Source organism: Shewanella marisflavi (assembly GCF_002215585.1).
Classification (GTDB): Bacteria; Pseudomonadota; Gammaproteobacteria; order Enterobacterales; family Shewanellaceae; genus Shewanella; species Shewanella marisflavi.
On the sequence record NZ_CP022272.1, the window covers coordinates 3,860,988 to 3,918,658 of the forward strand.

Here is a 57,671-nt window from a genome sequence, read left to right on the forward strand (position 1 = left end):
CCTGCCACTGGCACGACGGCGCAGTGACGCAATGCGCCATTGGTGTAGATGGTGATATCTGTGGTACCGCCACCCATATCCACTAAACAGACCCCCAGATCTTTCTCATCATCTGTTAGTACCGCATCTGCCGAAGCGATAGCCGAGAACACTAAGTCATCCACTTTTAATCCGCAGCGCTCGACACTCTTGGTAATGTTTTTCGCCATATCGTTAGCACAGGTGACGATATGCACCTTGGCTTCCATCCGCATGCCAGACATACCAATAGGGCTCTTGATGCCGTCTTGCACATCGATGGCATACTCCTGCGGCAGCACATGTAAAATGCGGCGCTCAGTTGGGATCTTCACCGAGCGTGCAGTATGGATAACGTTGTCGACGTCTTCTTGAGTCACCTCTTCGTCGTTAATCGATACCATGCCGTTTTCGTTCTGACATTCGATATGCTTACCCGAGATCCCCAAGTAGACAGACGCCACCTGACAGTCGGCCATCAGTTCGGCCTGATCCAAGGCCCGTTGCACACTACGCACGATAGAGTCGAGGTCATTCACCCCGCCCTTGTCCATGCCTCGAGAGGGATGACTACCTAGGCCGACCACACTGATCTCGCCATCGGGTAACACCTCACCAATGATCACAGCAACCTTGGACGTTCCAATGTCTAATCCAACGATCAGATTTCTATCTTGATTCTTGGTCATTAATTAACGGCTCTCATTTTGTGCATCATCCCAACCTACGGCCAATCCGGTATCGTAGCGCAAATCAACTCTGGCAACGGGCTTATCCTGTTTCATCAATGTGGGATACACATGGATGAAGCGCTGCACCCTTGCCATCTTATCTTCCCGTCCCAGATTCAGCTCTATGCCATTTGCCAACACAGCTATCCAGGCATGTCTGGGACTCAACTCTAAACGGGTTAAATCAAACCCGTTAATCTTCAATAATTCACTCACCTGGCGATAGCTAGTCAACACTGACAACGCCTGATCTTCCGGGCCGACCAAGTTAGGCAATTGCCCTATGCCGTCCCGGTTGGGTGCCTTAAACACCTGCCCCTGCTCGTTAAGCCAATCTGTCTCGTTCCAGTGGGCCACAGGTTTCTGCTCGACCAGAAATACCTTTAACTTAGCTGGCCACTCTCGCCTCACCGAGGCGTGGTACACCCAGGGCAAATTTTCCAAGGCCTGCTGTACCTGATTCACATCGGCGGAGAAGAAGCTTCTCTGCATCAGATCCTGCAGCGCCGAGCGTATCTCTGCGTCGCTGGTGAACTGTCTATCACCTTTAATCGCGACCGCCTCGATAGGCAGAGCATCTGCGTCGTTGAGTACCAGATGCAGCTTCCAACCGCCTAGGGACAAACCGCACAGCACCAGGAAGAGAAAAATCAAGCCGAAACACAGATACCAATCGACCTGTTTCAACCTGTTTTTCCAACGGCTACCTAGCTCACTCCAGGACACTGCTTATCGCCCTAACACATCATTTAATGTATAAAAATCAATCAATTTACTACCAGAGGGCAGTTGTAAGTAACCGGGCATTATAACTACCTCACCTCTAGCGTCAAAAGCTTCGTCTAGGCTAGGTGACTAAGCACCTTGCACCTCATTCTTTTTCCGACTCAAACTGCAAGCCAGCATCAGCCAGTTGGCGACTTAGGGCACCAATATTGCCCGCCCCCTGAGTCAACAACAGGTCGCCATCTTGCAATATGCCAGGCAAAATCGCCTGTAGCTGCTCAGGCTCGGCCACAAAAATAGGATCGAGCTGGCCACGCTGACGAATCGAGCGGCATAGGGCGCGACTGTCTGCCCCGGGTACCGGCGCCTCACCGGCGGCATATACATCAAGCAATAACAAGCAATCCACCTGGGCCAACACCTCGACGAAATCATCATAGAGATCTCGAGTGCGGCTATATCTATGGGGCTGGTAGATCATCACCAGGCGCTTGTCTGGCCAACCTGAGCGTGCCGCCTTAATGGTTGCCGCCACTTCGCTAGGATGATGACCATAGTCATCGACCAGCATCACATCACCCGCAGAAGTGGCAAATTCACCCAGCTGCTGGAAACGTCGACCAATCCCCTGGAACTCTTCCAGCGCACGGATGATCGCTTCATCCTCAATTTCATCTTCTGTGGCTACCGCAATTGCCGCCAGCGCGTTGAGCACATTGTGACGACCCGGCAGGTTCACACTTAGGTCAAGATCCACCATCCCTTCACGGCGCACGGTAAAGCGAGAGCTATAACCTTTCTGCTCAAAGTTCAGCGCCTGTACATCGGCATCGTCGCTAAAACCATAGGTCACCACCTTACGGCCAATACGCGGCAATATCTCTCTCACCACGGGATCGTCGATACAAGCCACAGCAACACCGTAAAAAGGCAAGTTGTGCAGGAAGTCGACAAAGGTGGATTTCAACTTCTCGAAATCTCCCTCATAGGTGTCCATATGGTCGGCTTCGATATTGGTGACCACACTCACCATGGGCTGCAGATGCAAGAAACTGGCATCGCTCTCGTCAGCTTCGGCGATCAAATAACGACTCTTGCCAAGGCGCGCGTTGGTGCCGGCACTGTTAAGCAGACCACCGATCACGAAGGTCGGGTCTCGCTCGGCCTGACCATACACGCTAGCAATCAAACTCGTGGTGGTCGTCTTGCCATGGGTACCGGCCACAGCCACCCCATGACGGTAACGCATCAGCTCAGCCAACATCTCTGCTCGGCGAACGATAGGGATGCGCCGCTCCTGCGCGGCTAAAATTTCTGGGTTATTGGCATCGATAGCGGTAGAAACCACCACCACATCGACCCCTTCAACCTGATCGGCCTGGTGACCGATAAAAATGGCCGCGCCGAGTCGTTTCAGACGAGCCGTCACGGCATTCTCAGCGATATCTGAACCGCTAAGACGATAACCTTCGTTTACCAACACCTCGGCAATACCACCCATACCCGCACCGCCTATTCCCACAAAATGGATGCGCTTAACGCGACGCATCTCAGGGATAATGGTTCTTAACTGGGCGTACTTCTCTTCGGCTTTAATCATTTTTTTCCTTACTTGCCAGCGCGATACACACATTAGCGACCCGCTCAGTGGCATCTAATACAGCAACACTCTTGGCCAGTTGCCCCATCTCGACAAGGGCCTTACGATCTGATGCCAAGATCTGTAGCTTGCTGATCAATTTTTCACTAGTTAATACGGTTTGCGGCAGCAAGAAGGCGCCACCCGCTTCAACCAATACCTGGGCATTCTTAGTCTGATGATCATCCACCGCATGGGGATAAGGCACCAACAGACTCGGTAGCCCCACTGCCGCGACCTCAGACACCGTCAAGGCACCTGCGCGGCACAAAATCACATCGGCCCAACGATAGGCCGCTTCCATATCATCGATAAACTCGGCGACCTTGACGCTACCCGACTGACCGAGCTGCAAATACTCGGCTTCTACCTGCGCCTGATTGCCCTTGCCCACCTGGTGCCAAACTGTCATGGAATGCTGCTTAGCGACAGCCGCCGTCACGCTTGGCATCAGGTCGTTAAATATTTTTGCCCCCAGACTGCCACCGACAACCAATACCCTTAAGGCATCGTCTTGAGCACTGGGCACTTCGCTACGCCCAAGGGCGATCAGTTCGCTGCGGATGGGATTACCCACCACTTCAGCACCCGCTTCAAAGGTGTTATCAAAGGCACATAACACTCGCGTCGCAATACGCGACAATAGCTTGTTAGTCATACCCGGAATAGCGTTTTGCTCATGGAGCACCAGCGGAATACCGCTAAGCTTGGCTGCCACGCCCCCAGGGCCACTGGCAAAACCGCCCATGCCGAGCACCACATCAGGCTTAAACTCTTTAATCACCTCACGCGCCTGCATGATGGAGCGCAAAATCTTAAAGGGTGCCGCCAACTTACGAATAAGCCCGTTACCGCGTACCCCTTTAATATCGATAAAGTCGATATCGAAGCCATGCTGAGGCACCAGTCGCGCCTCCATACGATCGGCGGTACCAAGCCAACGCACCTGCCAACCTTGCTTGGCCAACGCTTTGGCCACGGCTAACGCCGGGAAGACATGTCCCCCCGTGCCGCCAGCCATGATCAAAATACGTTTCTCTGAGACCATCTATTTCACCTTGCCTTGTACCGCCTGTATCAGGCTTAATCGTCTTTCATGGTCGATTCTAATTAATATCATTGCTGCCGCCGTCATCACCCACAGGCTACTGCCGCCATAACTGATAAAGGGCAGCGTCAACCCCTTGGTAGGCAACATGCCAATACTGGCTCCGACGTTCACCACTGTCTGGAAACAGATCCAGATGCCAATTGAGTAAGCCAGATAGCCTTCAAACGCCTTGTCTTGCAGCAGGCAAAGATTACCCAGCTTTATCGCTCTCAAGGCAACAAACAGCAGTACCGACAACACGGCAATAATGCCCAAAAAACCCAACTCTTCGCCGATCACGGCAAAGATAAAATCGGTATGAGCCTCTGGCAGGTATTCCAGCTTCTGAATGCTGTTACCTAAGCCTTGTCCCAGCCAGTCACCACGGCCGTAGGCCATCAGCGACTGGGTAAGCTGATAACCGCTACCGAAGGGATCCTGCCAAGGGTCCAGAAACGAGGTCACCCGTCGCATACGGTAAGGTTCCAGCAATACCAGACCCACAAAGGCCATGGCACCGGTCAAGATCAGCGCGAAGAAATCGAGCAATCTTGCACCCGCTAAAAACAGTAAGCCCACAGTACCGACAAACAGCACCACCACTGTCCCCAGGTCCGGCTGCAGCAGGATCAAGAAGGCATACACGGCAAACACGGCAATCGGCTTATAGAAACCTTTGGCGTTTTCCCGCACCTCCTGATGTCGCCGCACCAGATAGCCCGCCATGTAGATGGCAAAGGCAAACTTGGCCATCTCGGCCACCTGAATGCGGATAGGCCCGACAGACAACCAACGGGTCGCACCATTTACCGTCGTGCCCACAATTGGCACTGCAACCAACATGATGCCAACAACCAAGAGCAAAATAGGGCTCAGCTGTTGCCACCTTTGCATTTCAACCTGCAGCACCACCGCTGCTATAAGGGCACATCCCAATAGGTAGGCCACATGGCGCCACACAAAGTGGAAAGGGTTACCCGTTAAACTTGTAGCCTCTGGCATAGAGGCCGACATCACCATGATGAAGCCGAAGCTTATCAGGGAGATAATCGCGAACAGTAATGCTCTGTCATAGAGCTGCATGCCCGGCGCTTCACGTTGACTAAACAGGTTTGGCAGCGTCCAACTCAGGGAGCTACCAAACAGGCTTAGTTGACGCTCATCGCTACGCATGCACCACCTCATCGTTGAGTGCAGCTACCTGAGCACGAAAATCATCACCCCTGGCCATAAAATTGCTATACATATCCAAGCTGGCACAGGCTGGCGATAGCAGCACTATATCTCCCGGCTTAGCAAGCTGCGCCGCTTGAACGACCGCCTCTTGCATAGTCTCGACCCGAATCGCACCATCAAACTGCTCGGCAATTCTGTCACCATCCTGACCTAGCGTGATCACTTGACTGACCCCCATCAGAGCATGGCGAAGCACAGAGAAATCGGCGCCCTTACCGTCACCACCGGCGATCAAAATGATCTGCCCCTCATGGTCACTCAGCCCTTGCAAAGCCGCTAGGGTAGCGCCCACATTGGTCGCCTTAGAATCGTTTACGTAGCTTACGCCCTGATGTTTTGCGACCAGCTCACAACGGTGCGCCAGGCCCTTGAAGCGCTTTGCTACGTCGACCATGACCGCCTTTGCGATCCCGGCACTATCTGCCAAGGCCATGGCGACCAACAGATTGGCCTGATTATGACTGCCGACCAAAGCCACCTGATCGCAGGCCAAATATTCGGTTGCACCATGAACTAAAACGCCATGGCTAACGCCCCATTCATCCCCTTCGGGCAGCGAGAGGCCAAAGCTGTTTTGATTCATCGGCTCGTTAGGACGGGTCAGCAGATCGTCACGATTAAAAATCGCCAGCTTGGTCTGATCGTACAAGCGCAGCTTGGCCTGACGATAGCTCTCAAGATCTGAATACCTGTCCATATGATCTTCACTGATGTTCAGACAGGTGGCGCTGATACAATTAAGGCTTGAGGTGGTTTCTAACTGAAAACTCGACAACTCAAGTACATACAGATCATGATTGCCCTCAAGCAGATCAAGCACTGGCACACCGATATTGCCGCCAACGGCATAATTGAGTCCGGCAGCAGCCGCCATCTCACCCACCAGGGTGGTGACAGTCGACTTGCCGTTTGAACCGGTAATGCCGATCACACAGGCTTCTCTCCCCTGCAGAGCTCTGGCAAACAGCTCGACATCGCCAACAATATCGATCCCCATATCCACGGCGGCGCGCACTTCGGCCGTATCCAAGGGGATCCCTGGACTCACAACAATCTGGCTGGCCTGCACCAGATAGCGACAATCGAAGCCTCCGGTCAGCAACAACACCTCAGGGAACTCTTGCGTCAAGAGCTCGCGTCCCGGAGGATTCTCGCGGCTATCCATCACCAGCGGCGTAATGCCTTGCTTAGTTAAATAACGCACAACCGACAGCCCAGTGGCGCCGAGTCCCAATACTATGTGTGTATACTGACTGGCCATGGTGTCTTACCTTAACTTTAAGGTTGCTAAGCCTAGCAACACCAAGAAGAGAGAGATGATCCAGAAACGCACGATCACCCTAGGCTCAGGCCACCCTTTTAACTCATAGTGATGATGAATAGGAGCCATTCTGAAAATACGCTGACCGCGCAGCTTGTATGAGCCGACCTGCAAAATCACAGAAACCGTTTCCATCACGAATACGCCGCCCATGATCACCAAGAGGATCTCCTGACGCACCAATACGGCGATAGTACCCAGTGCTGCGCCCAGAGAGAGCGAGCCCACATCGCCCATAAAGACTTGTGCCGGATAAGTGTTGAACCACAAGAAGCCTAACCCCGCACCGACGATAGCAGTGCAGACGATCACCAGCTCTCCCGAGCCCGGCAAATATGGAATATGCAAGTAGTTGGCAAACTGCACGTGACCCGACAGATAAGCAATCAAGGCGAAGGCTGCCGCCACCATGACGGTCGGCATGATCGCCAAGCCGTCCAGACCATCGGTCAGGTTCACCGCGTTGCTCGAACCGACGATGGTGAAATAGGCCAGCAGAATAAAGAAGCCACCCAGTTGCGGCATCACATCCTTAAAGAAGGGCACCACCAGCTGTGTCTCACCGGGACTCCCAGCTGAGGCATAGAGATAGAAGGCGATCGCCAGCGCTGCCAAAGATTGCAGAATATATTTCCAGCGGGCGATAAGCCCCTTAGTGTCCTTGCGTACCACTTTACGATAGTCATCGATAAAGCCTATCAGACCAAAGGCACCTAGCACGAAAAGCATGACCCACACATAACGGCTACCCAGGTCGCCCCAAAGCAAGACGCTGATAAAGACCCCTGCCAAGATCAACAAGCCACCCATGGTCGGCGTGCCGCGTTTAGCAAAGTGAGACTCAGGCCCTTCGTTGCGCACCACCTGACCTATCTGCAGCAATTGCAAACGCTCGATCATCTTGGGCCCCCACCACAGGCTAAACACCATGGCGGTCAACAAGCCTAAGATGGCCCTGAAGGTCACATAGGAAAACACATTAAACCCAGAGTAGAACTGGGTTAAATAATCAGCCAGATAAACCAGCATTAAAACAACTCCTTGCGCTCAAAGGCGGCAATTAAGGCCTCGATAACCCGCTCCATTTTGGCGCTACGAGACCCCTTAACTAACACAGTGACGTTTCCGGCCAACTGGTTAAAATAACCAACTAAATCAATAACCAATGCATCTAAATCGGTAAAGTGCTTGCCAGCGAATGCTTCGCTGCTCGCCCGACTCAACTCTCCTAGCGAATACAAGGCATCGATCCCCTGCAACTTGGCTTTTTCACCCAGCTGCCGATGTAAAAGGGACGCATTGTCACCCAATTCGCCTAAATCGCCCAGTACTAAACAGCGATTTCCTTCAATTTCTTGAAGCCAGTCGATGGCGGCACCGACAGAGGCCGGATTGGCATTATAGGTATCGTCGATCAACAGAAAGCGCCCAAGACGAGTCGGCTGCATCCGGCCTTTTACAGGCTTTAACTGCTTAAGCCCTTGAACTATCTCTTCAAGTGACAAGCCTAATGCCAAGCAAATACTGGTCGCCGCCAGGGCATTGCTGACCTGATGACGTCCCGATAGCGGCAGGCTCACCTGACGTTGCTCATCACGATAACTGAGGGTAAAGCGATAGCAGCCCAGAGCATCTGCCGTTAGGTCGCTAGCCACAACATCGGCTGGATGACCCTGACAGGAGAAACTGAGCTGGGTATAAGCGCTGGCCGCACTACGCATCACATCGGCAAATGCGTCGTCGGCATTGATCACTGCTACACCATCCTTAGCGAGATGAAGGAAGATCTCTGATTTCGCCTTGGCCACCCCTTGTAGTGAGCCAAAGCCCTCTAGATGCGCCGAGGCGACATTATTAACCATTGCCACATCGGGTTGCACTAAAGATGAAGTGTAATTAATTTCGCCGAGATGATTTGCACCTAATTCGAACACGCCATACTCATGCTGAGGTTCGAGACGCAACAAGGTTAAGGGCACGCCCACTTCGTTGTTGAAGTTGCCCGCGGTATAAAGCACCTGGTGCTTAACCGATAAGATGGTCGCCACCATCTCCTTGACGCTGGTCTTACCGTTTGAGCCGGTCAGGGCGACACTCTTAGGCGCCACGCACTGTTTCACATGGGCACCTATTTGTCCCATAGCTTTCTGACTGTTCGCCACAATAAGCTGAGGCACTGCTATTGGCAGTTCACGCTCAACCAACAGGGCAATGGCGCCATCCATCACCGCCTTATCGGCAAAATCATGGGCATCGAAACGCTCACCCTTAAGGGCGACAAATAGTGTCTGAGCGTCCACCACTCGGCTATCGCTAGACACCTTAGTCACAGTAAGATCTTCACCAATATGCTTGGCACCCAGTACCTTGGCTAAATCTGAAAGACGTAAAGGGATCATAGGCCCTCCTTTGCAATCGATGCTGCCAGAGCACGCTCATCATAGTCGAGACGAGTACCGGCGATCTCCTGATAGGTTTCATGGCCTTTTCCTGCCAGCAAAATCAGATCGCCTGACGAAGCTAGCGTCACGACTTCGCGGATCGCCTGTTGTCTATCCACCTGAGTCAGTGCCACCTTTGGCTTCTCAAGTCCGGCGAGCACATCGTCAATAATGGCCTTAGGATCTTCACTGCGGGCATTATCACTGGTGACCATGACGCAATCGGCATTGGCCTCGGCGGCACGTGCCATCAAAGGACGCTTGCCCTTATCACGATCCCCACCACAGCCAAAGACGCACCATAACTTGCCACGGCAATGACCACGCAGCGCCCGTAGCGCCTGTTCTATGGCATCGGGTGTATGGGCATAATCGACAACTAAGGTAACGCCATCTTGAGTGGTAAAACGCTCCATACGTCCCGCCACAGGCTGTAAGTGACCCACCTTGGTCAGCAGCTGAGACATGGAATATCCACTCAGATACAGGGCGCCTAATGCCGCAACCAGGTTAGACAGGTTAAAAATGCCCAATAAGGGCGAGTCGATCTTGGCTTGGCCTTCGGGCCAGACTAAGGTGGCGCTGACCCCTTGGCCATGCTGCTTCACCTCTTTGGTATAGATGGAGGCGCCTTCCTGCCCTTGAATGCTAAAGCCCACCAGCCCCTTGCAGCGTTTATCCTGCATCCACTGGCGGCCTATTGGATCGTCTAAGTTAATCAGACCATGACTTAACGAACTGAACCTGAACAGACGTTGCTTGGCCGCGCCGTAAGCATCCATGGTGCCGTGATAATCGAGGTGATCACGACTGAGATTAGTAAAGACCGCCACATCGAATGGCACGGCATCGACACGCCCCTGAACTAAACCATGACTGGAAACTTCCATGGCGCACACAGCGGCGCCCTGACGGTCAAAATCTTGTAGCTGACGCATCACGGTAATCGCATCGGCCGTAGTGTTACCACTATCGACCAGATGGCCCCAAAGGCCGTTACCTAGAGTGCCCATCACGGCGCTTGACCGCCCTAGGCTGTCGCTGAGCTGAGCAATCAGCTGAGTCACGGAGGTCTTACCGTTGGTGCCTGTCACGCCAATAAGCTTGATCCGCTCCCGCCCTAGGCTATAGAGCTGAGAGGCGAGCGCCGACAACTGTCGCTGCAACTGAAAGAAATAGATACGCAGGCCGTTGCCTTGCGACACCTGGCCATGTTGCTCAGGGTCATCGGTATGGATCAGCGCGGCGACAGCGCCTTGGGACAGGGCCTTATCGACAAACTCACGCCCGTCGACTCTGTGACCCGGCAACGCCACAAATACGCTGCCTTGACCAATCTCTCGGCTATCGAGCGTCAAGTGAGTCAGTGACTCACCGCCAGCATAATGAAACCAGGGGGCGAGGAGATCGCTTAACAGCATTATTCGCCCCTCCTGACATTACCGGCCAACTGAATTTTTTCTCGAGCACTGATTGGCTCAACGTTTAACATCTGTAGTGCCCCTGACATCACTTTGGCAAACACGGGAGCGGCCACATCGCCGCCATAATAACGATCGCCCTTAGGCTCATTGACTACCACCACCATGGCAAGCCTTGGGTTGTGAACTGGTGCCACGCCAGCAAACAGGGCGACATAATCTTCGCCATAACCACCTGCCACCGCCTTACGCGCGGTTCCGGTCTTACCTGCTACAGGGTAGCCATCGATATGTGCCTTCTTGGCGGTGCCACCTGGTTCTGTCACGCCGATCAGCATCTGCATCACGTTGCGCGCCACCTCTGGAGAGATCACCTGCTGACCTTCAGGGGCCTTTTGAAGCTTGAGGATCGAAGAGGGATATAACACACCGCCGCTACCCAACATGGCGTACATACGCGCGATCTGCAGTGGCGTCACGGTGAGGGCATAACCAAACGACAGGGTCGCCCGCTCAAAGTCAGACCAACGACGGCGGTCATGGATAAGGCCTGCACTTTCACCAGGCAGGTTGATGCCTGAATAGTTACCCAGCCCCATGGCCTGGTAGTAACCCAGCAGCTCCTGTACCGGCATAGATAGGGCAATCTGAGTCATGCCGACGTTACTGGAGTGCACCAAGACATCACCGAGGGACATGTCGCCATAGTTGCGACCGTCACGCACTATCTTACCGCCGATACGCACGCGGCCCGGATGAGTTTTAAAGATCTGATCGTCCTTGATGGTGCCGGCCTCTAATGCCGCTGCAACCACGAAAGGCTTAATGGTCGAGCCCGGTTCATAGGCGTCGGTCAAGGCACGGTTACGCATGCGATAACTCTGCAGATTATCGCGGGAATTAGGGTTATAACTTGGGGTATTAGCCATAGCCAATACTTCACCTGTGTGCACGTCGAGCACCACGATAGAGGCCGAAGTGGCCTGGTTGATCTCGGTCGCACGCTTGATCTCACGATAGGCCAGCTGCTGAATGCGCTGATCGATACTTAGCACCAAATCGTTAGAGCTCTCACCCGTCTGCACCATATCGAGACGCTCTACCACGTGACCATCACGTGATTTACGTACCTTGTGCTTGGTCGGCGTGCCAGTAAGCCAGTCGTTATAGGTGCTCTCTATCCCTTCGATACCGACATCATCAATATTGGTCAGGCCCACCAGCTGCGCGCTGATCTCACTGGTGGGGTAGTAACGACGCGACTCGGCTTTAAGGTAAACGCCCGGTAACTTGAGCTGCTTAATATACTCGGCCACCGCTGGGGTGACTTGTCTTTTGAGGTAGGTGAAACGTTTCTTGGGATTAGACTGAACCCGCGCCAGGATCTCCTCCTTGGGCTCGTGCAACACATCGGCTAATGCCTGCCAGCGGCGCATATCCGCAAAACCGTTGCGATCGTGCACAACCTTGGGATCGGCATAAACCGCCTTAACTGGCACACTTACCGCCAGCATCTCGCCATTACGATCTGTGATCATGCCGCGATGCACTTCATTACTCGTGGTGCGCAGGGTGCGCATGTCGCTCTCGTGACGCAGCTTTTCCGGCTCAATGATCTGAATATAGGCGGCGCGGCCCACCAAGCTGGTAAACAGCAGACACACAAAACCGACCACGACGTGTAGACGCCAGTGGATCAGCTGTGGTTTCTGTTTACGTTTCGCCTGTTTGCTCATGGTACTCTCACCACCACTTCTTCGTTGGGTAACGGCCGCTTCATCTCCAGCTCTTTTGTGGCAATCCGTGTCACCCTGCTATGTTCCGACTGCGACTGCTCTTCCAGCAAGAGGTTGCGCCATTCAATATCCAAGCGGTCGCGCTCCTGCAGCAACTGATCCCACTGGCTGGTGTACTTGCGACTGGTATGGCTGGTGTATACCACCAAAACAGCATTCGCAATCACAATAAAAGCCATCAACAGCACCCACTTATGGTGCCAAAGATCGAGTAATACGATACGAGTCAGGTTGAGTTGTGACTTACTCACTGGCGTTCCCCTAGTCTCTTACGTCTGCTCGACAGGATTAGTAATCTAATCGCTCCGCGATACGCAACACTGAGCTACGCGCTCTGGCATTGCGGCCAATCTCTTCTGCCGACGGTTTAATCGCCTTACCGACAGCCTTTAGTAAACGTGTCTTATTAATCTCCGCTTCGGTGATCGGCAGTCCATGGGGCACTGATTCCCCCTGACTATGCCGACGAATAAAGCGCTTCACCATACGGTCTTCTAACGAGTGGAAACTGATCACCGACAGACGACCCTGCGGCGCTAATACGGTAACCGCCCCTTCCAGCGCCTGATCTATCTGCTCAAGCTCACTGTTGATATAGATACGGATCGCCTGAAACACGCGCGTCGCCGGATGCTTGTTACGTTCCTTACTCTTACTCACTCTAGCGATCAGATCAGCCAAATCTTTAGTGCGCAAAAACGGGGTTTTCTCTCTATCGGCAGCGATACAGCGAGCAATATGACGGGCATTTTTCTCTTCACCATAGGTCTTAAACACCCAAGCCATGTCTTCTATTTCGGCGCGGGCCAACCACTGGGCCGCCGTCTCTCCCTGGGAGTTATCCATGCGCATATCCAGTGGACCATCACGCAGGAAACTAAAGCCGCGCTCAGCATCATCCAGCTGCGGCGATGAGACGCCAAAATCGAATAAAATGCCATCGATCTTGCCTCGCAGACCCAGGTCATCAACATATTGCGCCAGCTGACCGAAGCCACCATGAACGATAGAAAAACGCGCATCGTCGGCAAACTGCTCTGCGGCGGCGATAGCTTGAGGATCGCGATCGATAGCGATCAGGCGGCCATCAGGGCCCAGCTGCTTGAGCACTTCACGTGAATGCCCACCGCGACCAAAGGTCCCATCGATATAGATGCCATCAGGCTTAATGTTGAGTCCGGCTACCGTTTCCGTCAGCAGCACAGATAAATGCGCAAATTCTTGAGTCATCGCTCTCTTCTTTAACTTATGGTTATTCTCTTACTACAAAGAGAAGTCCGCCAAACGCTCACTATTGGCAAAGGCATCGCTTTGAATCGTTTCACGGCTAAGTTCAATCTGTTGCTGCCAGGCCGCTTCATCCCACAGCTCAAACTTGTTCAACTGCCCTACCAGCATCGCGTGCTTTTCCAGGTTGGCGTATTGACGTAGCGGTGGAGGAAGTAAAATGCGACCATTGCTATCTAACTCACATTCATGGGCATAACCGAGTAACAGGCGCTTCATGGCGCGCTCGGGTCCCTGAGTATCTGACAGCAATAACAGCTTGGCTTCTATCTGTTTCCAAGCCTCGAGTGGATAGATGAGTAAACAGGCGGCATCGAAGTCGACCGTGATCACCAGCTGGCTATTAAATTCGACGTGCAGGCTCTCACGGTATCGCTTTGGAATCGCGATCCGGCCTTTGGCATCAAGATTAATAGCACTCGCTCCACGAAACACGTTAGCTCGTCCTTGTTTTGGTTAATAGATCCACAAATATCCACAATTTCCCACAAATGCTAAGTTTAGAGATAGTGTGCAAGCATTGTCAAGGGATGCCACCATTTAAAAAGCCAGTATTCAAGCGGGTTAGCAGCCAGTTTGTAAATTTGTAACTACAGTCTCATGGAGGGCTTTTTGTGGGTGAGTCGAGGGTAAATATGTTGAAAAAACAATCAGAAGTGGTGGGCCTACAGACTTTGTATGATCAATAAGTGGATCGCCATCCCAAATTTCGCCGCAAAATGTCCACCAATTGTGTCGTAGCGATCCCTGCGGGTTTGTTCGCCACGCTCTCCTTGTGTCGCAGCGCTTTCTGGCTTGCTCTGAGGTGATTTCATCCCTATGATAGCCAATAAAAATTCTAATTATGCTAAATCCTCAACAAAGCCGTTGGCTGCGAAAATCACACAAATGGTTGACCCTGTTCTTAGGGGCACAATTACTCATCTGGTTAGTTTCAGGTCTCTACATGGTGCTTATGGATATCGACTTTATCCATGGCGACCATCTGGTGGATGACAGCTCCCTAACCATAGATCCCCATCAGTTGCAGATCTCCCCCGCCACCATGTTGGCAAGCTATCCCGATGCAACTCAGCTTGAGTTACTGCCAACGGCACTTGGGGCCGTATATAAACTCAGCCTAGCTGATGGCCCCCGCTATTTCTCTGCCCAAAATGGAGAACCGCTAGCACAACTGAGTCAACAACAAGCCATGCTGGTTGCGGCCAAGCTCTATCGCGGCGATATAACCCAAGCCAGCAGCCAGCTGTTAACCGACTCGGCACCCGACGAGATAGGCAGCAGACGATTACCCCTGTGGCAGATCGATTTTAACGACTCAAGCCATTCGCGCTTCTATATTTCCGCTACCAGTGGTGAGCTGGTTGCCAAGCGTCATGACTACTGGCGCCTGTTCGATCTCATGTGGATGTTGCATATCATGGATTATGATACCCGAGAAGATGTTCACAACCCGCTACTGACAGCTTTTAGTATATTGGCGCTACTGACGGCGCTCTCTGGAGCCCTATTACTGCTTGTCGCCTTTAAGCGCGGCGAGGAGGCCAACGTATGATGAACGCGAGAAGTCTGCATCGCATTCTGGGGCTCGTCGTCGGCGCCCAGCTCCTTATATGGACCCTTACAGGCCTGGCCTTCAACCTGATTAACGATGAGTATTTAAGCGCGAATACCCAGAGAACTAAGCCCACTCAAGCCAGCAGTTTAATTCAGCCCCAGGTTACGCTGAGCCATATCGCCGCGCAAACAAAAGCCGATACCATCACACGCATCAAGCTGGAAACCCTATTTGATCGCCCCATTTACCGCGTAAAACTAAGCGATGGCACTCAGGCCTTTTGGGCTGACACTGGTGAACAAGTCAATCTTCATCATCAACAACTGACTGAGCTTGCTCAGCAAAGCTACTCTGGTGAGAGCCAATTATCGATGCCAGTGCTCGATAAAGACGCTGCCCAGCGCTACGGCGGCAGCCAGGAGTTCTACCGTTTCGATACTCAGGACCAGCGCGGCACACAGATCTTTGTCGACGGCAATACAGGCCTGGTTAAGGCCCATAAAAACAACGGCTCACAGCTCAAACAGCTGCTGTTTATGCTGCATTTTATCGACTATTTCCCCAACAATGGCGTGAGTTTTAATCATGTCGCAACTCAGATGATTGCGCTGGCCGCTTTACTGCTTGGCCTAAGTGGCACCTGGCTACTGGTGCGTAAGCTACTGGCTGGGGACTATGTGAGCTGGCGTGCCAAGCGTCAGGGTCAGTCGCTGACCCTACTCTCTCCTGATGGCGAGCAGCTTGAGACGATTGCGCTGACCCAAGACAACCTCATGGACAATTTAAACCATGGCCAGATGCGCGTCCCAAGCCAGTGTGGTGGTGGGGGTCATTGCGGTATGTGCCGTATTCGCTTTGTTGACTATGCGCCTCCGGCCACTCCTGAAGAGCAAGCCCGTCTCAAAGAGGACCAACTGGCAGCGGGAGTTCGCCTCAGTTGTCAGCAAAAGGCGACTCATGCTCGGCTTGCCCTCACCAGTCGCGCTCAGCTGAGATTTTGGCAAAAGGCGCAGTATGAAGCTTGCGAAGCACAAGCGACTTCGCCATCCCAACGCCCGACATGAACCAAATAGCAGAATTCGCCTAAAATTTAACCATGAGCGGCCGATAAATAGATTAAGCGAGATGATTAATCTAAAGAGGAGGAGCGATGGTTGCCCTGGATAGCCTGTATGCCATGTTAGCGCGCCCGGTAAAACAGGTGGTGAAACGCAAGCGAGTGGTAGAGCAGACTGAACACACGGATCCTATTCATGCCGATAGTCATGAGGCGCCGCAGTCACAGCTGCCACCTCACCTTGAGCGTCGTCGACATGGAGAAAGGCGCATAAACTCAAGACCCGGCAGAGAAGATCGCCGGGGACAGGCGAGACGCCAGCAGGCGCAGAAACAGGCCGAAGAAGAAGCACTGGACTCGCCACTGCCTCGTATCGATATTGACGTTTAAGGATTAACTCGCTGATTCACCAGTGACTTGCGCAACTGCCCGTTTCCAACCCGAATAAAGCGCCTCACGCTCCTCATCGGCGATTGTAGGCTTAAAGCAACGCTCGACACCGGCCTTGTGCTTCAACTCGGCCGTCGACTGCCAGAAACCCACGGCTAAGCCCGCTAAAAATGCCGCCCCCATGGCCGTAGTTTCGGTCACCTTGGGTCGCTGCACCTCAACATCGGTAATGTCGGCCTGAAACTGCATCAGGAAATCGTTGGCTACCGCGCCGCCATCAACCTTCAACTGTTTAAGCTGCACACCACTGTCTTTAGTCATGGCATCGAGAAGATCCCGGCTCTGATAGGCGATCGCCTCGAGTGCGGCACGAATGATATGGTTACGATTGGCGCCTCTGGAGAGGCCGACCAAGGCACCACGGGCGCTGGCATCCCAGTAAGGTGCGCCCAGCCCCACAAAGGCTGGTACCAGGTACACCCCATTGTTGTCATTCACCTTGAGGGCAAAGTATTCGGTATCCTGAGCATCACGAATAAGTCCGAGCTCATCACGCAACCATTGAATGGTAGCGCCCCCCATAAATACCGAGCCTTCCAGGGCATAATTAACCTCCCCCTTGGGTCCCACGGCAATGGTGGTTAATAGACCATGGTTGGACTGCACCGCCTGTAAACCTGTGTTCATCAGCAGGAAACAACCTGTACCATAGGTATTCTTCGCCATCCCCTCATCGATACACAGCTGGCCAAATAGGGCTGACTGTTGATCGCCCGCCATGCCAGCTACAGGGATCTCGCCGCCCTCACCGGCAATACGGGTCTTGCCATACACGGCGCAGGAAGGTTTCACCTCAGGCAGAATGCTCGCAGGAATATCTAATGCCTCGAGTAACCGAGTGTCCCAGGCCTGTTGATGAATGTTGTAGAGCATGGTGCGCGACGCGTTGGTCGGATCGGTGACATGCACCTTACCTTCGGTGAGCTTCCACACCAGCCAAGTATCTATGGTGCCAAACAGCAAATCACCGGCCTCGGCCTTCTCTCTGGCCCCTTCGACATTGTCGAGGATCCAGCGGATCTTAGTCGCCGAAAAATAGGGGTCTAGCACCAGTCCGGTATTCTGCCGGATATACTCTTCATAGCCCGATGCCTTCAACGCCTCACATAAGGGTTGGCTGCGGCGACACTGCCAGACGATGGCGTTATAGACGGGCTTACCTGTGGTTTTGTCCCACAAGATGGTGGTTTCCCGCTGGTTGGTAATACCTATACCAGCCACCTCATCGCTGTGGATCCCGGCTCTGGCCAGCGCCTCAATAAGGGTTGAGCTTTGGGAGGACCAGATCTCCATGGGATCGTGTTCCACCCAGCCCGCCTTGGGGTAGATCTGCGAAAACTCGCGCTGTGACACCGCCACTATATTAGCGTCATGATCGAAGATGATGGTACGTGAACTGGTTGTGCCCTGATCGAGCGCGATAACATACTTCTGCTGCACTAAGGCCTCCGCTACTGCTGATTAGGCTGAATCGGATCTAACTCTGGAGTCGCTAATGCCTCTTCATTCGTCTCTAGCTGCTCATCGCAGGCATGAGCGGGCAGATACCAAAACTCGGCGATCTTGCCATCCTGAACACGGAAATTACCAATGCTGCACTGGCTAAGCAGCTCACCGTCGTTCTCCCAAGTCACACGCTCGACCGTGCTGACAAAGTGAGAAGAGTCAATCAGTTGCAGTATGGTGGCCTGAGCCCCGGTAAGGGTTTCAAAATAATCTGTCATGGCGGCGCCAAACTGCGCCTTGTCTGAGGTTTCAACCTCTATATTAGTGCCAGAGATATGCATCCAGCGTACATCATCGGTCACATGGTTGAGCATCTGCTCGACACTGTGCTGGTTGTAGGCATCGATGAATCCCTTAACCACTTGCGTCGTACTCGGATCGGCGGAGGCCGACAACGGAAGTAACGCTATGCTTGCAGCCAGAAGAAAGGGTTTCATGGGACACCTCTTATTGTTGGTTCATCCTGACTGCAGACGCTATAGCTGCAAGCAACAGGTAATGAATAGATTAAATTTAACTAAAAATACGTTGATAATTAGACGAATATAATCCTATGAAGTTCAGATATCCAATAAATATTCAGATAAAAAAATGCCTCACTTAAGTGAGGCATTATGCTTGAGTCAAACTTGACCTCAATCGACTTACATCTTGTAGCTCAGCTGAGCCCCCACCAACCAGACATCGCCACTCGCATCACCGCTAAAGCTCACTTGAGCCAGGTTCATCAGGTTCATTGTCTCATCGATAGGTGCATCACCGTGTGCCTTAATATAGGTCACGGCTAAGTCTAGCGTCAGATTCTTAGTGGCCTGATAACCCGTGCCAAAGCTAAGCCATAGACGGTCTGAATCAGGAATCGTGATTGTACGGTACTCATCTTCAACCGCCGTCTTATCCAGAGCCACACCACCGCGCACTAACCACTTATCACTGAGTTGATAAGTGGTACCCAAGGCAAAACGCCAGTTATCTTTAAAGTTTTCCACTTTTACTAAGTCTGACTCTAAACCGCCAAGTGGCTTCTGCTCACCTGGGAAGTAAGCCACCAGGCTGTCGAACACACTCCACTGAGTCCAGTTAATGCTGGCATGCATCGCCCAGTTGTCAGTTAATTGGTGATGAGAGGCCAGCTCAGCAAAGGCTGGTAGCTCGAGTGGCACATACCCCTCAATATCGAGATCTTGACCACCATCATAGACAAGCCCAGATGCGTGACCGTCCAGTTCCAGCTCAACGCCGCTATGATAGGCAACACCTATGCGGTGAGCGGGATTGATCTGCCAGCTGGCACCCAACTGCCAACCAAAACTAATATCATCGCCTTCCATCACTTTCAGACTGGTTCCACCTGGTGGCAGTGCGCCAGCCACTTCGGCTGGCAGTGTCGGAATCGCCTTAATACCGTCAACCCAAGCTGGGGTTGAGGCGCCAATCTTACCTTCACCATAAACGACACGCAGACCGGCACCGATAGAAACCGCATCTGTCACCTTATAAGCCAGGTTCGGATTAAATTCGACTGTTGTCACTGAAGTTTCATTACCGAAAATCGCAGTTGGATGAGTGCTGGGTACTTCAGTCGCCAGACCATAATTAGAGTTAACCGCTAACCCCCAGGTCCACTGATCGTTTAGCTGATTAGAATAGTAAAAGTTAGGCACCAGGGCATTACCGGCCACATCTAAGGCATCGGCATTCATGGTGACAGGCTGATTACCCAGCACAGGTGAGGCCAAAGTCAGATCGCCTTCGACATCGACGTTTGGCATGACATAAATTCCACCAACGGACAGCTGACGTCCCTCAAGATAGGTCAACATCGCAGGGTTACGGGCTTGGGCGGCGGCGTTATCGGCCATGGCGGCTTCACCCGCAAAGGCACGGCCTAAACCAGTAGCAGAATATTCGGCAAGTTGAAATCCAGCAGCGTGAACTTGTGATAGTGGCGCAGCGATGGCAGCAACTACAGCTAAAGATAAAATATGCTTTTTCATCATGGCTCTCTTGTTATTATGACGACTTAGAGTAAAGGCTCCAGTCATTAAGTGAGCCGCAGTCTACTGATACAGAATATCTTTACAAGCAGATAATGAATTTAAGCGAATTATGCTAACAAAAACGTTCAAATAGAGTGCAAAACGGATAGATATCGCGCTTTTAAACGCTATCAAAATGAAAAAAATGTGATCTGCGTTCACTAAAATTAGTCAGGTAAACCACACTAAATTAAATATATCTATTTAAAAACAAATACCTAGAAAAAAATAAACAGTAATACATGTGTAAGCCTGAAATCGCTCTCTCAAGCAGCATAAATCACTAGGTAATTAAAACTAACGAATAACAAGCCGAAAGAGCAATTGTAAGATATTGAATTTATGAATGTTAGATAGTGAGATAAGGGACAATGTAAACAAAAAGCCGGCCGCAATATCATGCGTCCGGCTTATCGCTTATCACACTCAGTACAAATGTACGCCTAATGATACAGATGGTTGAGCTAGGCTCTCCAACTCGGGATATTTGCCTCGTATTGAGTAATCGCTTCGCCATATCCTAAGCTGATCCCAATGGCATCTAACCCGTTAAGTAGATTATGACGAGCCGACTGAGCTATCTCAAAATAAAATTCAGCCCCCGAAGGCGAGGTCACAGTCTGGGCCTGCAGATCAACGCTAACTTGCGCCCCTTCTTCAGCCTCAACTTCTTGCATTAACTGAGCAACTTCTGCCTCAGTCAAACGCACCGGCAGCAGGCCATTATTGATGGCATTGCCATAAAAGATATCGGCAAAGCTAGGCGCTATGATCACCTTGAGGCCGAAATCAGCCAAGGCCCATGGCGCATGTTCGCGACTCGATCCGCAGCCAAAGTTCTCCTTGGCCAGCAGAATAGAGGCCCCCTGATAACGCGGCTGGTTCAGGCTAAACGAAGGGTTAGGCTGATCGCCGGCATCGTCCAGATAACGCCAGTCATGAAATAGATGAATCCCGAAACCGTCACGGGTGACCTTAGAGAGAAACTGCTTAGGAATGATCTGATCGGTATCGATATTGGCACTGTCGATGATCACCGCAAGCCCTGTGTGTGTCGTAAATGGTTGCATGCTACCTCCTAGTATGGCTTGCGAATATCGACAAAGTGGCCAGCAATCGCCGCGGCGGCGGCCATGGCAGGGCTCACCAAGTGAGTACGGCTTCCGCGCCCCTGACGGCCCTCGAAGTTACGGTTGCTGGTCGAGGCGCAGCGATCGCCTGCCTCCAACCTGTCGTCGTTCATCGCCAGACACATAGAACAACCCGGCAGGCGCCACTCGAACCCGGCGTCGATAAAGATCTTATCCAGACCCTCAGCCTCCGCCTGCTCCTTCACCAAGCCAGAGCCAGGTACCACGATAGCCGTGACTCCACCAGCGACCTTACGCCCCTTGGCTTGCTGCGCCGCAGCACGCAGATCTTCGATTCGTGAGTTGGTACAAGAACCGATAAACACCTTGTTGATGCTGACATCTGTCATCTGAGTGCCAGGCGTCAGCGCCACATAATCGAGCGCCTTTTGAATACTGGCTTTAACCGTTGGGTTCGACTCATCCTCAGGATTGGGCACACATTGATCGATCGCCACCACCTGGCCAGGGTTAGTCCCCCAAGTTAGCTGAGGTGCGATATCGCTCGCCTCCAACACCACATGGGCATCGAAGCGGGCATCATCATCGGATTTCAGCGACAACCAGGCCTCAACCGCCTGCTGCCAATCTTCACCTTTTGGCGAAAACTCACGACCTTCGAGGTAATCTATGGTGATCTGATCCGGCGCGATCATCCCCGCCTTGGCGCCCATCTCGATCGCCATGTTACAAACGGTCATGCGTCCTTCCATCGACAGCGCAGAGATCGCCTCACCGCAGAACTCCACCACATAACCTGTGCCGCCATCCATGCCAATCTTGCCTATGATGGCCAGCACGATATCTTTAGCGGTTATCCCCTCGGCAACCTGACCACGCACCTCGATTTTCATGGTCTTAGCTTTCAACTGCCGCAGGGTTTGGGTGGCCATCACATGCTCCACCTCTGAAGTACCGATACCAAAGGCCAAGGCCCCAAAGGCGCCGTGAGTCGCGGTGTGCGAATCGCCACACACAATCACAGTGCCAGGCAAGGTAATGCCAAGCTCTGGGCCCATCACATGCACAATGCCCTGATTTTTATGGTGAATATCATAAAGTCTGACGCCAAACTCCTTACAGTTTTGCGCCAGCGTCTCCACCTGAGTGCGCGCCATAGGGCTGAGAGCATCTAAACTGGCACTCTTGGTCGAGGTGTTGTGATCCATGGTGGCGAAGGTCTTTTCTGGCGCCCTTAATTTTCGGCCGGCCACCTTAAGACCACTGAAGGCCTGGGGCGAGGTCACCTCGTGAACCAGATGACGATCCACATAGATAAGCGGCGCTTCTCCTTCGGGGGCAACAACGATATGGCTATCCCATACCTTTTCATAAAGTGTCTTAGCCATTAGTTTGCCTCTCTGACTGCTTGGGCAATATAGTCGCCCATTTCGCGGGTTGATTTTGCCTTGTCACGCTGATCCGCTGGCAAGAGTTCGCCAGTTAAATAGCCATCGCTTAATGCCTTGGCAACCGCATCTTCAATCGCCTTGGCCGCCGCTTCCTCTTTAAGGCTATGACGTAACAGTAGCGCCGCCGACAGGATCTGCGCAACAGGGTTAGCAATGCCCTGCCCTGCGATATCTGGTGCGCTGCCACCGGCGGGTTCATACAGGCCAAAGCCGTCACTATTGAGGCTGACCGAAGAGAGCAAGCCCATGGAACCGGTGAGCATAGCGATCTCATCTGAGATGATGTCGCCAAACAGGTTTGAGCAGAGCATCACGTCGAAATCGAAGGGACGACGCAGTAGCTGCATGGTGGCATTATCGATATAGATATGTTCCAGCTCGACATCAGGGAAATCCTTAGCGACCTCTTCGACCACTTCACGCCATAAGACAGAGCAGGCCAATACGTTGGCCTTATCCACAGAAGTCACCTTCTTACGGCGCCCGCGAGCCGCTTCGAAGGCGATCTTCGCGATGCGGCGCACCTCACGGCGGCTGTAACGCATGGTATCGAAAGCTTCCTCTTGCTCTCCCTCTCCCTGACGTCCTTTAGGTTTACCGAAGTAGATACCGCCGGTTAACTCGCGCACGCACAGCACATCGAACCCTTGCGCCGAGATATCGCTGCGCAGGGGAGACATATGCTCAAGCCCAGCATGAAGCTTGGCAGGACGCATATTACAAAACAGCTCGAAATGGCCACGCAGCGGCAACAAGGCACCGCGCTCAGGTTGATCATTGGGTGGCAGATGTTCCCATTTAGGGCCGCCTACCGAGCCAAACAAGATGGCATCGGCGGCCTCACAGCCTTTTAGGGTCGATTCCGGCAACGGACAACCATGATTATCGATGGCAGCACCTCCCACATCGTATTCGCTATATTCAATATCCAACGAAAAACGCTCTTTTACTGCCTTAAGCACCTTACGTGCTTCAGCCATGACTTCCGGGCCTATACCATCACCCGCCAATACTGCGACTTGATAACTCATACCACACCAGACTCCCTGCAATTAATTGATCTTTATTCTGTTATATTGAAAAGTGATTAAACGCCGCCTAACTCGACACGCGCTTGTTTTATTTTATGTTTGTTCTCAGCCACCTTGTCTGCGCGCCAAGTCAAGTTCATCACATGGATAAGCGCCGCCGCAGAAGCCTCAACCACATCGGTTGCCAGGCCGACACCGTGGAAACTCTGATCATGGTACTTGGCGGTGATATCCACCTGCCCCAAGGCATCTTGCCCCTGGCCTTTGGCACTGAGTTGATAGCTACTGATATTGATCTCACAGCCGCTGGCGCGGGCAATCGCCTTGTAGGCTGCATCCACCGGGCCGTTCCCCGTGGCCGCCTCGGTCACTGGATTGCCATCGACCATCAAGGTCACAGTCGCTGTGGCCTTACCCTCAGCCAAGTCAGAGTGCACCACCAATTGCTGTAGTCCATAGTGATTTTCTTCATCACTGCGAGCCTCCATATAGACTAGGGCTTCCAGATCATAGTCGAACACCTGACCCTTCTTGTCCGCTAGCTTAAGGAAAGCTTCATACAGGGTGTCCATGTCATAGTCTTGCTCGCCATAGCCCATCTCTTCCATGCGATGCTTGATCACATGGCGGCCCGAGCGAGAGGTCATGTTGAGGTTGTTGCGATTAAGGCCAATGCTCTCTGGCGTCATAATTTCATAAGTATTTTGCGACTTAAGCACACCATCCTGGTGAATACCCGAAGAGTGAGTAAAGGCGTTGGCACCAACGATCGCCTTGTTAGCCTGGACCGGCATATTACATAACTGGCTCACCAGATTAGAGGTGCGATGGATCTCTTTAGCGTTGATACCCGTCTCCAACCCAAGGCTTGCCTTGCGGGTGGCGATGATCATGGCGATCTCTTCAAGGGAGCAGTTACCGGCACGTTCGCCGATACCATTGACGGTACATTCAATTTGGCGCGCACCGTGCTGCACTGCGGTGATCGAATTGGCCACCGACAAACCCAGATCGTCATGGCAGTGCACCGAGATCACCGCCTGATCGATATTAGGCACGCGGTTAAACAGGTTTTGAATAATGCCGCCAAATTCGCTCGGCACCGTATAGCCCACGGTATCGGGAATATTGATTGTCTTAGCGCCAGCGTTAATCGCGGCTTCAACCATACGGCATAGATTGTCGATAGGTGTGCGGCCTGCATCTTCACAGGAGAACTCCACATCATCGGTGAAACGGCGGGCATATTTCACCGCGCCAACCGCCATCTCCAATACTTGGTCGAACGAGCGCTTAAGCTTACTCTCTACATGAATGGTCGAAGTGGAGATAAAGGTATGAATACGGAACTGATCGGCCACCGACAGCGATTGAGCCGCGGCGTCGATATCTTTTTCCAATGCTCTGGCTAACGCACACACCCGGCTATTCTTGATAGTACGGGCAATGGTTTGTACCGACTCGAAATCACCTGGGGATGAGACGGGAAAACCGACCTCCATCACATCCACGCCCAGACGCTCGAGTGACAGTGCTATCTGCAATTTCTCCTTAACCGTTAAACTCGCTGCTAATGCTTGCTCACCATCGCGTAAGGTCGTATCAAATATTATCACTCGGTTAGACATCTGGTTTCTCCATGGTACGTCTAGGCTCTAATTTTGGGTATTCGTCAAATCCATAAACAAAAAAACCCCGCGTTGTTGAGCGCGGGGTTTATGAATGCTGGTCGTGTTATTAAGCGTGCAACACTACATTCTCCGCGCAGAGACTGCGAGAATGAGAATGAGGAGGTTGAGTAGGGCACGGTTAATGGTCATCATTGTATTCAAAAAAAATAAGTAATTATTCGTTTCATTTCGTTGGACTGATTAATATTTAACGTGTGTCTGGCGAATAGTCAACCCCATATTTTTCAAGTTTGCCACATTAGACCAGATAAAAATCTTGATTAACCGCTCAAATCTAACCAATTATTTGCCAACAAGAGTGACTAAGTGATTAAATTCAGCATACTAGGTCATTTGCCGAGCAATCTATCTGATTCCAATCTTGGGCATTATTTTTTATGCAATTGCTGATGGAAAATCAGTATAATGCCGCGAATGGAAACAGCACACTCGTTCCGGAGTTTTTAAAAATGGATTTTCGTCTCATAGTGTTAAGCCTCAGCCTTTGGCTGATCCCCGCTTATGGGAACACTATGACAGAGTTGGATGAGTTGGCCCATAACGTCTACCAATATCCCAACAAGACCCTGACAAAAATCCAGGCGCTGGAACAACGCCTGGATCAAGAAGACACGTCTGAAGAAAATCGGCTTCGACTCTCCATCCTAAAATGTGAAGCCTTTGTGCAGCTGGGTGAAAACGAGGCCGCCATCAATCTTGGCCGCATGAGCGAAGCCAAAGCCAAATCGAACAAGCTTAATCAACTCAGTCCCTATTTTCTGAACTGCATGGCAGCGGCCTACATGGACTATGGCGATCTCAGGCAGGCACTCACCCTACTCGACTCGGCTATCTTCCAGTCACGCGAACAGCAGCAGCCGCAATCACTGGTCAATGGCCTGATGCTAAGAGGCAAGATAGATACCCATATCGAGAGTCAAAGCAGCGCCTTAGAAGATCTGCGCCTGGCTCAGGATATCTACCCAGATACCGAAAAGCAGCAGCCCCAATGGCTGACACCACCGAGGCCATACATTCAACTGGCCATGGCCGAACTGCTAAGAACCAAGGGGCTCTATAACCAGGCGTTCAACTATGCCAAGGGAGCACTAGATAGCGAGCAGACCACAGGCAAGGTGAGACTCACCGTCTTGCTGGCTCTCGCGAAAGTCGCCCATTATAACCAAGAGGTTAAGTTTAGGGATGACATGGTACTCGAAGCCAAGATCTTACTACCTGAACTGGCGACTGCCACCGAACTGGCCGAAAGTTACACCCAACTTGCAGAAATTGAGTTTTTACGAGGTAATGACAAGAGCGCTATTCAACTACTTAATATTGCGCTCAACACCTTTGATAAACAGAAGAAAATTAACGACAGCCTACGAGCCAACCGTCTGCTGGCCAATATTCATTTGGCCAATGGCGAACAGGCGTTAGGAACAGAGTTGATGCAAAAGGCTATTGCCATTGGTGAGCGCACCAACCAGTTTGACGAGCTTGTCTACTGTTATGGTATCTTGAGCCGCTATTTTGCCGATATAGCTCAGTATCAAGAAGCCTATCAATATCAACTAAAACGCTTCGAGATGGCCCAGCGCAGCTATGAGTTCCTTAAAGATACCCGGCTACTACAGATCAAGGCTCAGCTTGGACGTTACCAACAACTCGCACAGGCCAATCAACCTAAGCCGATCAAGCTTGATGCCCACATCAGCGACAGCTATGGCCTCATCGGCATCCTGGTGCTCTTCCTGCTACTGACGCTGTTTATTCTGCTCAACCGTATAAGAACGCCTAAGGCGACGCTGCCACAGAGTCAAAGAGATGAGCCGATGAGCACTCAGGAGAAGATGGAAGCGCTGTTGGCCAGTGCTAAACAAATTGGCTTTCCCATCACCATCTTACTGATCAATTCCAGCCATCTTGCTATGGCAGATTATGAGAAACTGCAGGCCAGGCTGGCCCAGAAAATACGCCAGCAGGATATATTATTGAGCACCAGCGCCGATCAAATTCTGATCATGCTGCCCTTTACCTCATTACCGGGGGCGCAGTTGATTGGGCGACAGTTGAGCGCCATCATAGAGCCTCTGCAAAATGGCACTCGCGTCAGTATGGGAATGGCGGTCATGCAGCATCACGATACTCTCTCTTCCCTGGTCAAACGAGCCAGTGTCGATCAACTCAGTAAGTACAGCGGCCAACAGGCTCACTAGCCTAATCGCTTGCCTATAGCTGCATTACCCTCGGGTAATGTAATCGCTGATTTCATCGAGAAACTCGCCGCCGAAACGGTTCAGCTTGGTCTCGCCCACCCCATTGACCGCCAGCATCTCTGCAGGACTGGTGGGCACCATAGCCGCCATCTCCGCCAGAGTGGCGTCGTTAAACACCAGGTAGGGGGGCACATCCAGCTCCTCGGCCAGGCTGCGGCGTAACAATTTCAAGCGAGCAAACAACTTTCTATCGTAATTTAGCGGCGCCCGGCTACTGCTGCGGCGTTTCACATGTGTGGTGATACTTATTCTTGGTTCTGCCAGCTGCAAGGCTATTTCCCCCTTAAGCACTGCCCGCGCCTGAGGATTAAGCTTAATGGCAGAGCCTCGGGTGATATCTTGACTGGCAAAGCCTAAGTGTATGATTTGGCGAATGATACTGAGCCAAAATTCATGACTTTTATCCTTACCTATGCCCCAGGTAGATAGCTTATCATGGCCACGGTCGACCACTGGCGCAGCCTTAGAACCGCGCAATACCTCAATCAGGTGGTTAATGCCAAACTTCTGCTGCAAACGGAAGATACAAGAAAGCACCTTCTGGGCATCTTCGACGCCATCGTAGCGTTTGGGTGGGTCCAGACAGATATCGCAGTTGCCACAAGGCTCGGACGCACTCTCGTCGAAATAGTGCAGCAATACCTGGCGACGGCAAGTCTGAGCCTCTGCAAAGGCCGCCATGGTATTGAGCTTGTGATACTCCACTTGTTGCTGGGGTCCAGGTTCTTGCTGCTCGATAAGATGACGCACCCGGCCAATGTCGGCGGGGTCGAACAACATAAAGGCCTCGGCATCCAGTCCGTCACGACCGGCGCGGCCCGTCTCCTGGTAATAGGCCTCTACGCTCTTGGGAATGTCGTAATGCACGACAAATCGCACGTTAGACTTGTTTATTCCCATGCCAAACGCCACAGTCGCCACCACGATATCCAGTTGATCTTTCAGGAAACGCTCCTGAATATCGGCGCGTTCTTCTTGGGTCTTACCCGCGTGATAGGCATCGGCGTCATAGCCCTGCATGCGCAGGCGATCGGCCACCTCATCGACGCGGCGTCGGCTACTACAGTAGATGATACCGCTATTGCCATTTTGCGCCTGAATAAACTGTCTGAGCTGGTTGGCAGCGTTGAGCTTTTCCGCCACCGTGTAACGAATATTGGGCCTATCGAAACTGGTGAGCAGCTCATAGGGGGTGATCCCCAGCCGCTGACAGATATCTTCTCGGGTGGCCTTATCGGCAGTGGCGGTGAGCGCCATCATGGGGACCTGGGGAAAATATTGTTTTAACTGCCCTAGGGCTGCATATTCAGGCCTGAAGTCATGTCCCCACTGGGAAATACAGTGCGCCTCGTCGATGGCAAATAAAGAGATCGGCAGGTGGTGCAAACGCTCAATAAAATTTGCCGTCAGCAGGCGCTCGGGCGACACATAAAGGAGCTTCAACTCGCCATTATGCAGTTGCTGGTAGATGCTCATCGCCTCTTCACGCGACTGAGACGAATTAAGAAAAGCCGCCGCTACGCCCATTTGTTTCAGGCTATCGACCTGATCTTTCATCAGGGAGATAAGCGGAGAGACCACCAGCGTCAAGCCGGGTAAGATAAGCGCCGGCAGCTGATAGCAAAGACTCTTGCCGCCGCCCGTTGGCATGATCACCAGCGAATCACGCCCCTCACAGGCCTGCTCTATTACCTCTCGCTGGCCTGTCCTGAAGGTGCGATAGCCAAACACCGCCTGCAAACAGCTGGCGAGTGGATCGCTATCGGTCGATTCGGGCGTGCTTAAGGCTAAGTCCATGGCGCTAATTTATAGTCAATTTGGCCGCTTATTCTAATCAAGCCGGCCCTGCTTGTCTCAACTCTGCCGAAATTAATTGTTGTTCACAGCCCCTATTTGGTGAAAATTCAGCCATGGGCTTGCTTAGCCTACTGAATTAGCGATAGATTAAATGCTCTAACGAAATAGGCTTAACAAGGAGTGCCCTATGACGACGCCTGTACAAGCACAAACCCTCGCCACCGTCGCCGAGATATTCGATACTAAGGTGCCTTTCCATCAACTGCTTGGCATGGATATTAAGCGTTATGATCTAGAGGGTGTCGAAGTTGAAGTGAAGATGAACAGCAATCTCATCGGCAATATTCATCAGCAGATCCTGCACGGGGGGGTCACCGCAACGGTACTGGACGTAGTAGGCGGTCTGACCGCATTCTCAGGACTGGTGGCCAGTCGTGATGATTGGAGCTTGGAAGACCTGCAAAAACGCTTGCAAACCTTAGGCACCATAGATCTACGCATCGACTACCTAAGACCCGGTCGCGGCGAGGTGTTTACCGGCACAGGCACAGTGATCCGCGCCGGCAATCGCGTTTCAGTCTGCCGCATGGAGCTCCATAACGAACAAGGCGCTCACATCGCCTTCGGTACTGGAACCTACATGGTGGGCTAACGACAAGGGAGTCCTAGAATGAACTGTCAAGCTAGCGATACTCGCTGGCAAATGACAACTACACAGAACTCCCACAAAGAATCCCCATCGCCGCTTGAGTCAGACCCTTCAGGCGCCTACAATGCCTCTCCTTCATCTTTTTGAAATCCTAAGCTATGGCTGACATCGAGTATCGTAAAGGGGTAGTGCTAGCCATCTGCGCCTACTGCTTTTGGGGCTTTGCTCCTCTGTATTTTAAACTGCTAGATCATGTTTCGGCGACAGAGATCTTGCTACACCGCGTGCTATGGTCTTTCGTGTTCATGCTAGTGTTGATGCAGTTTATCGGCGGCTTTGCCAAGTTAAGGGCGCTGTTTCGTCAACCCAAACAACTGGGCGTGTTAGCGATCACTTCGATTCTGATCGCCGGCAACTGGCTGCTATTTATCTGGGCGATCAACAATGATCATATGCTCGATGCCAGTTTGGGTTACTTTATCAACCCCTTGATTAATGTGCTGCTGGGAATGATCTTCTTGCAGGAGCGACTGCGAAAACTGCAGTGGGCCGCCGTATCGCTTGCCTTTACTGGCGTGTTGATCCAGCTGATCTCATTTGGCTCGATTCCTGTGGTCTCCCTGGCGCTCGCCGCTTCTTTCGGGCTTTACGGCCTGCTGCGCAAGAAGGTTAATGTCGACGCCAAGACAGGGTTACTGGTCGAAACCGCCATACTGGTGCCCGTAGCGCTGCTCTACTTGGTAACGAATTTCGAGAGTATCAGCGTGATGGAAAATAGTGTGCAAATGAATTTACTCTTGTTAGCAGCCGGCGTGGTGACCTCTGTCCCGCTACTTTGTTTTGCCGGCGCCGCCACTCGTATCCCGCTATCCATGCTTGGCTTTTTTCAATATATCGGCCCCAGCATCATGTTTATCATGGCCGTTAGCGTGTTTAACGAGCCCTTCGATCTCGAAAAAGGGATCACCTTTGCCTTTATCTGGAGCGCGCTGGTGATCTTTACCCTGGATCTGGCGTTAAAGAGTCGGCGTAAGCAAGCTGGATAACAAGGCCTCGGGACGCTCAACACTCAAGAGAAGCAGATAGCCCTCTGTGGTCGGAAGGACCAGCACTTGCTGGCTATTGGTGGCTGACAGCAGGGCTTTATCTGTATTATTGGTCATCTTAGCCAATTTGAACCAACCAAGCTGGTAACCCGGTAAACCAACGCCATTGCTGCGGTAACTGATCTGCGGCGCATCCTCATCATCTAGGTTAATAATACTCGCCTGAGACGGCAATAAACTCTCTAGTGACAACTCAACACCATAAAGCGGGATATCGACCATCATTGCTGTGGGAGTAAGACGCACATTGGCGTTGTGGGCCTTCAAGAACACCCAAGACAATAGACCCAGTACGGCAATCACCATGCCTGAGGCCGCAAATTTAGCACCTTGGGGCATGGGCTTAACCTTGATTAACACTATCACCAAGGCGATGCCAAGCAAGAGTGAAACAAATGCCATGCTGGTTGTCGAGTCAAAGGTTGCGAGCGGAAAAATTTGAGATTCCATGTTTAAGTATCCTACAAAAATAGCAGCTAAGATAAGCCTAGCCACAGGTCAAACGCCAATAATAAGCCTGCGCAAAGTCTTATCTCGAGAAATTAGGATTACTATGGGGCTGGCGACATATTATGTCAAGATAGCGCTTTGATATGATCTCGAAGTAAAAAAACCACGCTAAGCGTGGTTTTTTTGGAATCTGTATTTATTAAAGATCTAGCGCAAGAATCTTCGACTTGCGCTGATAGTTGTAAAGCTGTTTCTTCTTATTTGGCAGGGCATCAACATCGACTATCTGGAAACCATGTTCAAGGAACCAATGTATGCTGCGTGTCGTGAGCGCAAACAAGCGAGAGTAGCCGCGCACCTTGGCCTGACCTATGATGTTTTTCAGCAATACGCTTCCGCGGTCAGCGTCACGATAATCGGGATGCACCACCAAACAAGCAAACTCACCGGCATTATCTTCTTCGAAAGGATAAAGCGCGGCGCAGCCAATCACCAAACTATCACGCTCGATCAGCATAAACTGCTCTATCTCCATCTCCAGTTGCTCGCGCGAGCGTCTGACCAATATACCCGCTTGCTCTAACGGACGGATAAGATCCAGGACACCACCGATATCGGCAATACTTGCCCGGCGCAGCCGCTCAGCACTCTCAGTGACGATCTGAGTACCTATACCATCACGGGAGAATAGCTCTTGCAGTAGGGCACCATCATCGAGGTAACTGACAAAGTGACAACGTGCCACGCCGTTACGGCAGGCATCGATACTGGCCTGTAAAAAGGCACGTGTCCCCACGCACCAATTATCTTCGTCGGTTAGTTCTGACAAAATTCGCTGAGCGTCGGTGGGCATCAGCTCCGCAATCACCTCGCCATTACTGTCTATAATCCCCTCTTTGGCGCTAAAGCCAATCATCTTATCGGCCTTAAGCTTGACCGCAATCTGGGTCGCCACCTCTTCGGCGGTCAGATTAAAACACTCTCCGGTGACCGACGCCGCCACAGGGCCTAAAAGCACTATGCCATGGTTATCCAGCTGACGTCTTAGACCTGCTACATCGATGCGTCTTACCTTGCCACTCAGGCAGTAATCCACACCATTATCGACGCCCAGGGGCTGAGCAATCACGAAGTTGCCACTCACCACGTTAATTTGTGCCCCCTGCATTGGGGTATTACTCAGGCTCATGGAAAGACGGGCGGTAATGTCCAGTTGCAAACCACCTACAACCTGTTTGATCACCTTGAAGGATTCTTCATCGCTGATGCGTACGCCATTATAGTATTCGGGCTTCAAGTTATGCGCCGCCAGCGCCTCATCGATTTGCGGTCTGGCGCCATGCACTAAGACAATTTTGATCCCCAAGCTATGGAGCAAGGCGATATCGTTAATGATTGAGCGGAACTGACTCTGGGCAAGCGCCTCCCCCCCCAGCATGACCACAAACGTTTTCCCCCTATGTGCATTCACATAGGAAGCAGAATGACGAAACCCCTCGACCAACTCAGTAGTGCGCACGCGCGTAACCTCAACAATAAATATGTGACAACATCGCCACCAAACGAATAACAAGCCAATATTATTGCATTTAAATTCACATTAAAAGCATTTGTTTTCATTATGGGCGATATTTTTCATCACAGGAATAACGCTGGGATAAAGCATAGCAGAACAGGCTTAAATCAGGAGCTTAGCAAGCGAAGGTAAGTGTAAGCGATAGAAACTTCGCCCCTAGAGCAAATAGCAAAGCTCTGGGAAAGTTTGGCGGTAAACTATGGGGGTTTTTAATGGATTCTGCACAAAAAAAAGCCCCTACAAGAGGGGCTTTTTCCAAAAAAACGTTAATCAAGAATTACTTGATTTTCGCTTCTTTGTACATAACGTGCTGACGGATAACAGGATCAAATTTCTTGATCTCCATTTTTTCAGGCATGTTACGCTTGTTCTTCTCAGTCGTGTAGAAGTGACCTGTTTTAGCGCTAGAAACTAGCTTGATCTTCTCACGGTTACCTTTAGCTTTAGCCATGGTTTATTACACCTTCTCGCCGCGGGCACGAAGTTCAGCAACAACAACTTCGATACCTTTCTTATCGATAATACGCATACCTTTAGTAGATACACGTAGCTGTACGAAACGCTTTTCGTCTTCTAACCAGAAACGGTGGTTCTGTAGGTTAGGTAAAAAACGACGACGAGTCGCGTTCTTAGCGTGCGAACGGTTGTTACCAACCATCGGCTTCTTGCCAGTAACTTGGCATACTCTTGACATGTCAATCTTCTCCAAAAACAATTTAACGCTCGAGCATTAATGTACCTCGAATATGGCCGTCGCCCGAGGCACACAAAGAGGGCGCATTTTATACAGGATCTAAAATCAAAGATCAAGGGATATTCAATCTATCCATCCCCTCTCTGCAAACGAAACTATCTCACGATCGCCTATAACCATATGGTCTAACAGCGAAACATCTATAGTCGCCAACGCGTATTTCAATCGCTCAGTAATTCGCCGATCAGCATGACTGGGCTCAGCCACCCCAGAAGGATGGTTGTGACACACAATCACAGCTGCGGCCTTTTTCTCAAGCACTAGGCTTACCACTTCACGTGGATAAACCGAGGCTGAATCTATGGTGCCACGGAACAGTTCAACGAATTGAATGACCCTATGCTGACTATCGAGCAATAAGATGGCAAACACTTCGTAGGCACGATCCGCTAATTGTCTCATTAAATAGTCCCGAGTTAAATCAGGATCTGTCAAAATCTTTCCTCTTTGTAGATTTTCTTTTGCAATCCGCTTATTTAATTCAATAGCTGCCTGCAGTTGGGCGTATTTAACCGGGCCTATACCCTGTATCTGGCATATTTCACTCATTGAAGCGGTAAACAGAGGTCTTAGCCCCCCAAAGTGGTTCAGCATGGTTCTGGCGAGCGATACGGCACTTTGGCCTTTAAGGCCGTTTCTGAGCAGCACCGCGAGTAATTCGGCATCAGAGAGTTGCCCGGCACCGCTACGCAACAGTTTTTCACGAGGCCCCTCTCCTTGAGGCCAATCCTTGATCGCCATAAACACTCCTTGTCGTGGCCAACTTGTTACACCTAGGGTTTAGAGTATGGTCTAGTTTTTAAAAACTTGTATCCTCAACCGAGACACGATTGTGGTATGGTTAGCGGGCAAAATTAAACGCGATTAGTGATCAATATGAGCCTAACTAACAAAAAGATATTGCTGGGAATTGGCGGTGGTATTGCCGCCTATAAGTCTGCCGACCTGGTACGTCGCCTGAAAGAGCGCGGCGCCGATGTGCGCGTCGTGATGAGTCAAAGTGCGCAGGAGTTCATTACACCGTTGACGCTGCAGGCGCTCTCTGGCCACCCAATAGCCACCGACTTACTTGACCCGGCAGCCGAGGCAGCGATGGGCCATATCGAACTTGCCCGCTGGGCGGATATGGTACTGATAGCCCCAGCGACCGCCAATCTGATTGCCCGCATCAATGCCGGTATGGCCGACGAGCTGATCACTACCACTTGCTTAGCCACCGAGGCGCCAGTGGTGCTTTGTCCGGCGATGAATCAGCAGATGTATCGCAACACCGCTACCCAAGACAATCTAGATAACCTGAGAAAACGTGGCCTCACCATCTGGGGACCGGCATCAGGCAGTCAGGCCTGTGGTGAAATCGGCCCAGGACGCATGGAAGAGCCGCTGGTTATCGCTGAACGTGTCGAACACTTCTTTGCCCCTAAACTGCTTCAGGGGGTATCGCTACTGCTCACCGCAGGGCCTACCCGAGAAGCTATCGATCCCGTGCGCTACATCTCCAACCACAGCTCAGGCAAGATGGGCTTTGCCCTGGCCAGAGCCGCAGCCGAGATGGGCGCCAAGGTCACCTTAGTGACAGGGCCTGTGAACTTAGAGACACCGATGAATGTCAATCGTCTCAATGTCGGCTCTACTCAGGAGATGCTTGACGCCGTGATGGAGCAAGTACACCACTGCGATATCTTCATCGGCTGCGCGGCTGTCTGCGACTATCGCACCGCGGATATTGCCGACGAGAAAATTAAAAAATCCTCGACCGAGATGTCACTTGCGCTTGTGCGCAATCCTGATATCTTAGCCACGGTCGCGGCCCATGAGGCTCGCCCCTTTACCGTAGGTTTTGCCGCAGAGACACAGGATGTCGAGCATTACGCCAAGGATAAGTTGACGCGAAAGAAGCTGGATATGATCGCCGCTAACGACGTGTCTGATCCGGCGTTAGGCTTTAACAGCGACGCCAACGCCCTTAAGGTATTCTGGCCCAATGGCCAATATGAGCTGCCCGCTACCGACAAATACACCCTAGCCAAGCAATTACTCACCCTAATCGCACAGCAGATGAAGACAGCATGAAGACGCCTATAGAACTCAAGATCCTCGATTCTCGTATCGGCTCACAATTTCCCCTGCCAGCCTATGCCACCCCAGGCAGTGCCGGCATGGATCTGCGTGCCATGATAGAAACCACTATGGTGATCCAACCGGGCGAGACCAAACTGATCCCTACGGGAATAGCTGTCCATGTGGCCGATCCTAGCTTAGCGGCCGTCATTCTGCCGCGCTCAGGCTTGGGCCACAAACAGGGCATAGTGCTGGGTAACTTAGTTGGCCTTATCGATTCCGATTATCAAGGCCCGCTCATGGTCTCTTGTTGGAATCGCAGCAGTGAGCCTTTCACCCTAGAGATAGGTGATCGCCTGGCGCAACTGGTGTTTGTCCCCGTCGTCCAAGCCGAATTTAAACTGGTCGATGAGTTCGACAGCTCAGATCGCGGCGAAGGCGGCTTCGGCCACTCAGGCACTCGATAACCAGGCCTTAGATAGCCAGATATTGGATAGCCCGGCACGCGAACGCCAAATACCGCCGCACAAAATAATTAGAGAGTCATGGACTACACCTATAGTGTGCCCATCGGCTCCTGTAGTAATTGAGTAAAGGATACTTAGATGGCTGCAAGCCCCAAAATCAACCGACGTGAACACATTCTACAATGCCTCGCTACCATGCTAGAGACCAGCCCAGGACAAAGGATCACCACGGCAAAGCTCGCTGCTGAAGTAGGGGTCTCTGAGGCGGCGCTTTACCGTCACTTTCCCAGCAAGGCCAGAATGTTTGAAGGGCTGATCGACTTCATCGAAGAGTCACTGCTGTCGCGCATCAACCTCATCATGGATGAGGAGAAAGACACCATGAGACGCTGCCAGTTACTGCTGCAACTCCTATTGGTGTTTGCTGAGCGCAACCCTGGGATCTCCCGTGTACTCAATGGCGATGCCCTACTGGGAGAAAATGAGCGCTTACGTAATCGTACCGGACAGATCTTTTCCAAGGTGGAGACCCATCTAAAGCAGATATTGAGAGAGAAGACCCTAAGGGAAGGCAAAGGCTTTAACCTGGACGAAGCCATTCTGGCTAATTTGTTACTGGCGGTGGCCGAAGGCCGTATCGCCCAATTCGTTCGCAGCGACTTTAAAAACAAGCCTACAGAACACTTCGCCGAGCAGTGGCAATTCATTCAGCAACAGCTACTTCAGAGTTAACTAAACCTAATAAAAACAGCGGCCTGCAACTAGCTGGCCGCCGAAAAAATATTAACAAGATATATTGCACTATCCAGCCCTTTGCTTTACCCTCACCCGCAACAAATCTATAACAAGAGTGCGTACAAGGATGTTATATGAGATTAATTAAGTCATTTAGTTTAGCCTGCCTCACCCTTTTCAGTTACCAGGCCTCTGCCACAGAGAAAGATATTACCGAGCTTTTTAGTCGCTCCGCCGAATTCTCTAATGTGCAGATCTCACCCGACGGAGACTACCTCAGCGCCATCACTTCACATGATGGTAAACATATGCTGATGATCCTTGATGCAAAAACCAAGAAGCCGACCAATGTGGTTCGCTTTCCAGACAATGCTCAGGTGGGTCACTATGTTTGGGTGAACAATGAACGCGTAGTAATGAGTAAGGAATATCTAAAAGGCTGGAGCGATCACCCTCTCTATTACGGTGAGCTCATGGCGGTCAATGCCGACGGCTCTAGACCAACATATCTATTTGGCTATAACAGCGGAGAACAGCAAACAGGTTCTCGCATTAAGAAAAATACGCCAATACAGGCAACCGCCTATATCCTCGATCCTATGCCTGAAGACGATCGTTATATGCTGATCAAGGCGCTTCCTTGGGGCTCTGGCGGAAGCAACACTGCAGAAAACCTCCAACAGGTTTATCGAGTCGATGTCTATAAGGGAACCCGTAAGAAAATTGCTACTGCTCCTATATCTTACGCCCGCTTCCTCCCCGATCACGATGGTGAAATTCGCTTCGTTAGTGGCACTCGCGACTATATTTCATCGAGCCTCTACTACCGTAAAGACAACGAGTGGGTAGACACAGACAAACTTAACCTAAACCTCGACGATATGAGCCCTATCGCCTTTGGCGATGATGAGAACAGCGTCTATGTGCTAGGCAGCGAAAATGGTCAGCCAAAAGGTGTTTATTTAGTGGACATCAAGAGTGGAACTAAGCGCCTCATTAGCCAAGACAAAGCTGTTGACCCAAGTAACGTATGGATAAACCGCGTCAACAAAAAACTTTATGCGGTAGAGTATGAAAATGGCTACCCCACTTATGAATTTGTCGACAAAGAAGAAGCGCTTTCCAAGACGCTGAAACAATTATTGGGAGCATTACCTGGCCATCAAGTTCATCTCGTCAGCCAAACCAATGACATGAGTAAGCTGATTATCAAGGCCTTCAACGATAGAAATCCTGGTGACTACTACATCTTCGATGCCGACAACAAAAAGCTCGAATACTTAGTGTCACAAAAGAAATGGTTAGACCCCGATAAGATGGCCGAAATGAAGCCAATCAGCTTTACCGCAAGAGACGGCAAAGTGATCAACGGTTACCTCACATTACCTTATGGCAAAGAAGCCAAGAACCTTCCGCTTGTGGTCAATCCTCACGGCGGTCCACACGGTCCAAGGGACTGGTGGGGCTTTGACGACCAAAACCAATTGATCGCCAGTCAAGGCGCTGCCGTGTTGCAAGTGAACTTTCGCGGTTCGGGCGGTTACGGCAAGGCGTTTGAACATGCCGGTCATCAGAAATGGGGCACAGAGATCCAGTACGACATTATCGATGCCACTAAGTATGTCATCGAACAAGGCATAGTCGACAAAGAGAGGATCTGCATCGTAGGTGGCAGCTTCGGTGGCTATTCAGCACTGCAGAGCCCTATCCTAGCGCCCGATCTGTTTAAATGCGCCATAGGTTTCGCCGGTGTCTATGATCTTGATTTGATGTTCAGCGAAGGGGACGTACAAGGTCGCCGCGCGGGTGAGCGTTATCTCAAGCAGGTACTGGGTGAAAGCCAAGCCATGCTGACCCAGATGTCTCCTAGCAAAAACGTCGACAAGCTTAAGGTCAACTTGCTTTTGGTGCATGGCGGTGAAGATGATAGAGCGCCAATCGAACAGCTAGAAGCGCTGGAAGAGGGGCTCAAGAAGCATAACTACCCTTATGAGAAGCTGGTAATGGACGATGAAGGCCACGGCTTCTATAACGACGAGCATAGGGCCAAATATTACCGTCAGATGATGAGCTTCCTCAAAGAGAACCTGAAGCTTTAATCCCTTGAAACCTCAAAAGCCGATTACCGCAATCGGCTTTTTTGTTATTCCCTTATTAATTCTGGGTATAAATTACCCGCAATTCAGGGTATCCTCCCTGACCCGCTCCCCGAGGTTAACTGTCACAGGGCGGGCTATAATGAATACCTTATGGGTTAATTTCTTAACATTATTAGCAAATTAATCTTACTGAACAGACCACTATTTATGGTGGAGGATACAATGGCATTAAGTGAAGCAGCACAGCAGGTGCAAACCGCATTATTAGAGCGTGGTCTTGAGACGCCTATGGTCCCGTGCGGACTAAGCAGCGAAGCGCGCAAGGAAAAGATTGAGCACCATATGCGCGAGATCTTGACCTTAATGTCACTGGATCTTCGTGATGACAGCCTGATCGAAACTCCTAAGCGTATCGCCAAGATGTATGTCGACGAGATCTTCTCTGGCCTGGATTACGCTAACTTTCCCAAGATCACCGTTATCGAGAACAAGATGGGCTTCGATGAGATGGTTAAGGTCAACGACATCAGCCTCACCAGCACCTGTGAGCATCACTTGGTGACCATAGATGGCGTTGCTACCGTGGCCTACCTACCACGTAAAAACATCATAGGCCTGTCTAAAATCAATCGTATCGTGCGTTTCTTTGCTCAGCGCCCTCAGGTGCAAGAACGCCTGACTCAACAGGTTCTGGTGGCACTACAGACGCTACTTGAGACCAAAGATGTGGCGGTAAAGATGGATGCGGTGCACTACTGCGTTAAATCCCGCGGTGTGATGGACTCAACCAGTACCACAACCACCACGGCACTGGGCGGCATCTTCAAATCGAACCCGGCCACCCGCGCCGAGTTTCTAAGCAATTAACTCCTATTGCTTGTAACCGACTTCTCCCAATAAAAAACGCTGCCTGGGCAGCGTTTTTTGTATCACAACATTTGATACCGATTAAATACCGTATTGGTCACGATAAGCACTAACTGATGCTAACTGTGCTTCCATGCCAGGTTTTTCCGACAGATAGTTGATCAGGTCTTCCAGCTTGATGATAGAAACGATACTGCAACCAAAGTCACGCTCGACCTCTTGAATCGCCGACAGCTCGCCCTTGCCTTTCTCCTGACGATCCAGCGCAATCAACACGCCCGCTAGCTCAGCATTATGGGCTTCGATGATCTCCATCGATTCACGAATCGCGGTACCTGCGGTAATCACATCATCCACCAACATCACACGGCCCTTCAGCTCGCTACCCACAAGACTGCCACCTTCGCCGTGGTCCTTCTTCTCCTTACGGTTAAAACAGTAAGGCATATCGATATCATGGTGATCGCACAGAGCCACGGCTGTGGTAGTCGCGATCGGGATTCCCTTGTAGGCTGGGCCAAACAGCAGGTCATACTCGATGCCCGAATCTACCAGCGCCGCCGCATAAAAGCGTCCCAAACGCGCCAAATCACGCCCGGTATTAAACAGACCGGCATTAAAGAAGTAAGGGCTAGTGCGGCCTGACTTTAACGTAAATTCGCCAAAACGTAATACCTGACGCTCTAGGGCAAACTCAATAAACTCACGTTGATAGGCTTTCACAATCTCTCCTTTTTTAAAATGTAGGGGTACGCTCAATTCGATTTAAAAAAAGGACCCCGTAGGGTCCTGTTCAACAAAATAATGATTAACTCAATGCCGCCTTCTGCACATCGACGATCTCACGAATACCGTGCTTGGCCAGATCCAGCAGGCTCAGTAACTCTTCATGGCTAAATGGTTCGCCTTCTGCGGTGCCCTGGATCTCAATGATCTTACCGGTTTCTGTCATCACCACGTTCATATCGGTCTCGGCGGCGCTGTCTTCGATATATTCCAAATCACAGATAGGCTCACCCTTGTAGATGCCTACGCTCACGGCAGCGATCAGGAACTTAAGTGGGTTGGTCTTGATCAATCCCTTACCACGCGCCCAGTTAAGCGCATCAACCAAGGCCACACAGGCACCGGTAATCGCTGCCGTACGCGTGCCACCATCGGCCTGAATCACGTCACAGTCGATGACGATAGTGTTTTCACCGAGCGCCTTCATATCTACGGCGGCGCGCAGGGCACGGCCGATAAGACGTTGGATTTCTTGAGTACGACCAGACTGCTTACCACGGGCAGCCTCACGATCCATACGGCTATGGGTCGAACGCGGCAACATGCCATACTCAGCGGTTACCCAACCTTGACCCTGGCCTTTCAGAAAACGTGGCACCCCTTCGGTAAAACTAGCGGTACACAGTACCTTAGTTTCACCAAATTCAATTAATACAGAACCTTCTGCATGGGCTGTGAACTGTCGCGTAATGGTTACCGGACGAGATTGAGCTGGGGTTCTGTCACTTGGGCGCATTGGCATTTCCTGTTTGAAATTAGATAAGCAGATTTGGCTGCATATTATAGGGGCTTGCGCCGACGGATGCCATGTTAATCATGACCGAAAGCGTAAAGCGAGGAGAGTTTGCTTTAACCCTGCACCTCATCGGACTATAATCCAAGGTCACTCAATCGATTTAACCTATTGGAATTACCCATGATCCAAAGCATGACAGCCTATGCTCGTATCGAGCACAAAGCACAATGGGGCACCGCCTCTTGGGAGATCCGCTCAGTCAATCAGCGTTATCTCGAAACCTACCTGCGCCTGCCTGAACAGCTTCGTAGCCTAGAACCCGTGCTCAGAGACCGTCTACGCAAACGTTTAAATCGCGGCAAGATTGAGGTCAATCTGCGCTACGATCTCGGTGAAGACAAAAATAGCGACCTACAGCTTAACCAAGCTTTGGCCAGTCAGATCATTCAGGCGGCCAACTGGGTCAAACAAGAAGCCGGTCAGGGTGAGATCAATCTGGTTGACGTACTACGCTGGCCGGGCGTTATGTCTGGCAGCGAACAGGATATGGATGCCATTGGCAAGGAACTATTAAGCGCATTCGACAGCGCCATCGATCAGTTTATCGAAGCCCGAGGCCGCGAAGGCGATGCCATTAAGACCATGTTAGAAACACGCTTAGATGCCATCATAGAGCAAGTCGCCATCGTCCGTGAGCACATGCCAATGGTCATGCAATGGCAGCGTGACAAGATCAGCAACCGCTTAAGCGAAATTCAAGGCGAACTCGATCCCGCCCGTATGGAACAAGAGATGGTATTGCTTGCCCAGAAGATGGATGTCGCCGAAGAGATGGACAGACTCGACGCCCACGTTGCCGAAACCCGCCGCATCCTCAAGAAAGGCGGCGCCCAAGGCCGACGCCTCGACTTCATGATGCAGGAATTCAACCGCGAATCTAACACTCTGGCTTCTAAGTCTATCAGTGCGGAAGTCACCGCCGCAGCGGTAGAGCTAAAAGTACTTATCGAGCAGATGCGCGAACAGATCCAGAACGTGGAATAAACTCCTCACCCTTAGTAAAAAGCCTCATCTCTGAGGCTTTTTTCGTTTCTACATCAGCAATCTAAACGCTTAGTGACCATATAGAACGGAACAGTTCCCAGAAGCCAGATGCTTAAATTGAATAAGTCTCCTAACGAACTCACGCAAATGCCTTTAGGCACCAAGGCTTCCAAGGCAACTCCGGGCATGATAGAAAGTATCTCTCGGGCGAATGACTATATTCAGCAAGTGTTCATTCCAATCAATGTATAACCAAGTCTCATGCCGACCATAGGCTAAACAGCAAAAATGGAGAATTCATGCCACAACGGAGTAAATGGCCACAACTACTAGTGATTCTTATCGCGCTGGGCCTACTTATCCCCGGGCTCAGCCTGCCGATGCTTAGCCTTGATGGCCAGGCCGACAAATCCAAGTTTGCCAAGACCAGCATAGAGCTGATGACAGAAGACAGCGAAGTGCGTGGCCTACTTGGCTCGGTATCAGCCTTCCTCGGTTTTAATGAGCTTGAGGGTCAGGTGGAAATTTATCGCAAGCAGCGCAGTATTTTGGGGACGATAGAAGATCTGATGCAGAGCGGTAACCTGCTGGTCGGCATCTTGATAGCCACCTTCTCGGTGATCATTCCTACCCTGAAGCTGCTGGCGCAGGCCATTCTGGTTTTTGCTGAGGGTAACGCTGCCGCAAGGCTCACACGCCTTATCGATGCCATAGGTAAATGGAGCATGGCCGATGTCTTTGTAGTCGCCATCATTGTCAGCTACCTTGCCGGCAACGCCAAGGATCAGATGGGCGAATTGTTCATTATGCATGCCCAATTAGAGATCGGCTTCTGGTTCTTCACCGGCTATTGCCTGTTTGCCATCGCGTCCAACATGATGATGATGAGTAAACCAAAACAGCCTTCGACCTGAGGCTTGGCGTGCACAATATAAGCAAAGTAAAGCCCCTAGTTGGTGTATCGACTAGAGGCTTTTTTCGTTATAGGAAACTAGGCTAAACGCTTAATCCCCACATATCGAAGGTCTCCTGACAAAGCTGCTCCCTGAAATCGGGATGGGCAATGTCGATCAGCGCTCTGGCCCGTTCACGCAGGGATTTTCCCCGCAAATTAGCCGCGCCATATTCGGTGACTATGTAATGCACATGGGCGCGAGTGGTGACCACGCCAGCCCCAGGAGAAAGTACAGTGGTGATCCGCGACACCTTGCCCCCCGCCGCCGTGCTGGGCAGTGCGATCACCGAGCGGCCACCTTCGGAAAGGCCTGCGCCGCGAATAAAGTCCATCTGACCGCCAACCCCGGAATAGATACGGGTACCGAGGGAATCGGCGCAGATCTGCCCCGAGATATCCACCTGTAGCGCTGAGTTAATGGCCATCACATTAGGGTTCTTACGAATGATCGAGGTGTCGTTGACCTGCTCGATATCCATGAAGATCACCGAGGGATTATCGTCCACATAGTCATACAGGCGCTGACTGCCCAGAGCAAACCCAGTGACCAGCTTACCCGGATGCACCTTCTTGCGGCTGTTATTAATCACGCCCAGCTCAACCAGATTCAATACGCCATCGGAAAACAGCTCGGTATGCACCCCAAGATCTTTATGATCCGTTAAACAAGACAATACGGCATCGGGAATCGCCCCTATGCCCATCTGCAGACAATCACCGTCACGCACTAAACTGGCGACATGCATGCCAATGGCGAGGCTGGTCTCATCGCTGGCGGCAAGCGGATGTTGTGGTAGCGGCATGCTCTGCTCAAATACGGCGGCAAATTTATCGTAATGAATGAAACCATCCCCATGAGTGCGCGGCATACAGGGGTTGATATGGGCGATGATCTTACCCGCTACCTGACAGGCGGCGAGCGTAGCCTCCACCGAGATCCCTAAGGAACAGATACCATGCTTATCGGGCGGCGATACCTGAACGATCGCCGTATCTATCGGCTGCTCACCCGAGCGAAAGAGTTTTGGCACCTCGGAGAGAAAGATCGGCACATAATCGGCATCGCCCTGCTGCAACAACAAACGGGTTGGCAGGCCGCCGAAGAAACAGCGATGACGCAAGTGGCCTTTTAAGCGCGGGTCACTGAGAGATTCGGCGCACTCGGTATGCAGCTGCAACAAGGTAAGGTCTTGCCTAGTGAGAGCGTGCTCGGCCAAAGCATCGAGTAACAACTTGGGGGTGGCGCCCATGGAGTGAGTCCAGAGGGTCTCGCCGCTCTGGATCAGGGCAACGGCTTCTAATGCAGTATTACAGATAATGGGTGGCATCTATCTCACCTATAGTCGGAAAACTGTGTGCAGTGTACGAGCTAACTTAACGCTTTGATAGCAAAGTTATCAATGAGATCGCCTTAAGTTGATCTTAAGCAAAAGTTACCAACAAGCGGCCACAAAAAAGGGGCCAAAAGCCCCTTTTTATCGACTCTAGGCTAGATAAGCCCTGAGCGTCGCTTGTTGCGCCAATAAGCTTTGATACAAGGTAAACTGATTAGCTGCCCGCTCAAGATTATGATTATCATGATGAATATGAAAATAAACATCGCCATTGAGGTGATCGGTTAAGAAACGCACGCCTATCATCAGACAGATCACTCTGGCACCCAACCAAAGGCTTTGGCGCTCCTTGTCACTCAGCACCTCACCCAGCTCACTTAAATAGCCCCGGCAGATGGCGGCAAAGATAGGCTCGCGCACTTCGACCTTGGGCAAGTTGGTGGAATCTTCTGCCTCTGGCGACGTAAAAGTACGTACCATGTCGCCAAAGTCGTACATCAGATGACCCTGCATACAGGTGTCGAGATCGATAATTGCCATACTGCTCATGTCGCGCTTATCAAACAGCATGTTATTGATCTTAGTGTCGTTATGGCAGACTCGCGGCGGCAGCTGCGCCTCGAGTTCGCTAAGCTCGCTCAGCAGCTCATCCTGTGACAGGGCAAAGTCGACCCACGTCTGGCACTCGTTAAGGCGCCCTAGACTGTCTTTAGCCACCGCCTGTTGCAGCTGGGCGATACGCCCCGGCAGATGATGAAATTGAGGGATCACATCCTCAAGCTGGCTGGCATCGAGATCGCTTAAGGCGCGAGAGAAGTGACCAAATGCCTTGGCGGCAGATTCTGCCTGCGAGGCATCTTCGACCACCTCAAGGCTATGACTATAAGGTAGATATGAGATGGCACGCCAAAAGCCCTGCTCACCTAAATCCAGCGCCAACTCATCTTGTAAGTTACCCACTGGAGTCACCACATTGAGGCGATACTCGCCATTGTCATGTTTAGATTGCAGATGCTGCGCGACTCTTTGTGCATTACGCACAAGCGCTAAGGGTTGAGTAAAAACGTCCGTATTGATGCGCTGCAGGACAAACTCCCCCTCGGGCCAGCGCACTAAAAAAGTATCATTGATATGACCATTGCCAAGCGGGCTCACTTTAGCCGAATCGGTTACGCCAAAGTGCGGCAGCACCTGCTGCCTAATAAAATCAATCACCCAGTAACTCCATTAATTTTTGTTTTACCCAATCAATATCTTGCGGATAGGTCACCCCTAACCAGGTATCCGAGGTTTGGCTCACGAATACCTGTTTAGCATTCGCCTTAGCGCTCAAGGCAGCTTGCACCACGGCGGGGAGATAACACTCGCTATCTGGCCTCTGCCCCAGTTGCACTATAAAGGCACTCAAGGCCTGGACTAGGATCTCAAAGATCTCAGGGGTAAAACCCCAACAGGTCATAGAGGCCAAAGCATCGGGAGCCAAATTGGCTTGCTGTCCCTGATGCGAGCCCACCAGATTATCACCTTGCCAGGCAATATTCAGCCACTCTTCGACAGAAATCAGCAGATTATCCTGGGTAACGCAGATGCCGCGATTCACGCCGCCATGGTCAGATAATGTCTCTTTAAGGGGATAAGCCACCATCTGCCACTGACTTGGTCTTTGCTTAAATCCTTGCGCCAACAGGCTAAAGGCTCGGTCGCCATAGTAATCGTCGGCATTAATCACCGCCATGGGACCTGAGACAAACTTGCGAGCACTCCAGAGCGCATGAGCCGTGCCCCAAGGCTTAGTGCGATGCTTGCACTCTGCCACTATCTCGCGGCAAACCGAAGGCAGATCGGTGAGCTGCTGCACACAATACTGCACCGTAAAATAACTGGGCAGATCCGCCAGCAGCACCTGCAAGGGAGCAATCAGTGATGCTCTGGTAACGATCACCGCAGACGAAAACCCCGCCTTGATAGCACTGGCTATCGACAGCTGCAACATGGTTTCACCTTTGGGACCAAGCGCCGCCAACTGCTTATCGCCGCCAAAACGGCTCCCCAGCCCCGCCGCCATGATCACTAGGGTCAGTGATGGATGGTTATCATCCCCGCTGGACGCAACATCTGTTAACTTCATCGACATCAAACCACACCAGACGAATAGCTCGCCTTAAGAAGAGATAACACAGGCGGCGCTATAACCGCCCGTGTCATGGTATTAGATCACAGGTAAGGCCTAAATGCCGCCTCTTTAGCCAGCGCCGCCTGACTGCCCTTGAGGCTAAACTCATAACCACATAGGGTCAGACTACCGCGCATGGCGATATCGTTAATGATGGCGGGAACATCTAAAGGTGAAAAACGGGCCTGGGTCGAGGAATCAGCTAGCAAATGAACCTCCATCGGCCGATAACTCGCGCCATTGTTGAAGGTCAAATTTTGGCAACTACTATCGCCCTCGGCGCTGGCGAGCGACCAAATAATACCCGGCTCACCTCGCTCACCCAACCAGCTAAGCATCAGCACCTTGCCTTCTAACTGCACCTTAAAGCCGTCTGGCATCGAAACCTGCTTAATGGCCGTCCTTGGTGCTTGGTCAACTGCGGCCTCAGTTTCAGCCTCGCTGATGACTTGCTCAGTGGTGTTATCACCGCCCAACCAGAACAGACTGCCGAGCAGCAGTGAAAGGCAGCCAAACCCCAACAAGGCTGCTCGCGGATGAGGTTTTAATTTGGCAAGCAGATCATTCAAGATTGGCCTAACGCTATCGAGACCACGTGACAGCTTATCGTCACTCTGATAATGGTCATCGCTGGGGGATATCTCGTCCACCGCATCCAACGCGATACTCTCAAGTGGCGTCGAGCCCGCCAGCGTGGGCTCGACCCGGGGTCGACGCGTCTCACTATGCTGCTTAGGACCGCTGTAACCTAGGCTATCAAAAGCAGATAGTGCCTTAGGTTGAGGCCGAGAAACGATATAGCCGGCCGCCAACAAACTCAAAATGAGCGCCACCCAAGTTAGCCAAGTCTGCTCAGCCAATACTAGACTCACACTGAACAGCAGTGGCCCAGGGAGCATAATCAATGCCTGTAAACTCAGTGCCTTAGGCAGGCGACGGGAGGCACTAAGGATATTCAATGCCACCAGAGGGAGCGCAAACAACACCAAAATGCCATGGCCGGCAAACAGCAGTGAGAAAAGATAAATAAGACAGAGCGAGCCACAGGTGATGACAAGAAAACGTAAGCTGGTATCTGCGCCCTGACGACAAAAAAAGGTGTTTAACAACATAAAAAATTCCACTTCACGGCTATCTCAGCAGAGAGTCTAAAGGATCTTGCCTTGGATGACGCTTAATTTTGGTTAATTTTCCCCGCCAGCCTAATGTCTGTCAAAGGAATCCCCGTTCAAACGGATCCCCATCAAGGCAGAAAAAAACAAGAAAGGTCAACAGACCCTAGCCTAAATTTACCTCTAGGCTGTATAATATCCGGCTACCTAAAACGATACAGCCTTTGGATAGCAAATACATGACCGCTCGCGGAAACCTCTTTATCATTTCAGCGCCCAGTGGCGCCGGCAAATCTTCACTTCTTAGCGCCATTTTGCGCGATAACCCAGCCGATATGAAGGTCTCTGTGTCACACACGACACGCCAACCCAGAGTGGGCGAAGTCGACGGCGAGCATTACCATTTTGTCACAGTCGACGAGTTCAAGGCGCTTATCGATAAACAGGCCTTCTTTGAATGGGCCGAGGTATTTGGTAACTATTATGGCACCTCGAAAGAGGCAATCGAAGTCATGCTGGATAAAGGCATAGACGTGTTTCTCGATATCGACTGGCAGGGCGCGCAGCAGGTCAAACAGATGATGCCAGAAGCTGTCGGCGTATTTATCCTGCCGCCATCAAAAGCGGAGCTTGAGCGTCGCCTTACCGGTCGCGGTCAGGACAGCGCTGAGGTGATCGCCGGACGTATGGCCCAGGCGACGTCGGAGATCTCTCACTACAACGAATACGACTTCATCATAGTCAACGATGATTTCGAGCAGGCACAAGTGGACTTAAAGGCAATTATTCGCAGCCAACGCCTCACTCGTGCTAGTCAAATTCATGCTCTAAATGATATGCTTAATGATCTGTTGGCAGACTAGCTGCCATAGTGTACAATTTTGCGTCATTTTTTCACCCATAAACACTGGAGTTTCAATACATGGCTCGCGTAACTGTAGAAGACGCCGTAAACCAAATCGGCAACCGTTTTGATATGATCCTGGTTGCAGCGCGTCGTGCTCGCCAAATCGCTGTGCAGGGCAAAGACCCTATGGTTGAAGAAGAGAACGACAAGCCAACGGTTATCGCCCTGCGCGAAATCGAACTTGGCCTGGTCACCGCCGACACATTGGATGCCGATGAGCGCCAAACTGTCCGCGAACGTGAAGCAGCCGAAATTGCTGCCGTTGCTGCCATCGCTGAAGGCCGCAACGCTATCTAAGGAGTGATGCCACTTGTATCTGTTTGAAGGTCTCAGGGAGTCTGCGTCCAGCTACTTAGAAGCGACGCAGGTTGAATTACTCAAGCAGGCCTATCAGGTAGCGCGAGATGCTCATGAGGGGCAGATGCGCACGAGTGGCGAACCTTACATTACCCATCCGGTTGCGGTTGCCCGCATCCTGGCCGATATGCGTCTCGACCATGAGACGCTGATGGCTGCCCTGCTGCATGACACCATAGAAGATACCCCAGTCACCAAAGAAGAGCTTTCCGAGCTGTTTGGTGAATCAGTGGGCGAGCTGGTCGAAGGCGTTTCTAAGCTGGACAAGCTGAAGTTCAGAGACAAGAAAGAAGCCCAGGCGGAAAACTTCCGCAAGATGATGATGGCCATGACCCAAGATATTCGGGTTATTCTCATCAAACTGGCCGACCGCACCCATAACATGCGCACCCTTGGCGCCCTGCGCCCCGACAAGCGTCGCCGCATCGCCCGGGAAACCCTGGAAATTTACGCCCCTATCGCCAATCGTCTGGGTATTCATAATATCAAGACAGAGCTGGAAGACTTAGGCTTCCAGGCTTACTACCCCATGCGCTATCGCGTACTTAAAGAGGTGGTCAAATCAGCCCGGGGCAACCGTAAAGAACTGATCCAGAATATCGAAGGCGCCATCAAGACACGTCTTGACGACACTGGCCTTCAGGGCACAGTCAAGGGCCGCGAGAAGAACCTCTATTCCATCTACAACAAGATGCGTAATAAGGAACTGCAGTTCCAAGAGGTGATGGATATCTATGCGTTTAGGGTGATCGTCGACTCTATCGACACCTGCTATCGCGTCATGGGCGCCATGCATGGGCTCTATAAACCACGCCCAGGCCGCTTTAAAGATTATATCGCCATCCCTAAAGCCAACGGCTATCAGTCATTGCATACCTCACTGTTTGGTCCCCACGGCGTGCCCGTAGAGATTCAGATACGTACCGAGGATATGGATCAGATGGCCGACAAAGGGGTGGCGGCACACTGGCTCTACAAGGGCGCTGGTTCGGCCCAGCAAGGCACCACGACTCAGGTTCGCGCCCGTAAATGGATGCAGAGCCTGCTGGAGCTACAACAAAGCGCCAGCACCTCCTTCGAATTTGTCGAAAACTTCAAGACAGAACTGTTCCCCGAAGAGATCTATGTCTTCACCCCAGAGGGACGCATTCTCGAGCTACCTGTGGGCGCCACTGCGGTGGATTTTGCCTATGAAGTCCATACCGATGTGGGTAACACCTGTGTCGGCGCGCGGGTTAACCGCCAGGCCTACCCTCTGAGTCAGCCACTTATTTCCGGCCAGACCATAGAGATCATCACCGCCAAGGGCGCACGACCTAATGCCGCCTGGCTTAACTTTGTGGTGACGGGGAAGGCACGTTCGAAAATCAGACAGCTGCTTAAGAGCCTCAAAGAAGATGATGCCGTCCTGCTCGGCAAGCGTCTGCTCAACCATGCCCTAGGCGACATCAAGCTCAAGGATATTCCCCAGGAGCAGATCGATAAGGTGGTCAGCGAGACCAAGCACGCTACCCTCGACGCCCTGCTGGCCGATATCGGTCTGGGTAACGCCATGAGCATAGTGATCGCCCAACGTCTTAAAGGCGATCGCGTTGAGCAACACGAGCATAAAGAATCTAACATGATGCCGATCCGCGGCGCCGAAGGCATGCTGGTCTCCTTCGCCAACTGTTGTCGCCCTATTCCCGGCGATGCGGTGATTGCCCACGTAAGCCCAGGTAAAGGGCTGGTAGTGCATATGGAGAGCTGCGCCAACATCCGCGGCTATCAGGGCGAGCCGGATAAGTATATCCCGGTACACTGGGATAACGCCGAGGGCGTTGAGTTCCAGGCCAACCTGCGGATCGAGATCGTCAACCACCAGGGTGCACTGGCGAAGATCACCTCTATCGTGGCCGCCGAAGGTTCAAATATCCACAACCTGAGCACCGAAGAGCGCGACGGCCGGGTATTCTTGATTAACTTACGGATCTCGGTCACCGACCGAGTCCACTTAGCCAACGTGATGCGCCGTATCAGGGTACTACCGGAAGTACTGCGCACATCACGTAATCGTTAGTTCCACCATTATTAACCTAAGTAGAGAGAGCGTTATGGCAGAGAAGATCATCATTGCAACCGACAAGGCCCCACAGGCGATCGGCACCTATTCTCAAGCTGTTAAGGTTGGCAACACAGTCTATCTGTCTGGCCAGATCCCGCTAAATCCTGAAACCATGCAGATGGTCAGCGATGAGTTTGAAGCCCAGGTCGTACAGGTATTCGACAACCTGACTGCCGTGTGTGAAGCCGCCGGTGGTAGCCTGAAAGATATCGTTAAGCTAAACATCTTCATGACAGACTTGGCTAACTTCGCCACAGTGAACGAGATCATGGGTCGCTACTTCGAGCAGCCTTATCCTGCCCGCGCCGCCATTGGCGTCAAGCAGCTGCCGAAAGACTCGCTGGTTGAGATGGATGGCGTGATGGAGCTGTAAGCTCTAAGTTGACACCAGAGGGCGCTGCGGCGCCCTTTGTTCTTGATAAACATTACAAACGAAACATCATGAGTCCAGAACGCTTCGCCCGCATCAACCAGATGCTAGACAACCGCCAGACCGACCTCACCCTGTGTTTGGACAAGGTACACAAGACTAACAATATCGCCGCGGTGATCCGCACCGCCGACGCCGTGGGCATACATCAAATTCACGCCGTTTGGCCCGATATCGAGATGCGCGTTTCAGGCAACACCGCCTCGGGCAGCCAGCAGTGGGTCAAGACCATCAAGCATTATCATATGGATGAGGCTGCGGCACAGTTCAAGGCGGCAGGCATGCAGATCCTGGCCACCAACTTCTCAGAAACCGCTGTGGATTTTCGCGAAATAGACTATACCAAGCCGACTGTAGTGATCATGGGCAATGAGCGCGACGGCGTCAGCGACGAAGGCTTGGCCATTGCCGACCAGCAGATCATCATCCCGATGATCGGCATGGTGCAATCGCTCAATGTGTCGGTGGCCTCAGCCTTGATCATGTATGAAGCCCAGCGCCAGCGCGCCCAGGCAGGCATGTATGGCAAGCGCACCTTAGACGACGCCTACTGCCAGACCATGCTGTTCGAACAGGGACATCCCATCTACGCCAAGGCCTGTCGACGCAAGAAGATCCCCTATCCCGCCATCGACGAGAAGGGACAGATCATCGCCGACGAAACCTGGTGGCAGCGAATGCGCGCACCGGATCCCGAGGCCGAGCTAGAAGGCTAACACCAGCACGCCTACCACCCCATACTCTCTAAGACTATGACAATTGGCCTTTTATTCCGGCAAAACAATTGTCATAGATCACATTCTTCGCCATACTCAAAGACGCGCATAAAAAGTGGCCAGGCGCTCTCATTGCAGACATCAGTGCCCGCTCAATAATGGGGGTTGTTGAGTATCGCAGTGGCATAAGCCAAGCGAACCAAGTTGCGTCTCCTTTAACACTAAGAATAAATATGGAATGGCAAGATGGACTCACTATTCAAATCACCGGTCGACATGTTGCACCACTGGGTTGAGCAATATGGCGATAACACCTACCTGAAACAACCCATAAACGGCCAATATGTCAATTTCAGCTGGCGTGAAGTACAGCAGAAGATGCAGCAGATCGCCGGCGCACTGCGTCACCTAGGCTTAGAGCCAGGCGACAAGGTCGCGGTTTTATCGAAAAACTGCGCCGAATGGTTTATTACCGATCTCGCCTTAATGCTTGGTGGCTACATCAGCGTGCCCATCTATCCCACCGCCAATGCCGATACCATACGTTACGTGCTGGAGCACAGCGAATCTAAGGCGATCTTTATCGGTAAGCTGGATTACTGGGCCGATCAGGAAGCCGGTGTCGGCGGCGACATACTGCGTCTCGCCATGCCATACGATACTATGCCAGCTCAATACCAATGGGACACTCTGCTGAAGATGGGCCAGCCCTTGACTGATGTCGAGGCACCAACGCCCGAGCAGATCATGACCATCATCTACACCTCGGGCTCGACTGGTAAACCTAAAGGGGCGATTCAGACCTTCGCCAGTTATGATTGGACCTGCCGCGCCGTGGTGCGTGACCTCAAAACTGATGGCAACGATAGACTGCTCTCCTATCTGCCGCTGGCCCACATTACCGAACGCGTTGCCATCGAAGGCTCTTCCTTCTATTCAGGCAGCAGCGTTGCTTTTGTCGAGAGTCTCGACAGCTTTGTCGCCGACGTGCAACGAGCCAAGCCAACCGTCTTCTTCTCAGTGCCGCGTCTGTGGAGCCTGTTCCAGAAAAATATTATCGACAAGATTGGCTACACCAAACTCAATCTACTACTCAAGATCCCCTTTATCAGCTCGCTGGTGAAGAAGAAGATCCGTCAAGGGCTAGGGCTGGAGCATTGCCACCTGTTAGGCTCAGGTTCGGCACCTATCCCTCCTTCGCTGATCGCCTGGTACCACAAGATTGGCCTAAATATCTGTGAAGCCTGGGGCATGACAGAAAACAGCGCCTACTCCATCATCAACCACCCCTTCGACGCCAGCAAGATTGGCACAGTCGGACGTGCGGTCGAGGGTTGTAGCGTCAAGCAAAGCGAAAGTGGAGAGTTACTGGTTAAGAGTCCAGGCTTGATGACTGGTTACTACAAACAACCGGAGGTCACTCAGGCCAGCTTCGACCAAGAGGGTTATTTCCATACTGGCGATCTGTGCTCAATCGACGCCGACGGCTGCGTCACTATCACGGGCCGCGTCAAAGACAACTTCAAGACAGCCAAAGGCAAGTATGTTGCGCCTGTGCCTATCGAGCGTAAGCTGGCGCAAGACCCCCACGTGGAGCTGATCTGCATCATAGGCTCTGGCCTGCCTCATCCGGTGGCGCTGGTTCAGCTCTCCGAAGGGGCCTCACTGCAGCCGAAAGAGGAGGTGCGAGCCTCACTCAAGGCGACCTTAGACAGTGTTAACCCTCATCTGGAGTCCCACGAAACCGTCGATGCTATCATAGTGGTCACCGAGGCTTGGGATGTAGACAACGACGTGCTAACACCTACCTTGAAGATCAAACGCCATGTGCTGGAGCAGAGATACAGCGCCAAGGTCGATGGACAGCGCGGCGCTATTGTGCGCTGGGAAGATGAGCTGTAATCGCAAACCAACACTCGTCTGACATAAAAACACGCCATCAGGCGTGTTTTTTATTACCCTGTTTAAGGTGAGATAAACAAAATTTAATAACGTCCCCCTAAATTCTTGTTGCCTAAATTTCAACAATCACTATGCTTGCCTCCCCCCATATTTGAGAGTTAATCATGTTTACCCCGCTAGCCCTTATTGCTGGTTTGCTCATCCTCATTCTCGGCGCCGAATCTTTAGTTCGTGGTGCCAGTGCCCTCGCGCTCAGACTCGGTGTCACACCGCTAGTCATAGGCCTGACCATAGTCGCCTTTGGTACCAGTACCCCAGAATTGGCCGTCAGCCTTAAATCGGCCATCGCTGGCAATGCAGATATCGCCCTGGGCAATGTGGTGGGATCGAATATCGCCAATATCGGTCTCATCCTCGGGCTCACGGCATTGGTGCGTCCGGTAGGGGTACAGTCGCAGATGGTGAAGCGGGATATTCCCCTGATGCTGTTTTCGACTCTGCTATTTTGTGGACTGCTAAGCGATGGTGGACTGAGTCGTCTCGATGGTGCCCTCCTGGCTTCTATGCTTGTCGCCTTTCTGGCCATGAGTTATCTGTTTGATAGACAGCAGGCAACCAAGGTCGAAGAAACAAGCCGTCCCCTTCCACCCTTACTGTCAATGCTCTTAGTCGCCCTAGGGATCGGCATGCTGGTCGGTGGCGGCGCGCTATTTGTCGACGGCGCCGTTGCGCTGGCTACACAGCTGGGAATGAGTGAACTGCTTATCGGTCTCACCATAGTGGCCATAGGCACCAGCATGCCAGAACTTATCACCTCAGTTGTGGCAGCCAGACGTGGTGAGAGTGATATCGCCATCGGCAACCTGGTCGGCTCAAATCTGTTTAACCTGCTTGGCATCTTAGGCATCACTGCGCTCATCCAGCCCATAAACGCTAGCGTACCTGCGATGGATCTGCTGGTGATGGTAACACTGGCACTGCTGCTTCTGCCCCTGGCCTGGAGCGGCCTGCGCATCGGTCGGCGCGAAGGGGCATTGCTGCTGCTCTGCTATCTTATCTACTTGAGCTACCTGATCCTCTCCGCTCAATCCGTATAAGACTGCATTGCGACTCACCGATAAGAGATGACATTTGTCACCCCTTATCGGTGACACCTGTGCCTGGAAAAAGGCTGGCTGTAAGGCCACTTGCATTTAGGCCAGCATGCTTTTACCCCCGCAAGCTTGGCGCAAGATTGCGTTCATACAGAACTCTGATAGTATATGTATATATTTACAGTGATCGACTCAGATACTGTTTAAATAGAACGTTAAATCAAATGGGTATAAAGCGTGGATAGACTCGATCTCATGGCGGTGACAGAGTTAACAGGCGTTGCTGCTAAGATGGCGCAGCGGCTGGAGAAGCTCGGCATCAAAACGGTTCAGGATCTGCTGTTTCATCTACCGCTACGTTATGAAGACCGTACCCAGATCTATCCTATCGCCGCCCTCTATCCCGGTAGCTACGGCACCATAGAAGCCGTGATCCAATCGACCCAGATAGTCCAAGGCCGCAAGCGTATGCTCACCTGCACGGTGCGGGATGACTCGGGTACCCTAACGCTACGCTTCTTTAATTTTTCGGCCGCCATGCGCAACGGCCTCGAAGAGGGTGCGCGCATTCGCGCATATGGTGAAGTGCGCCGAGGCAAACTTCATCGAGAGATCATCCATCCGGAATACAAGCTACTCCATGACGGCAGCGAACCGAGTCTGAGTGAAACCTTAACCCCTATCTATCCGACCACCGAAGGACTTAAACAAGCCAGCTGGATCAAATTAACCGACCAGGCGCTTGCCCTGTTGGCCCATGGCGCGCTCAAGGAGTTGCTGCCACCCCAGTTACAACCCAATCAGCTTTCGTTAGTCGATGCGCTGCAGCTGCTGCACAGACCCCCGAGCGATGTCAGTCCCTTTGCGTTGGAGCAAGGTACCCATCCGGCGCAGCAGCGCCTTATTCAAGAGGAGCTGCTGGCCCACAACCTCAGCATGTTGCAGCTCAGGCAGCGTAGCAATCAAGATTCGGCCCAGGCGATGCATCCTACCGGGCAGCTGCTCAATCCTTTTTTGGCCTCGCTGCCCTTCAAACCCACGGGTGCTCAGCAGCGAGTCGTCACAGAGATCACAGCCGATCTCGCCCAGCACCATCCCATGATGCGCTTAGTGCAAGGCGATGTGGGCTCGGGCAAGACACTGGTGGCGGCTCTTGCAGCGCTGCAAGCCATTGAGAGCGGCTATCAGGTGGCCATGATGGCACCAACCGAACTGCTCGCCGAGCAGCATGCCAATAACTTTGCTGCCTGGTTTGAGCCTCTAGGGTTAACGGTTGGTTGGCTGGCCGGCAAACTCAAGGGCAAGGCGCGCACTCAGTCGCTGGAACAGATCAAGAGCGGCGAGGCCCATATCGTCATCGGTACCCATGCCATCTTTCAGCAACAGGTCGAGTTCAACCGCCTGGCACTGATCATCATCGACGAACAGCACAGATTCGGGGTACATCAACGTCTAGGGCTGAGAGAGAAAGGAATTAGCCAAGGCTTCCATCCCCATCAGTTGATCATGACCGCCACCCCTATACCGCGCACTCTGGCGATGACGGCCTATGCGGATCTGGACACCTCTATCATCGACGAGCTACCACCTGGGCGGACACCAGTCACCACGGTCGCCATCTC

At 51.9% G+C, this 57,671-nt stretch carries 53 protein-coding genes (2 of these 53 cut by a window edge); 21 read left to right on the forward strand and 32 right to left on the reverse strand.

The annotated features are described in order from the left end of the window. The 13 genes from ftsA to mraZ form a co-directional block, all read right to left on the reverse strand. Positions 1-707 carry the 5' portion of a cell division protein FtsA gene (gene ftsA, locus CFF01_RS16980; protein ID WP_033539389.1) on the reverse strand. Its footprint begins 529 nt before the window's first position, so only the first 707 of its 1,236 coding nucleotides appear in the window; the start codon lies at positions 705-707; its stop codon lies beyond the left edge, outside the window. A gap of 3 nt (positions 708-710) precedes the next feature. Next, positions 711-1,475, reverse strand: a complete 765-nt coding sequence (locus CFF01_RS16985; protein WP_088905564.1) for a cell division protein FtsQ/DivIB — start codon at positions 1,473-1,475, stop codon at positions 711-713. A 145-nt stretch (positions 1,476-1,620) separates the two neighbouring features. After that, on the reverse strand, positions 1,621-3,075 hold the full coding sequence (gene murC, locus CFF01_RS16990) for a UDP-N-acetylmuramate--L-alanine ligase (protein WP_033539387.1): 1,455 nt from the start codon (positions 3,073-3,075) through the stop codon (positions 1,621-1,623). Further along, positions 3,068-4,162: an undecaprenyldiphospho-muramoylpentapeptide beta-N-acetylglucosaminyltransferase gene (murG, locus tag CFF01_RS16995; RefSeq protein WP_088905565.1), complete on the reverse strand. Its 1,095-nt coding sequence runs from the start codon at positions 4,160-4,162 to the stop codon at positions 3,068-3,070. The genes murC and murG overlap by 8 nt, the downstream gene beginning before the upstream one ends. Further along, positions 4,163-5,377 carry a cell division protein FtsW gene (gene ftsW, locus CFF01_RS17000; protein ID WP_033539385.1) on the reverse strand — a complete coding sequence of 405 codons (1,215 nt, stop codon included), beginning with the start codon at positions 5,375-5,377 and terminating at the stop codon, positions 4,163-4,165. After that, the gene (murD, locus tag CFF01_RS17005; protein WP_088905566.1) at positions 5,370-6,701 is read right to left on the reverse strand and encodes a UDP-N-acetylmuramoyl-L-alanine--D-glutamate ligase; all 1,332 of its coding nucleotides are present in this window, start codon (positions 6,699-6,701) and stop codon (positions 5,370-5,372) included. Before murD ends, ftsW begins: the two co-directional genes overlap by 8 nt. Before the next feature lie 6 nt (positions 6,702-6,707). Beyond that, positions 6,708-7,790 (reverse strand): phospho-N-acetylmuramoyl-pentapeptide-transferase, encoded by a 1,083-nt coding sequence (gene mraY, locus CFF01_RS17010; RefSeq protein WP_088905567.1) that lies wholly within the window; start codon positions 7,788-7,790, stop codon positions 6,708-6,710. Continuing rightward, positions 7,790-9,160, reverse strand: coding sequence for a UDP-N-acetylmuramoyl-tripeptide--D-alanyl-D-alanine ligase (locus tag CFF01_RS17015; RefSeq protein ID WP_088905568.1), 1,371 nt, complete (start codon positions 9,158-9,160; stop codon positions 7,790-7,792). Before CFF01_RS17015 ends, mraY begins: the two co-directional genes overlap by 1 nt. Beyond that, positions 9,157-10,626 (reverse strand): UDP-N-acetylmuramoyl-L-alanyl-D-glutamate--2,6-diaminopimelate ligase, encoded by a 1,470-nt coding sequence (gene murE / locus CFF01_RS17020; RefSeq protein ID WP_088905569.1) that lies wholly within the window; start codon positions 10,624-10,626, stop codon positions 9,157-9,159. The genes CFF01_RS17015 and murE overlap by 4 nt, the downstream gene beginning before the upstream one ends. Continuing rightward, positions 10,623-12,359 (reverse strand): peptidoglycan D,D-transpeptidase FtsI family protein, encoded by a 1,737-nt coding sequence (locus tag CFF01_RS17025; RefSeq protein WP_033539380.1) that lies wholly within the window; start codon positions 12,357-12,359, stop codon positions 10,623-10,625. The genes murE and CFF01_RS17025 overlap by 4 nt, the downstream gene beginning before the upstream one ends. Further along, on the reverse strand, positions 12,356-12,670 hold the full coding sequence (gene ftsL / locus CFF01_RS17030; RefSeq protein WP_033539379.1) for a cell division protein FtsL: 315 nt from the start codon (positions 12,668-12,670) through the stop codon (positions 12,356-12,358). Before ftsL ends, CFF01_RS17025 begins: the two co-directional genes overlap by 4 nt. Positions 12,671-12,707: 37 nt before the next feature. After that, the gene (rsmH, locus tag CFF01_RS17035; RefSeq protein ID WP_088905570.1) at positions 12,708-13,649 is read right to left on the reverse strand and encodes a 16S rRNA (cytosine(1402)-N(4))-methyltransferase RsmH; all 942 of its coding nucleotides are present in this window, start codon (positions 13,647-13,649) and stop codon (positions 12,708-12,710) included. Positions 13,650-13,682: 33 nt separating this feature from the next. After that, positions 13,683-14,141, reverse strand: coding sequence for a division/cell wall cluster transcriptional repressor MraZ (gene mraZ / locus CFF01_RS17040; protein WP_033539377.1), 459 nt, complete (start codon positions 14,139-14,141; stop codon positions 13,683-13,685). 409 nt (positions 14,142-14,550) lie between these two features. On the opposite strand from mraZ, the gene CFF01_RS17045 reads away from it, so the two are divergent. The 3 genes from CFF01_RS17045 (at position 14,551) to CFF01_RS17055 (ending at position 16,711) form a co-directional block, all read left to right on the forward strand. Beyond that, positions 14,551-15,261 carry a peptidase gene (locus tag CFF01_RS17045; protein ID WP_232479468.1) on the forward strand — a complete coding sequence of 237 codons (711 nt, stop codon included), beginning with the start codon at positions 14,551-14,553 and terminating at the stop codon, positions 15,259-15,261. Further along, a complete protein-coding gene (locus CFF01_RS17050) occupies positions 15,258-16,328 on the forward strand; it encodes a 2Fe-2S iron-sulfur cluster-binding protein (RefSeq protein ID WP_088905571.1) in 1,071 nt (356 codons plus the stop codon). Before CFF01_RS17045 ends, CFF01_RS17050 begins: the two co-directional genes overlap by 4 nt. 86 nt (positions 16,329-16,414) lie before the next feature. After that, positions 16,415-16,711 carry a hypothetical protein gene (locus CFF01_RS17055; RefSeq protein WP_088905572.1) on the forward strand — a complete coding sequence of 99 codons (297 nt, stop codon included), beginning with the start codon at positions 16,415-16,417 and terminating at the stop codon, positions 16,709-16,711. A gap of 3 nt (positions 16,712-16,714) precedes the next feature. Here CFF01_RS17055 and glpK read toward each other — a convergent pair whose 3' ends face one another. The 7 genes from glpK to leuA form a co-directional block, all read right to left on the reverse strand. Further along, positions 16,715-18,211 carry a glycerol kinase GlpK gene (glpK, locus tag CFF01_RS17060; protein WP_088905573.1) on the reverse strand — a complete coding sequence of 499 codons (1,497 nt, stop codon included), beginning with the start codon at positions 18,209-18,211 and terminating at the stop codon, positions 16,715-16,717. Between the two features lie 11 nt (positions 18,212-18,222). Continuing rightward, complete coding sequence (locus CFF01_RS17065) at positions 18,223-18,714, reverse strand: nuclear transport factor 2 family protein (RefSeq protein WP_088905574.1); 492 nt, start codon at positions 18,712-18,714, stop codon at positions 18,223-18,225. Positions 18,715-18,921: 207 nt separating this feature from the next. Next, positions 18,922-20,274: an outer membrane protein transport protein gene (locus tag CFF01_RS17070; RefSeq protein WP_088905575.1), complete on the reverse strand. Its 1,353-nt coding sequence runs from the start codon at positions 20,272-20,274 to the stop codon at positions 18,922-18,924. A 506-nt stretch (positions 20,275-20,780) separates the two neighbouring features. Continuing rightward, positions 20,781-21,386, reverse strand: coding sequence for a 3-isopropylmalate dehydratase small subunit (gene leuD, locus CFF01_RS17075; protein ID WP_088905576.1), 606 nt, complete (start codon positions 21,384-21,386; stop codon positions 20,781-20,783). Between the two features lie 8 nt (positions 21,387-21,394). Then, positions 21,395-22,795: a 3-isopropylmalate dehydratase large subunit gene (leuC, locus tag CFF01_RS17080; protein ID WP_088905577.1), complete on the reverse strand. Its 1,401-nt coding sequence runs from the start codon at positions 22,793-22,795 to the stop codon at positions 21,395-21,397. Beyond that, positions 22,795-23,889 (reverse strand): 3-isopropylmalate dehydrogenase, encoded by a 1,095-nt coding sequence (leuB, locus tag CFF01_RS17085; RefSeq protein WP_088905578.1) that lies wholly within the window; start codon positions 23,887-23,889, stop codon positions 22,795-22,797. Before leuB ends, leuC begins: the two co-directional genes overlap by 1 nt. Positions 23,890-23,945: 56 nt before the next feature. Further along, a complete protein-coding gene (gene leuA / locus CFF01_RS17090; protein WP_033539368.1) occupies positions 23,946-25,517 on the reverse strand; it encodes a 2-isopropylmalate synthase in 1,572 nt (523 codons plus the stop codon). 512 nt (positions 25,518-26,029) lie between these two features. On the opposite strand from leuA, the gene CFF01_RS17095 reads away from it, so the two are divergent. After that, positions 26,030-27,778, forward strand: coding sequence for a tetratricopeptide repeat protein (locus CFF01_RS17095; RefSeq protein ID WP_157705014.1), 1,749 nt, complete (start codon positions 26,030-26,032; stop codon positions 27,776-27,778). Positions 27,779-27,802: 24 nt separating this feature from the next. On the opposite strand, the gene recQ is transcribed toward CFF01_RS17095, so the two are convergent. Beyond that, entirely contained in the window at positions 27,803-29,635 is a 1,833-nt protein-coding gene (gene recQ, locus CFF01_RS17100) for a DNA helicase RecQ (protein ID WP_033539367.1), read from the reverse strand. A gap of 187 nt (positions 29,636-29,822) precedes the next feature. Here recQ and CFF01_RS17105 point away from each other — a divergent pair, with 187 nt between their 5' ends. Further along, entirely contained in the window at positions 29,823-30,287 is a 465-nt protein-coding gene (locus CFF01_RS17105; protein ID WP_033539366.1) for a thioesterase family protein, read from the forward strand. A gap of 155 nt (positions 30,288-30,442) precedes the next feature. Next, positions 30,443-31,330, forward strand: a complete 888-nt coding sequence (gene rarD, locus CFF01_RS17110) for an EamA family transporter RarD (RefSeq protein WP_033539365.1) — start codon at positions 30,443-30,445, stop codon at positions 31,328-31,330. Here the strand turns inward: rarD and CFF01_RS17115 are convergent. The 5 genes from CFF01_RS17115 to radC form a co-directional block, all read right to left on the reverse strand. Beyond that, positions 31,301-31,840, reverse strand: a complete 540-nt coding sequence (locus CFF01_RS17115; protein WP_088905580.1) for a hypothetical protein — start codon at positions 31,838-31,840, stop codon at positions 31,301-31,303. The genes rarD and CFF01_RS17115 overlap by 30 nt on opposite strands. Before the next feature lie 199 nt (positions 31,841-32,039). Next, on the reverse strand, positions 32,040-33,359 hold the full coding sequence (gene argA / locus CFF01_RS17120) for an amino-acid N-acetyltransferase (protein ID WP_088905581.1): 1,320 nt from the start codon (positions 33,357-33,359) through the stop codon (positions 32,040-32,042). A gap of 334 nt (positions 33,360-33,693) precedes the next feature. Next, positions 33,694-33,867, reverse strand: coding sequence for a 50S ribosomal protein L33 (rpmG, locus tag CFF01_RS17125; protein ID WP_028773492.1), 174 nt, complete (start codon positions 33,865-33,867; stop codon positions 33,694-33,696). 6 nt (positions 33,868-33,873) lie between these two features. Beyond that, entirely contained in the window at positions 33,874-34,110 is a 237-nt protein-coding gene (rpmB, locus tag CFF01_RS17130) for a 50S ribosomal protein L28 (RefSeq protein WP_011867275.1), read from the reverse strand. Between the two features lie 123 nt (positions 34,111-34,233). After that, on the reverse strand, positions 34,234-34,911 hold the full coding sequence (gene radC, locus CFF01_RS17135; RefSeq protein ID WP_088905582.1) for a RadC family protein: 678 nt from the start codon (positions 34,909-34,911) through the stop codon (positions 34,234-34,236). Between the two features lie 135 nt (positions 34,912-35,046). Between radC and coaBC the strand changes: the two genes are divergently transcribed. The 5 genes from coaBC to folE all read left to right on the forward strand — a co-directional run bounded on the left by coaBC (position 35,047) and on the right by folE (position 40,399). Next, positions 35,047-36,243, forward strand: a complete 1,197-nt coding sequence (gene coaBC, locus CFF01_RS17140) for a bifunctional phosphopantothenoylcysteine decarboxylase/phosphopantothenate--cysteine ligase CoaBC (protein WP_088905583.1) — start codon at positions 35,047-35,049, stop codon at positions 36,241-36,243. Then, positions 36,240-36,698 (forward strand): dUTP diphosphatase, encoded by a 459-nt coding sequence (dut, locus tag CFF01_RS17145; protein ID WP_033539360.1) that lies wholly within the window; start codon positions 36,240-36,242, stop codon positions 36,696-36,698. Before coaBC ends, dut begins: the two co-directional genes overlap by 4 nt. Before the next feature lie 138 nt (positions 36,699-36,836). After that, entirely contained in the window at positions 36,837-37,430 is a 594-nt protein-coding gene (gene slmA, locus CFF01_RS17150) for a nucleoid occlusion factor SlmA (protein ID WP_011867279.1), read from the forward strand. Positions 37,431-37,567: 137 nt separating this feature from the next. Next, entirely contained in the window at positions 37,568-39,532 is a 1,965-nt protein-coding gene (locus CFF01_RS17155; protein WP_088905584.1) for an alpha/beta hydrolase family protein, read from the forward strand. Positions 39,533-39,754: 222 nt separating this feature from the next. After that, the gene (gene folE / locus CFF01_RS17160; protein ID WP_033539358.1) at positions 39,755-40,399 is read left to right on the forward strand and encodes a GTP cyclohydrolase I FolE; all 645 of its coding nucleotides are present in this window, start codon (positions 39,755-39,757) and stop codon (positions 40,397-40,399) included. Positions 40,400-40,480: 81 nt separating this feature from the next. On the opposite strand, the gene pyrE is transcribed toward folE, so the two are convergent. Beyond that, positions 40,481-41,122: an orotate phosphoribosyltransferase gene (pyrE, locus tag CFF01_RS17165; RefSeq protein ID WP_033539357.1), complete on the reverse strand. Its 642-nt coding sequence runs from the start codon at positions 41,120-41,122 to the stop codon at positions 40,481-40,483. A gap of 85 nt (positions 41,123-41,207) precedes the next feature. Continuing rightward, on the reverse strand, positions 41,208-41,921 hold the full coding sequence (gene rph / locus CFF01_RS17170; RefSeq protein WP_033539356.1) for a ribonuclease PH: 714 nt from the start codon (positions 41,919-41,921) through the stop codon (positions 41,208-41,210). A 180-nt stretch (positions 41,922-42,101) separates the two neighbouring features. On the opposite strand from rph, the gene CFF01_RS17175 reads away from it, so the two are divergent. Both CFF01_RS17175 and CFF01_RS17180 read left to right on the forward strand, forming a co-directional pair. After that, the gene (locus CFF01_RS17175) at positions 42,102-42,965 is read left to right on the forward strand and encodes a YicC/YloC family endoribonuclease (protein WP_088905585.1); all 864 of its coding nucleotides are present in this window, start codon (positions 42,102-42,104) and stop codon (positions 42,963-42,965) included. Positions 42,966-43,264: 299 nt separating this feature from the next. Further along, a complete protein-coding gene (locus CFF01_RS17180) occupies positions 43,265-43,879 on the forward strand; it encodes a paraquat-inducible protein A (RefSeq protein ID WP_088905586.1) in 615 nt (204 codons plus the stop codon). Positions 43,880-43,961: 82 nt separating this feature from the next. Here CFF01_RS17180 and CFF01_RS17185 read toward each other — a convergent pair whose 3' ends face one another. From CFF01_RS17185 to CFF01_RS17200, 4 genes are all read right to left on the reverse strand, one after another. Beyond that, entirely contained in the window at positions 43,962-45,248 is a 1,287-nt protein-coding gene (locus tag CFF01_RS17185) for an acetyl-CoA hydrolase/transferase family protein (RefSeq protein WP_088905587.1), read from the reverse strand. A 156-nt stretch (positions 45,249-45,404) separates the two neighbouring features. Further along, entirely contained in the window at positions 45,405-46,469 is a 1,065-nt protein-coding gene (locus tag CFF01_RS17190) for a phosphotransferase enzyme family protein (RefSeq protein ID WP_088905588.1), read from the reverse strand. Further along, on the reverse strand, positions 46,462-47,388 hold the full coding sequence (locus CFF01_RS17195) for an NTP transferase domain-containing protein (protein ID WP_088905589.1): 927 nt from the start codon (positions 47,386-47,388) through the stop codon (positions 46,462-46,464). Before CFF01_RS17195 ends, CFF01_RS17190 begins: the two co-directional genes overlap by 8 nt. Before the next feature lie 80 nt (positions 47,389-47,468). Further along, positions 47,469-48,539 carry a hypothetical protein gene (locus CFF01_RS17200; RefSeq protein WP_088905590.1) on the reverse strand — a complete coding sequence of 357 codons (1,071 nt, stop codon included), beginning with the start codon at positions 48,537-48,539 and terminating at the stop codon, positions 47,469-47,471. 239 nt (positions 48,540-48,778) lie between these two features. Between CFF01_RS17200 and gmk the strand changes: the two genes are divergently transcribed. The 8 genes from gmk to recG form a co-directional block, all read left to right on the forward strand. After that, positions 48,779-49,402, forward strand: coding sequence for a guanylate kinase (gene gmk / locus CFF01_RS17205; RefSeq protein ID WP_088905591.1), 624 nt, complete (start codon positions 48,779-48,781; stop codon positions 49,400-49,402). Between the two features lie 59 nt (positions 49,403-49,461). Continuing rightward, positions 49,462-49,743, forward strand: a complete 282-nt coding sequence (rpoZ, locus tag CFF01_RS17210) for a DNA-directed RNA polymerase subunit omega (protein ID WP_012275521.1) — start codon at positions 49,462-49,464, stop codon at positions 49,741-49,743. 13 nt (positions 49,744-49,756) lie between these two features. Beyond that, complete coding sequence (spoT, locus tag CFF01_RS17215; RefSeq protein ID WP_033539333.1) at positions 49,757-51,862, forward strand: bifunctional GTP diphosphokinase/guanosine-3',5'-bis pyrophosphate 3'-pyrophosphohydrolase; 2,106 nt, start codon at positions 49,757-49,759, stop codon at positions 51,860-51,862. 34 nt (positions 51,863-51,896) lie between these two features. Next, entirely contained in the window at positions 51,897-52,280 is a 384-nt protein-coding gene (locus CFF01_RS17220; protein WP_033539332.1) for a RidA family protein, read from the forward strand. 68 nt (positions 52,281-52,348) lie between these two features. After that, positions 52,349-53,053, forward strand: coding sequence for a tRNA (guanosine(18)-2'-O)-methyltransferase TrmH (gene trmH / locus CFF01_RS17225; protein WP_088905987.1), 705 nt, complete (start codon positions 52,349-52,351; stop codon positions 53,051-53,053). A 246-nt stretch (positions 53,054-53,299) separates the two neighbouring features. Then, positions 53,300-54,955: an AMP-binding protein gene (locus tag CFF01_RS17230; protein WP_088905592.1), complete on the forward strand. Its 1,656-nt coding sequence runs from the start codon at positions 53,300-53,302 to the stop codon at positions 54,953-54,955. Positions 54,956-55,119: 164 nt separating this feature from the next. Beyond that, a complete protein-coding gene (locus CFF01_RS17235; protein WP_088905593.1) occupies positions 55,120-56,052 on the forward strand; it encodes a calcium/sodium antiporter in 933 nt (310 codons plus the stop codon). A gap of 234 nt (positions 56,053-56,286) precedes the next feature. Then, positions 56,287-57,671, forward strand: the 5' portion of a protein-coding gene (gene recG / locus CFF01_RS17240) for an ATP-dependent DNA helicase RecG (RefSeq protein ID WP_088905594.1). The gene runs 691 nt beyond the window's last position; 1,385 of the gene's 2,076 nt are visible here — the first part of the coding sequence; the start codon lies at positions 56,287-56,289; its stop codon lies off the right edge, out of view.

What these genes read in the sequence shown, in the direction of transcription:
- murC (WP_033539387.1), bottom strand. Translation starts at nt 3,075, where the DNA reads ATGATTAAAGCCGAAGAGAAGTACGCCCAGTTAAGAACCATTATCCCT.
- murG (WP_088905565.1), bottom strand. Translation starts at nt 4,162, where the DNA reads ATGGTCTCAGAGAAACGTATTTTGATCATGGCTGGCGGCACGGGGGGA.
- ftsW (WP_033539385.1), bottom strand. Translation starts at nt 5,377, where the DNA reads ATGCGTAGCGATGAGCGTCAACTAAGCCTGTTTGGTAGCTCCCTGAGT.
- murD (WP_088905566.1), bottom strand. Translation starts at nt 6,701, where the DNA reads ATGGCCAGTCAGTATACACACATAGTATTGGGACTCGGCGCCACTGGG.
- mraY (WP_088905567.1), bottom strand. Translation starts at nt 7,790, where the DNA reads ATGCTGGTTTATCTGGCTGATTATTTAACCCAGTTCTACTCTGGGTTT.
- CFF01_RS17015 (WP_088905568.1), bottom strand. Translation starts at nt 9,160, where the DNA reads ATGATCCCTTTACGTCTTTCAGATTTAGCCAAGGTACTGGGTGCCAAG.
- CFF01_RS17025 (WP_033539380.1), bottom strand. Translation starts at nt 12,359, where the DNA reads ATGAGCAAACAGGCGAAACGTAAACAGAAACCACAGCTGATCCACTGG.
- rsmH (WP_088905570.1), bottom strand. Translation starts at nt 13,649, where the DNA reads ATGACTCAAGAATTTGCGCATTTATCTGTGCTGCTGACGGAAACGGTA.
- CFF01_RS17045 (WP_232479468.1), top strand. Translation starts at nt 14,551, where the DNA reads ATGCTAAATCCTCAACAAAGCCGTTGGCTGCGAAAATCACACAAATGG.
- CFF01_RS17050 (WP_088905571.1), top strand. Translation starts at nt 15,258, where the DNA reads ATGATGAACGCGAGAAGTCTGCATCGCATTCTGGGGCTCGTCGTCGGC.
- CFF01_RS17055 (WP_088905572.1), top strand. Translation starts at nt 16,415, where the DNA reads ATGGTTGCCCTGGATAGCCTGTATGCCATGTTAGCGCGCCCGGTAAAA.
- CFF01_RS17065 (WP_088905574.1), bottom strand. Translation starts at nt 18,714, where the DNA reads ATGAAACCCTTTCTTCTGGCTGCAAGCATAGCGTTACTTCCGTTGTCG.
- CFF01_RS17070 (WP_088905575.1), bottom strand. Translation starts at nt 20,274, where the DNA reads ATGAAAAAGCATATTTTATCTTTAGCTGTAGTTGCTGCCATCGCTGCG.
- leuD (WP_088905576.1), bottom strand. Translation starts at nt 21,386, where the DNA reads ATGCAACCATTTACGACACACACAGGGCTTGCGGTGATCATCGACAGT.
- leuC (WP_088905577.1), bottom strand. Translation starts at nt 22,795, where the DNA reads ATGGCTAAGACACTTTATGAAAAGGTATGGGATAGCCATATCGTTGTT.
- leuB (WP_088905578.1), bottom strand. Translation starts at nt 23,889, where the DNA reads ATGAGTTATCAAGTCGCAGTATTGGCGGGTGATGGTATAGGCCCGGAA.
- leuA (WP_033539368.1), bottom strand. Translation starts at nt 25,517, where the DNA reads ATGTCTAACCGAGTGATAATATTTGATACGACCTTACGCGATGGTGAG.
- CFF01_RS17095 (WP_157705014.1), top strand. Translation starts at nt 26,030, where the DNA reads ATGGATTTTCGTCTCATAGTGTTAAGCCTCAGCCTTTGGCTGATCCCC.
- recQ (WP_033539367.1), bottom strand. Translation starts at nt 29,635, where the DNA reads ATGGACTTAGCCTTAAGCACGCCCGAATCGACCGATAGCGATCCACTC.
- CFF01_RS17105 (WP_033539366.1), top strand. Translation starts at nt 29,823, where the DNA reads ATGACGACGCCTGTACAAGCACAAACCCTCGCCACCGTCGCCGAGATA.
- rarD (WP_033539365.1), top strand. Translation starts at nt 30,443, where the DNA reads ATGGCTGACATCGAGTATCGTAAAGGGGTAGTGCTAGCCATCTGCGCC.
- CFF01_RS17115 (WP_088905580.1), bottom strand. Translation starts at nt 31,840, where the DNA reads ATGGAATCTCAAATTTTTCCGCTCGCAACCTTTGACTCGACAACCAGC.
- rpmG (WP_028773492.1), bottom strand. Translation starts at nt 33,867, where the DNA reads ATGGCTAAAGCTAAAGGTAACCGTGAGAAGATCAAGCTAGTTTCTAGC.
- rpmB (WP_011867275.1), bottom strand. Translation starts at nt 34,110, where the DNA reads ATGTCAAGAGTATGCCAAGTTACTGGCAAGAAGCCGATGGTTGGTAAC.
- radC (WP_088905582.1), bottom strand. Translation starts at nt 34,911, where the DNA reads ATGGCGATCAAGGATTGGCCTCAAGGAGAGGGGCCTCGTGAAAAACTG.
- coaBC (WP_088905583.1), top strand. Translation starts at nt 35,047, where the DNA reads ATGAGCCTAACTAACAAAAAGATATTGCTGGGAATTGGCGGTGGTATT.
- dut (WP_033539360.1), top strand. Translation starts at nt 36,240, where the DNA reads ATGAAGACGCCTATAGAACTCAAGATCCTCGATTCTCGTATCGGCTCA.
- slmA (WP_011867279.1), top strand. Translation starts at nt 36,837, where the DNA reads ATGGCTGCAAGCCCCAAAATCAACCGACGTGAACACATTCTACAATGC.
- CFF01_RS17155 (WP_088905584.1), top strand. Translation starts at nt 37,568, where the DNA reads ATGAGATTAATTAAGTCATTTAGTTTAGCCTGCCTCACCCTTTTCAGT.
- folE (WP_033539358.1), top strand. Translation starts at nt 39,755, where the DNA reads ATGGCATTAAGTGAAGCAGCACAGCAGGTGCAAACCGCATTATTAGAG.
- rph (WP_033539356.1), bottom strand. Translation starts at nt 41,921, where the DNA reads ATGCGCCCAAGTGACAGAACCCCAGCTCAATCTCGTCCGGTAACCATT.
- CFF01_RS17175 (WP_088905585.1), top strand. Translation starts at nt 42,102, where the DNA reads ATGATCCAAAGCATGACAGCCTATGCTCGTATCGAGCACAAAGCACAA.
- CFF01_RS17180 (WP_088905586.1), top strand. Translation starts at nt 43,265, where the DNA reads ATGCCACAACGGAGTAAATGGCCACAACTACTAGTGATTCTTATCGCG.
- CFF01_RS17185 (WP_088905587.1), bottom strand. Translation starts at nt 45,248, where the DNA reads ATGCCACCCATTATCTGTAATACTGCATTAGAAGCCGTTGCCCTGATC.
- CFF01_RS17195 (WP_088905589.1), bottom strand. Translation starts at nt 47,388, where the DNA reads ATGTCGATGAAGTTAACAGATGTTGCGTCCAGCGGGGATGATAACCAT.
- CFF01_RS17200 (WP_088905590.1), bottom strand. Translation starts at nt 48,539, where the DNA reads ATGTTGTTAAACACCTTTTTTTGTCGTCAGGGCGCAGATACCAGCTTA.
- gmk (WP_088905591.1), top strand. Translation starts at nt 48,779, where the DNA reads ATGACCGCTCGCGGAAACCTCTTTATCATTTCAGCGCCCAGTGGCGCC.
- rpoZ (WP_012275521.1), top strand. Translation starts at nt 49,462, where the DNA reads ATGGCTCGCGTAACTGTAGAAGACGCCGTAAACCAAATCGGCAACCGT.
- CFF01_RS17220 (WP_033539332.1), top strand. Translation starts at nt 51,897, where the DNA reads ATGGCAGAGAAGATCATCATTGCAACCGACAAGGCCCCACAGGCGATC.
- trmH (WP_088905987.1), top strand. Translation starts at nt 52,349, where the DNA reads ATGAGTCCAGAACGCTTCGCCCGCATCAACCAGATGCTAGACAACCGC.
- CFF01_RS17230 (WP_088905592.1), top strand. Translation starts at nt 53,300, where the DNA reads ATGGACTCACTATTCAAATCACCGGTCGACATGTTGCACCACTGGGTT.
- CFF01_RS17235 (WP_088905593.1), top strand. Translation starts at nt 55,120, where the DNA reads ATGTTTACCCCGCTAGCCCTTATTGCTGGTTTGCTCATCCTCATTCTC.